This window comes from Streptomyces sp. NPDC052301 (assembly GCF_044593395.1).
GTDB lineage: Bacteria > Actinomycetota > Actinomycetes > Streptomycetales > Streptomycetaceae > Streptomyces.
Genome location: NZ_JBIUBE010000004.1, coordinates 541,578 through 598,822, shown reverse-complemented (window position 1 = coordinate 598,822; position 57,245 = coordinate 541,578). Strand labels below are relative to the sequence as shown.

Below are 57,245 nucleotides of genomic sequence, written 5' to 3'. Positions count from 1 at the left end.
AGCTCACGGGCAAGGAGTTGCGGTCGTGATTGCGGCTCACACAGAGATCGGCCGGGGGTCCGGGGGTTGCCCCCCGGAAGGACACAGCCTGGAGCTCACGGGCAAGGAGTTGCGGTCGTGACGGTCGGTACGTACACCCCGAAGCCGGGTGCGGCGCCGCTCCCTCGCATGATCGGGGCGCAGGCGGCCCTGGAGACGAAGATGCTGCTGCGCAACGGCGAGCAGCTGCTGCTGACGGTCGTCATCCCGACCCTGCTGCTGGTGCTCTTCAGCTCGGTGGACATCGTGGACACCGGCAAGGGCAAGGCCGTCGACTTCGTGGCGCCCGGCATCCTGGCCCTGGCCGTGATGTCGACCGCGTTCACCGGGCAGGCCATCGCGACCGGCTTCGAGCGCCGCTACGGCGTGCTCAAGCGGCTCGCCTCCTCACCTCTGCCCCGCTGGGGCCTGATGACCGCCAAGACGGCCTCCGTGCTGGTCACGGAGGTCCTCCAGGTGATCCTGCTGACGGTGATCGCCTTCGCGCTGGGCTGGTCCCCGCACGGCAACCCCGCCGCCGTGCTGCTCCTGCTGGTCCTCGGCACGGCAGCCTTCTCCGGGCTCGGCCTGCTGATGGCGGGCACCCTGAAGGCGGAGGCGACGCTGGCCGCCGCCAACCTGGTGTTCCTGCTGCTGCTCGTCGGCGGCGGGGTCATCGTGCCGCTGGACAGGTTCGGCTCGGCCGGACAGCACATCCTCGGCCTGTTGCCCGTCTCCGCCCTCTCGGACGGTCTGCGGGACGTGCTCCAGCACGGCTCCGGCACGCCGTGGGGCGACCTGGGGATCCTCGCCGTGTGGGCCGTGGCCGGCCTCGCCGCGGCCGGCAGGTTCTTCCGCTGGGAGTGACCCTCGTGAACGCGTGCACAAGCGGCGGCCTACCATGGTGGGCGTGTCCAAGCTGAACCCCGCCGACGCCGCCGCGGCGCTGCGCAACCCGCTCGCCTTCATCGCCGACCGCTGGACCCCGGACCCACGGACGGTCCGGCGGGCGGCCCTCGCCGCGCTCGTCATGTCGGTGGTCATCGTCGTCACCGGCGGCGCCGTCCGCCTGACCGCCTCGGGCCTCGGCTGCCCGACCTGGCCGGAGTGCACCGACGGCTCGCTGACCCCGACGAACGCGCTGAGCTATCACAGCGCGATCGAGTTCGGCAATCGCATGCTGACGTACGTGCTGTGCGCCGCGGTGGGCTGGGCGATCATCGCCGCCCGGTCCCAGAAGCCGTACCGGCGCAGTCTGACCCGGCTGGGCTGGGCGCAGTTCTGGCTGGTGATGGGCAACGCGGTCCTCGGCGGCATCGTGGTGCTCGTCGGGCTCAACCCGTACACGGTCGCGGCTCACTTCCTGCTGGCGTCGGCCCTCGTCGCGGTCGCCGTGGTCATGTGGCAGCGCACCCGTGAGGGTGACGGCACGCCCCGGCCGCTGGTCGGCAAGGCCGTGCAGCAGCTGGTGTGGTTCCTCGTCGTCGCCTCCGTCCTGCTGATCGCGGCCGGCACCGTCGTCACCGGTGCGGGCCCGCACGCGGGTGACTCCAGTGACGTCAAGCGCATCCCGATCGACTGGGAGACCGTCGCCAAGCTGCACGCGGTGCTCGCCTGGATCGTGGTGACCCTCACCTTCGCCCTGTGGTTCGTCCTCAAGGCGGTCGACGCCCCCAAGGGCCCCCTCGACCGGACCCGCGACCTCTTCGTCATCCTGCTCGCCCAGGGCGTCATCGGCTACGTCCAGTACTTCACGCACCTGCCCGAGCTCCTGGTCGGCCTGCACATGCTCGGCTCGTGCCTGGTGTGGATCGGCGCCCTGCGCGTCCTGCTGGCCCTGCGGGAACGCCCGGAGGCCGACCTGGATCTGCCCGGCCCCGCGGCCGAGGTGGCGGTGGGCACGCGCGCGTGAGACGTGCCGTCACCCGTACGTGGTGACCAGCGCGTCGATCGCCGGCCCCAGATAGCCGCGGGTCAGATCGGCACGGCGGGCGAGCCAGTGCCCGGTGGCGGGGGCGCGGCCGGAGTCGGAGTCGGTGTCGTAGCGTCGGCGGGTGACGTCCGCGAGGACCTCGGCGGGTGCGCCGAGGGACGACAGCTCGGCCAGTGCCTCCCGCTTCGAGACCAGCCGCCCGTCCCGCAGGGTCACGGTGGCGCGGGCGAAGGTCAGCAGCCCCAGGTCGACCCAGGCGTCCTGCCGCCACAGCCGGGCCTTGTCCACGGCCGGCCGCCAGAAGTCCCGCTGGTCGCGTACGACGAAGGCGTGGAGTCGGTCGTCGGACACCGGCGGGAGCAGGCCGCCCGGAGGCTCGCCGTGCAGCACCCGGCCGAAGTCGTGCAGCTCGCGCCGGGTGACGGGGGTGACCGGGCGGCGCATCACGCGCCCGTGAGCCCAGGTCAGGTGCGGGCGGTCCGGATCGGCCAGGACGGCCGGGGTGAGATAGCTGCAGTGCAGCTTGACGGCGAGCGGTTCGGCCCGCAGGCGCCGGTGCAGCCGCACCACCTGCCGCACGGTCCGCAGCCCCACCGGCTCCGGCAGTACGGCGATCAGGTCCAGATCGCTGCGGCCTTCCTGGTAGTCGCCGCCGGCCAGCGAGCCGTGCGCCCACAACGCGCGGGGCCGCAGCGGCGACAGGGCGTCCAGGAACCGGTCGAGCAGGGATGAGGTCGGCATCGGCTCAGTCTGGACAGTTCAACGGAGCCCGTAAACCCGGCGCGCATTGTCCGCCGCGATCAGCCGGGCCACCCGCTGGGCGTCCTCCAGGGACCATGCCCCCTCGGCCACCCAGGTGCCGAGGACCCGGCCCAGGGCCTCGCGGAAGAGGCGGGCGCCGACGACGTGCAGCTCGGGCAGGCCGTGCGCGCCGGTCGAGAAGAGGATCTTGCCGAAGGGCGCCAGCTCCAGGATCTCGGCGAGGACCGTTGCCGCCCGGGCGCCGGTGCGCACGAGCGCGGCGCCCGAATCCGCGTACACGTGCGGGAAGACGCCGGCCAGGTGGGCGGCGTGCCGGTGGTACGGGTAGCCGTGCAGCAGGACCAGGTCGGTGCCGAGACCGGCCGTGGCCCGCACGAAGTCGGTGAGCAGTACGGGGTCGGTACGGTCGATGCGGGCGCCGGGCTCACCGAGTCCCGCGTGCAGTTGCAGGGGCAGACCGGAGGCGACCGCGATCCACAGCAGGTGCCGGAGCAGCACCGGGTCGCTGAGCGCCCCGCCGACCCGCCGCCCGGCCAGCCAGCGGCCGGCCGCGCCCCGCACCTCCCCCGGCCCCGGCGGCTCCGGGGCGAGCGCCAGACCGTGCCTGAGGCCGGCGACGGAGGTGAAGGCGACCGCGTGCGCGGCGGCGCCGTGCACGGACTCGGCGAGGTTGGCGAGGAAGGACTCGACCGTGCCGGAGGTGTCGGCGACCTGCTCGGCGAGCAGCTCCAGCCGGACGATCTCGCGGGCGTCGGCGGATCCGTCGCAGGCCATGTCGGCGGGGCCGGTGAGGTCGCCGGGCAGGCCGGTGTCGACCAGGTAGGTGGTGATGCCGCTGCCGCGCAGGAGCCTGCGGCCCGCTTCCAGGACGCCCAGTTCCCGGCGCCGGGCCAGATAGCGGGCGGGCGGGCAGTGCGGTTCCAGGCCGAGCAGGGGCGGGCACCAGCGCCGTACGGCGAAGCCGGTCTGGGTGTCGAAGAGCGTGGTGCCGGGCGCGGGGGGTCCCTCGGTGCGGGCGAGCTGGGCCTCGAAGGTGCCGAGGCCCAGTTCCGTACGCAGTACGCCGTGGCAGTACTGGTCCACGAGGGACGGCGTTTCGATCATCCGGACTCCCCGTGAGACGTGTGCTGCCTTGCACGTCCTAACGGGTGAACGGGGTGTGAGGTCGCGGATGAGCCCGGGGCTGCGGGTTATTGGCGACTTCGGACCGTAGGTGGCTGGTCGCGCCCACGCGGCGACAGCGGCACGTCGATACGGCCCCGCGCTCCTCCGGGCGCGCTGTTCAGCCGCCCAGCTGAATGCCGGCCATCCGCTTCCACTCGTACGCCCCGGTCGTCACCTTCGCCGCGAACTCCCCGTCGAAGGACTCGTGGACCGTGATGCCCGCCTTCTCGACGGCCTTCTCGGCGATCTCGGTGCTGGGCGCCACCAGGTCGCCCCAGCCGCCGTCCTCACCGACGAGGACGATCCGGGCGCCGCGCTCGCCGATGTAGGCCACCTGGCCCTCGGCGCCGCCGTGTGCCCTGGAGAAGGCGCTGATCTCCCGGGCGAGCTTGGCCACCTTGCGCTCGGCCCTCGCGTCAACCTGCTGTGTGTCTGCCATGGCCAGGATGCTACCGACGGGTAGATCAAACGGCGACGGGAGGGGTGCGTGGCCTTGACCACGCACCCCTCCCGTCGGAGGACACAGGGGTCAGCGCAGGAACGGGTCCACCGCGACCGCGACGAACAGGATCGACACGTAGGTGATCGACCAGTGGAACAGCCGCATCTCCTTGAGCTTCGCGCCGGTCACCTCGGCCTTCGCCCGGTTCTGCAGCCCGTGCGCCTCCCACAGCCAGAAGCCGCCGGCCGCGAGGGCGACCACCGTGTAGAACCAGCCGGTGTAGCCGAGCGGGGTCAGAAGCAGGGAGACGAGGACCATCACCCAGCTGTAGATGACGATCTGCCGGGCGACGACCTTGTTGGAGGCGATGACCGGGAGCATCGGCACGCCCACGCGCGCGTAGTCCTCCTTGACCTTCATGGACAGCGGCCAGTAGTGCGGCGGCGTCCAGAAGAACATGACGAGGAAGAGGACGACCGGCGCCCAGGACATCGAGTTCGTGACCGACGACCAGCCGATCAGCACCGGGAGGCAGCCCGCGATGCCGCCCCACACGATGTTCTGCGACGTACGCCGCTTGAGGATCATCGTGTAGACGACGACGTAGAAGAGGAGCGCTCCGAGCGACAGCCAGGCGCTCAGCCAGTTGACGGTGAAGCCGAACAGCAGCGTCGAGACGACGGCGAGGGTGATGCCGAAGACCAGGCACTCGGGCGGGCTGACCATGCCGGTCACCAGCGGCCGCTGCGAGGTGCGGTCCATCAGGGCGTCGATGTCCCGGTCGATGTACATGTTCAGCGCGTTGGCACCGCCCGCGGAGAGGTAGCCGCCGACGCAGGTGAGCAGGACCAGCTTGAGGTCCGGCACGCCCTGTTGCGCGAGGAACATGACCGGAACGGTGGTGATGAGCAGCAGCTCGATGATCCGCGGCTTGGTCAGCGCCACGAACGCCTTGACTCGGGCCCCGAACGGCCGATGAACCGGGCCCGGGCTCGCACCACCGAGCACACCCGCTGGACGGGATTCGACGGCCGTCACGCACACCCCTGACAGAGACATCCCAGCAAGCCTCCCCGTGTGAGGTTCCGGTAAAGGCTCGCGCGTACCACGCCACTTTAGACGTTGCCCATACCCCGGCCTTCGCGGGGGTGGGGTCGTGTTGGCGGACGTCCCAGAAGAGGTGCCCCTCCCCTCGATTGAGCGCTCAGATGACCGCCTCCGTATTCATGTGCCAAACACGTCGTCGGCCAGTCGGGAGGCGGATCGCGTGGACTCCCGGCAGTCTGGAAACACTCGAAAAAACGCACGTCCTTACGAGGGTAGGCTCGACAGCGTCCGGCGGGCAGAAACCCCGCCGGCGGCCGGGTGGGCGCATGCCTCGAAGCATGCCCCGAAGACCGGCGACCGACATGTGGAGAGGAGCCCTGACCCAGGGTGAGCACCAAGCCGACCACCGCAGACCTTGAGTGGACCGAGCTGGACCAGCGGGCCGTGGACACCGCCCGCGTCCTGGCCGCCGACGCCGTACAGAAGGTCGGCAACGGCCATCCCGGTACGGCGATGAGCCTGGCCCCGGCCGCCTACACCCTCTTCCAGAAGGTGATGCGGCACGACCCGGCCGACCCGGAGTGGGTCGGGCGCGACCGCTTCGTGCTGTCCGCCGGCCACTCGTCCCTGACCCTCTACACGCAGCTCTACCTGGCCGGCTTCGGCCTGGAGCTCGAGGACCTGGAGTCCTTCCGCACCTGGGGTTCGAAGACCCCGGGCCACCCGGAGTACGGGCACACCAAGGGCGTCGAGACCACCACCGGTCCGCTCGGCCAGGGTGTCGCCAACGCGGTGGGCATGGCGATGGCCGCCCGCTACGAGCGCGGTCTGTTCGACCCGGAGGCCCCGCAGGGCGAGTCCCCCTTCGACCACTTCGTCTTCTGCATCGCCGGTGACGGCTGCCTGCAGGAGGGCATCTCCGCCGAGGCGTCCTCGCTGGCCGGTCACCAGAAGCTCGGCAACCTGATCCTGCTGTGGGACGACAACCACATCTCGATCGAGGGCGACACCGAGACGGCCGTCTCCGAGGACACGGTCAAGCGCTACGAGGCCTACGGCTGGCACGTGCAGCGCGTGGAGGCCCAGGACAACGGCGACCTGGACCCGCAGGCGATCTTCGCCGCGATCCAGGAGGCCAAGCAGGTCACCGACCGGCCGTCCTTCATCGCCATGCGCTCGATCATCGCCTGGCCGGCCCCGACCGCTCAGAACACCGAGGCCGCGCACGGCTCGGCCCTGGGCGAGGACGAGGTCGCGGCCACCAAGCGCGTCCTCGGCTTCGACCCGGAGCAGTACTTCGCCGTCGAGGACGAGGTGATCGCCCACACCCGCAAGGCCCTGGAGCGCGGTGCCCAGGCGAAGGCCGAGTGGGAGAAGTCCCTCCAGCTGTGGCGGGACGACAACCCGGAGCGTGCCGCCGAGTTCGACCGCATCAGCAAGGGCGAGCTGCCCACCGGCTGGGAGGAGAAGATCCCGGTCTTCGAGCCCGGCAAGGGTGTCGCCACGCGTGCCGCCTCCGGCAAGGTGCTGCAGGCGCTCGGCGCGGTCGTCCCCGAGCTGTGGGGCGGCTCCGCCGACCTCGCCGGGTCGAACAACACCACCATCGACAAGGACAGCTCGTTCCTGCCCGAGGGCAACCCGCTGCCCGAGGCCAACCCCTACGGCCGCACGATCCACTTCGGTATCCGCGAGCACTCCATGGGTGCGGAGCTGAACGGCATCACGCTGCACGGCAACACCCGCGTGTACGGCGGCACCTTCCTCGTCTTCTCCGACTACATGCGCAACGCGGTGCGCCTGTCGGCCCTGATGCACCTGCCGGTGACGTACGTGTGGACGCACGACTCCATCGGCCTGGGCGAGGACGGCCCCACCCACCAGCCGGTCGAGCACCTGGCCTCGCTGCGCGCGATTCCGGGCCTGAACGTCGTCCGCCCGGCCGACGCCAACGAGACCGCGATCGCCTGGCGCGAGATCCTCAAGCGCTACACGAAGGAGTTCGGCAAGGGCCAGCCGCACGGCCTGGCGCTGACCCGCCAGGGCGTGCCGACGTACGAGCCCAACGAGGACGCCGCCAAGGGCGGTTACGTCCTGTTCGAGGCCGACGGCGGCGAGCCGCAGGTCGTCCTGATCGCCACCGGTTCCGAGGTGCACGTGGCCGTCGAGGCGCGTGAGCAGCTGCAGGCCGACGGGATCCCCACGCGTGTGGTGTCCATGCCGTCCGTCGAGTGGTTCGAGCAGCAGGACCAGGGGTACCGGGACTCCGTGCTGCCGCCGTCCGTCAAGGCCCGCGTCGCCGTGGAGGCGGGCATCGGCCTGACCTGGCACAAGTACGTGGGGGACGCCGGCCGCATCGTTTCCCTGGAGCACTTCGGTGCGTCCGCCGACGGCAAGGTGCTCTTCCGCGAGTTCGGTTTCACTGCCGAGAACGTGGCCGCCAAGGCCCGGGAATCCATCGCCGCCGCACAGCGCTGACGCTCATATACGACACGTAGGAGATGTAATTCCATGACAGACGCACTCAAGCGCCTCTCCGAGGAAGGCGTCGCGATCTGGCTGGACGACCTGTCGCGCAAGCGGATCACGTCCGGCAACCTTGCCGAACTGATCGACCAGCAGCACGTCGTGGGCGTCACCACCAACCCGACGATCTTCCAGAAGGCGATCTCGCAGGGCGACGGCTACGACCAGCAGGTCTCGGACCTCGCCGCCCGCAAGGTCACCGTCGAAGAGGCCATCCGCATGATCACCACGGCGGACGTCCGCGACGCCGCCGACATCCTGCGCCCGGTGTTCGACGCCACGGACGGCCAGGACGGCCGGGTCTCCATCGAGGTCGACCCGCGCCTCGCGCACAACACCAAGGCGACCGTCGCCGAGGCCAAGCAGCTGGCCTGGCTGGTGGACCGCCCCAACACGCTCATCAAGATCCCGGCCACCAAGGCGGGTCTGCCGGCGATCACCGAGGTCATCGGCCTGGGCATCAGCGTCAACGTCACGCTGATCTTCTCCCTGGAGCGCTACCGCGCGGTCATGGACGCCTACCTCTCCGGCCTGGAGAAGGCGAAGGAGCGCGGCCTGGACCTCTCGCTGATCCGCTCCGTGGCGTCCTTCTTCGTGTCCCGTGTGGACACCGAGATCGACCGCCGGATCGACGAGCTGGGCACCGACGAGGCCAAGGCGTTGCGCGGCAAGGCGGGCGTGGCCAACGCGCGCCTCGCCTACCAGGCCTACGAGGAGGTCTTCTCCTCGGACCGCTGGAACGCCCTGGAGAAGGCGGGCGCCCGCAAGCAGCGTCCGCTGTGGGCCTCCACCGGTGTGAAGGACCCGGCGTACAAGGACACCATGTACGTCGAGGAGCTGGTGGCGCCGAACACGGTCAACACCATGCCGGAGGCCACGCTGGAGGCCGCCGACGACCACGGTGAGATCCGCGGCGACGCCGTCAGCGGCACCTATGAGCAGGCCCGGGCCGACCTGGACGCGCTGGAGAAGCTCGGCATCTCGTACGACGACGTCGTGCAGGTGCTGGAGGACGAGGGCGTCGACAAGTTCGAGGCGTCCTGGAACGACCTGCTGAAGTCCACCCAGGCGGAGCTCGAGCGCCTCGCCCCTTCGGAGGGCTGAGTTGTCACCCCTTTCCGGTTCCGGAGCGAACCCGCTTCGTGACCCGGCCGACCGACGGCTCCCGCGTATCGCGGGGCCGTCGGGCCTGGTCATCTTCGGCGTCACGGGCGACCTGTCGCGCAAGAAGCTGATGCCCGCGGTGTACGACCTCGCCAACCGGGGTCTGCTGCCGCCGGGCTTCTCCCTGGTGGGCTTCGCCCGCCGTGACTGGGAGCACGAGGACTTCGCCGAGGTCGTGCACGACGCGGTGAAGGAGCACTCGCGCACACCGTTCCGCGAGGAGGTCTGGCAGCAGCTCATCCAGGGGATGCGCTTCGTCCAGGGCACCTTCGACGACGACGACGCCTTCGAGCGGCTGCGCGCCACCATCGAGGAGCTGGACAAGGCACAGGGGACGGGCGGCAACTTCGCCTTCTACCTGTCGGTGCCGCCGCGCTCGTTCCCGGTGGTCATCCAGCAGCTGAAGAAGCACGGGCTGGCCGACCAGTCGGGCGGCTCCTGGCGGCGCGCGGTCATCGAGAAGCCGTTCGGTCACGACCTGAAGTCGGCCGAGGAGCTCAACAAGGTCGTGCACGAGGTGTTCTCCTCGGACCAGGTGTTCCGGATCGACCACTACCTCGGCAAGGAGACCGTCCAGAACATCCTGGCGCTGCGCTTCGCCAACACGATGTTCGAGCCGATCTGGAACCGGTCGTACGTCGACCACGTGCAGATCACCATGGCCGAGGACATCGGCATCGGCGGCCGCGCCGGCTACTACGACGGCATCGGCGCCGCCCGTGACGTCATCCAGAACCACCTGCTCCAGCTGCTCGCGCTGACCGCGATGGAGGAGCCCGCCTCCTTCGACGCGCAGGCGCTGGCCGCGGAGAAGGAGAAGGTGCTCGGCGCCGTACGGCTGCCGAAGGACCTCGGCCGCAACACCGTGCGCGGCCAGTACGCGGCGGGCTGGCAGGGCGGTCAGCAGGTCATCGGCTACCTCGAAGAGGACGGGATCGACGCGAAGTCGAAGACCGACACCTACGCGGCGGTCAAGCTGGAGATCGACAACCGCCGCTGGGCGGGCGTCCCCTTCTACCTGCGCACCGGCAAGCGCCTCGGCCGCCGGGTGACGGAGATCGCCGTCGTCTTCCAGCGGGCCCCGCACTCCCCCTTCGACACCACGGCGACGGAGGAGCTGGGCCAGAACGCGATCGTCATCCGCGTCCAGCCGGACGAGGGCGTGACCGTGCGCTTCGGCTCGAAGGTGCCGGGCACCTCGATGGAGATCCGGGACGTGTCCATGGACTTCGCCTACGGCGAGTCGTTCACGGAGTCGAGCCCGGAGGCGTACGAGCGGCTGATCCTGGACGTGCTGCTGGGCGACGCCAACCTCTTCCCGCGCACGGAGGAGGTCGAGCTGTCCTGGAAGATCCTCGACCCGGTCGAGGAGTACTGGGACAAGCACGGCAGGCCCGCGCAGTACAAGTCGGGCACCTGGGGTCCCGTGGAGGCGGACGAGATGCTCGCACGAGACGGACGGAGCTGGCGCCGGCCATGAAGATAGACCTGACCGACACCACCGCCGGCGACATCAACAAGGCGCTCGTGCGGGGCCGTCGAGCCATCGGCACCCCCGCCGTCGGCATGGTCCTGACCCTTGTCATCGTCACCGACGAGGAGAACGCCTACGACTCCCTGAAGGCCGCCAGCGACGCCTCGCGCGAGCACCCCTCGCGCACGCTGGTGGTCATCCGGCGGGTCTCGCGCACCCCGCGCGACCGCACCTCCTCGCGTCTCGACGCCGAGGTGCGGGTGGGTGCGGAGGCGGGCACCGGCGAGACGGTCGTGCTGCGCACCTACGGCGACGTGTCCGACCACGCCGACTCGGTGGTGCTGCCGCTGCTGCTGCCGGACGCCCCGGTGGTCGTGTGGTGGCCGGTGAACGCCCCGCTCGACCCGGCGAAGGACCCGCTGGGCGCGCTCGCCCAGCGCCGGGTCACCGACACCTACGCCGCCGAGCAGCCGGTGCGGGAGCTGTCCGCCCGTGCCGAGGCCTACACGCCCGGCGACACCGACCTGTCCTGGACCCGGATCACGCCGTGGCGCTCGATGCTGGCGGCGGCCCTGGACCAGGTCACCTGCGAGGTGCAGACCGTCGAGGTGGAGGGCGAGGAGTTCAACCCGAGCTGTGAGCTGCTGGCGATGTGGCTCGCGGACCGGCTGGACGTCCCGGTGAAGCGCTCGCTGTCCTCGGGTCCGGGTCTGACGGCCGTCCGTATGGAGACCAGCTGCGGCCCGATCGTCCTGGACCGCGCGGACGGCTCGCTGGCCACGCTGACCATCCAGGGCCAGCCGGCCCGCGCGGTGGCGCTGAAGCGGCGGGACACCGCCGAGCTGATCGCGGAGGAGCTGCGCCGGCTGGACCCGGACGACACCTACGCGTCGGCGTTGCGTTACGGCGTGGAACGGCTGAACACGGTTCCGGAGCAGGCGCCCGAGGAGCCCGCGCAGGAGTCCGCCGGGCCCGTCGCCGAGCCGGAGCCGGTCGAGGAGGCCGCGAAGGCTCCGGCGAAGAAGGCGGCGGCGAAGACCGCCAAGAAGGCACCGGCAAGGAAGGCGACGGCGAAGTGAGCACTCCGCAGCTGGTCGTCCACCGCGACAAGGAGCTGATGGCGCAGGCCGCCGCGGCCCGCCTGATCACGAAGATCGTGGACGCGCAGGCCTCCCGGGGCACCGCGTCCGTGGTCCTCACGGGCGGCCGCAACGGCAACGGCCTGCTGGCCGCGCTGGCGTCGGCACCGGCCCGGGACGCCATCGACTGGGGCCGGCTGGACCTGTGGTGGGGCGACGAGCGCTACCTCCCCGAGGGCGACCCCGAGCGCAATGTCACGCAGGCCCGCGAGGCCCTGCTGGACTCCGTGCCGCTGGACCCGGAGCGCGTGCACGCCATGCCCGCCTCCGACGGCCCGTACGGCACGGACGTGGAGGCGGCCGCGGAGGCGTACGCGGCGGAGCTGGCGAAGGCGGCCGGCCCGGAGAACCACGGCTCGGTGCCGACCTTCGACGTCCTGATGCTGGGCGTCGGCCCGGACACCCATGTGGCCTCGCTCTTCCCGGAGTTGCCGGCCGTACGGGAGACCGAGCGGACGGTGGTCGGCGTGCACGGCGCGCCCAAGCCGCCGCCGACCCGGATCAGCCTGACCCTGCCGGCGATCCGTTCGGCCCGTGAGGTGTGGCTGCTCGCGGCCGGTGAGGACAAGGCGGAGGCCGCGGCCATCGCCCTGTCCGGCGCCGGTGAGATCCAGGCTCCGGCGGCGGGGGCGCAGGGCCGTTCGCGCACGCTGTGGCTCCTGGACTCGGCCGCCGCTTCGCAGTTGCCGAGGTCGCTGTACCCGCCGGCTTCACCGTGAGCCGGTGAATCCAGGCGGTTGATCGCTGAACGAAGAGGGCGGCAGGGGACTCCCCTGCCGCCCTCTTCACATGCCCTGACGCCCACTCAAGCAGGACCTTCACGGTTTCCGCGCGAAACGTTCATACAACACTCAACTTTTGTGTAAGCTCCTGCCGCTGCATCCGCACCACTGAGGGGGGACCTCATGCGTATACGCTCCGCGCTGGCCGTCACCGCCACGGCCGGAACACTCGCCGTCGTCGTCCTGGCCGCCCCGGCCCAGGCCACCGAGTACTCCTCCGCCCTGAAGATCAAGGGTGTCCAGTACGACGCCCCGGGGCGGGACTCCAACAGCTGCAGTACGGGCAACACGGCGAGCGAGTACCTGACGGTCAAGAACTACTCGCACAGCACCGTCAACCTCAAGGGTTACGTCGTCAAGGACGCGGCCGGCAACCGGTTCACGTTCCCCGCGAACCACTACCTCGAGCCCGGCGACTACGTGAAGCTGCGTGGGGGCCACGGCACCGACTCGGACGCCAAGAACGTCGTCTACCGCCAGAACTGCAACTTCCTCTGGAACAACGACAAGGACACCATCTACCTGTACAAGTCGTCCGGCGCCCACGCGGACACCCACGCCTACACCAAGTCCCACGACGACCGGGACGGCAACGGCTACATCACCTTCCACGGCTGATGCCACGCCGGACCAGGAGGCTGCGCGCCTGGGCCGTCTGCGTCGCGCTGCTGGCCGCCGGGGCGGCCGGCTGCGGCCGGTCCACGCACGACGGCGCGGCCAAGGCGTCGAGCCCGGCGCCCCGGCCGACCGTGACCGTCACGGCGACCACCACCGTGACCGCCGCGCCGGAACCCGGACCGACGGTCACCAGGACGCGGACCGTCCGCACGCCCGGACCGACCGTCACCGTCACCAGGGCCGCCGCCGGCACCGTACGCGGTGACGCCACCGGTGGCGGGACGTGCTCCATCGTCTCCAACGCGGGCAACTGCTACCAGGCGGGCCAGTTCTGCCGCAGCGGTGACCACGGGGCGAGCACCACCACCGCCGGTGGTACGCCGATCACGTGCGCCTACAGCGGCAGCGCCTGGCGCTGGACGTACGCCTGACCGGGGCGGGCTCGGTCACTTGACCGAGCCCGCCATCACGCCCTGGACGAAGTGCCGCTGGAAGGCGAAGAAGACCACCACCGGGACGACGAGGGACAGGAACGCGCCCGGGGCCAGGACGTCGATGTTGCTGCCGAACTGCCGGATCTGGGACTGCAGTTCCACGGTGAGCGGCTGGGAGGAGCTGTCGGCGAAGAGCAGGGCGACCAGCATGTCGTTCCAGACCCACAGGAACTGGAAGATGGCGAGCGAGGCGATCGCCGGCCGGCCCACCGGCAGGACCAGACGCGTGAAGATGCGCCACTCGCTGCCGCCGTCCATCCGTGCCGCCTCCAGCATCTCCTTCGGCATCTCCGCGAAGTAGTTCCGCAACAGGAACACCGCGAAGGGCAGGCCGTAGGCCACGTGGAAGAGGACGACCCCGGGGATCGTGCCGAAAAGGCCCAGGGCGCCGAAGAGTTTGGCCACCGGCAGCAGACCGATCTGCACCGGCACCACCAACAGGGCCACCACCAGCAGGAACAGGGGCTCCCGCAGGGGGAAGTCCAGCCAGGCGAAGGCGTATCCGGCGAGGGCCGCGATCACCACGACGAGCGTCGTCGCCGGCACCGAGATCAGGACCGTGTTCCAGAAGGCCTGCGTCATGCCGGAGTTCTTCAGCAGCGCGGAGTAGTTGTCGAAGGACAGCTGGCCGGGACTGGCCAGGGCCGTCCACCAGCCGCCCTTCGCCGTGTCCTGCGCCGAGCGCAGGGACGACAGGAACAGACCCGCCAGCGGGGTCAGCCAGACCAGGCCGATCACCACCAGGAAGGCCTGCACCAGGCCGTTGCCCAGGCCTCGCCTGATCGCGTTCATCGCTGACTCCTCATCGTTGACTCTGCCGGAAGCGGCGGACGTTGAACACCATCGCGGGGATCACCAGGAGCAGCAGGAGCACGCCGAGAGCGCTGCCGAGACCCTGGTTGTTGCCGCCTCCGAAGGACACGAGCCACATCTGGGTCGCGAGGACGGTGGCGTCCTCCTGCACCGGCCCGGGCGCGATGATGTAGACGAGGTCGAAGACCTTCATCACGTTGATCACCAGGGTCACGAAGACCACGGTGAGCACGGGCGCGAGCAGCGGGACGGTGATCCTGCGGAAGATCTGCCACTCGTTCGCGCCGTCCATCCGGGCCGCCTCCAGCGCGTCCCGGGGGAGGGTGGACAGGCCCGCGCCGATCAGCACCATCGCGAAGCCGGTCCAGATCCACAGGTACGCGCCGATGATCGCCGGGGTGACGAGCGTCGGACCGAGCCAGGAGACGCCCTGGTAGGGCGCGGCGAAGTTCGACTCCGGCAGCTTCAGCGTGTACGAGCCCGGGTGCAGTCCGGCGAAGCGGAAGGAGCCGTCGGCCGCGGTGGTCGTGCTCGCGACCGTGCCGCCGTCGCGCACCGCCTCGACCCTCATGCCGGGCAGGCCGCTCTCCTTCGGGTCGACCTTGCCCTGCCGGCCTCCTCCGCCGGGGGTGAAGTCGAGGTAGACGACACCGCGCACCTCGCCGGCCGCGGCCGGCTGTGCCGCCCCTCGGGAGGCGGGTTCGGCGCCCCGGGGCAGGTCCTCGGGCAGCACACCGACCATGGGGAGGTTCACCGTCCGGCCCGGGGAGACCGCCGCGTGGCTCAGGTAGGAGCCGTCCCGGCCCTGGTCCAGCAGCCCCTCGCGGCCTCGTGCGGTCGGGTACGAGGAGGTGCCCTCGAAGGCGTCGTGGACGGAGACGACGGCCGCGTTCAGCACGCCCTTGTTCGGGTCCTCGTCGTACGCGAGCCGGAAGATGATGCCGGCGGCGAGGAAGGACACCGCCATCGGCATGAAGAGCAGCAGCTTGAAGGCCGTGGCCCAGCGGACCTTCTCCACCAGGACGGCCAGGATCAGTCCCAGCCCGGTCAGCAGGGCGGGGGCGACGACGACCCAGATGGTGGTGTTGCGGATGGCCTTCAGGGTGGCCGGGTCGCGGAACATCTCGGTGTAGTTGTCGCCGCCGACGAACCGGGTGCCGGACGCGTCGAAGAAGCTGCGGCCGACCGAGAACAGGACCGGGTAGACGACGAGCGCGCCGAGCAGGAGCAGCGCGGGGAAGACGAAGAGCAGGGCGATCAGCCGGGCGCGCCGCCGGCTGCGGCGCCCGCGCGCCACGCCGGCGGCGCCGCGCGGGGCCGCCTGCTGCTTCACGACAGTGGTGGCGGTCATGGTGCGGCCGCTCAGTCCTGGTAGGCCTTGGCCGCGGCGGACTCCAGCTTCTCGGCGGTGCCCTTCGGGTCCGACGGGTCGCGCAGGAAGTCCTGGAGCAGCTTCCACTCGCCGGTACCCTTGGTGCCGCCGAAGGCCGCGGGGGCCTGGTCGGACATGTCGAAGCGGACCGTGTCCCCGGCGCCGACGAGGGACTTGGCGGTGGCGCGGGTGACGTCATCGCCGTAGGAGGAGAGGTCGAGCTTCTTGTTCGGGGACAGGAAGCCGCCCGCCTTCGCCCACACGGCCGCGGCCTCGGGGGTGGCCAGGTACTCCAGGAGCTTCATGCCGGCTCCTGCGTTCTTGCCGTCCTTGAGGACGACCGCCGCGTCACCGCCGCTGACGACCGGTGCCGTGCCGCCGTCGACCGCGGGGAAGGGGAAGAAGTTCGCGTCCTTGCCGATGGTCCTGCCGAACTGGTCGTGGGCGACACCGGCGACGAAGTCGCCCTCGTAGACCATGCCGGCCTCGGGCTTGGGCCCGAACACCTTCTCCACCGAGCCGGGGAAGTCGGTGTTCAGTGCCTCCTTCTGGCCGCCGGCGATCAGCTGCTTGTCCTTGAACAGCTTGCCGAGGGTGGTGAGCGACTTCACGACCGACGGGTCGGTCCACTTCAGCTTGTGGGTGGCGAGGGCGTCGTACTTCTCGGGTCCGGCCTGCGAGAGGTAGACGTTCTCGAACCAGTCGGTGAGGGTCCAGCCGTCCTCACCGCCGACGGCGAAGGCGGCGAGCCCGGAGTCGGAGACGGTGTGCCCGGCCTTGAGCATCTCGTCGTACGTCTTCGGCGCCTTGACCCCGGCCTGGGAGAGCGCGTCGGGGCTGTACCAGACGGTCGACTTGTGGGCGGCCTTGAAGTAGAGGCCGTACAGGGTGCCGTCGACGCTGCCGTACTTCTTCCACACGGGCGCGTAGTCGGCGCTGATCGTCCCCTGCGCGGTCGAGGACAGCGGCTTCAGCCAGCCCTTCTTCGCGAACTGCTGGAGCACGCCGACCTGCGGGACCATCACGACGTCGGGGGCGTTGCCGCCCTCGATCTTGCTGCCGACGACGGTGGAGACGTTGTCGCCGGTGGAGACGAACTGGGTCTTCGCGCCGGTCTTCGCGGTGAACGCGTCCAGCACCTTCTGGAAGTTCTTCTGCTCGCTGCCGGACCAGACGCCGGCCACGGTGACCGTCTGGCCGCTGAGCGCCTTGTCGCCGCCGCCGGCCGAGACCGGTCCGCCGCCGCAGGCGGTGGCGCCGAGCGCGAGGGCGAGGGCGGTGCAGCTCGTGAGCAGGGTGGTACGTCGTCGCATCATCGTTGATGTCCCTTTCGAGGGTGGGGCGTTGACGGGGGCGGTCAGTGGTCGGTCAGCCACCAGGCGGCCGTGGCGCCGGGCAGGACGCCGGGCGGGCACGGGCCGCTGGAGAGCAGGGGGGTGCCGGAGGCCGGCGCGGGCGTGGGCGCGGTGCCGAAGTTGACGGCGCAGACCAGGCCGTCGCCGCGGGCGAAGGACAGGACGCCGGGCGGGCTGTCCAGCCAGGTCAGCGTGCCCTCGCCCAGCTGGGGCAGGGTGCGGCGCAGTTGGAGTCCGTCGCGGTACAGGTGCCAGAAGGAGCGGGTGTCGGCGAGGGCGCGGTCGGTGGCGTACTCGGCGAAGTACTCCGGCTGCGGCAGCCAGGGCTTGGCGCCCTCGGCACCGGAGGTGAAGCCGAACGGGGAGGCCTGCCCGGACCAGGGCAGCGGCACCCGGCAGCCGTCGCGGATGCGGGCGCGGCTGCCGGTGCGGCGGAATATCGGGTCGGTGAGGACGTCGTCGGGCAGGTCGACGACCTCGGGCAGGCCCAGTTCCTCGCCCTGGTAGATGTACGCGGCTCCGGGCAGCGCCAGCATCAGCAGCGCGGCGGCGCGGGCGCGGGCGGCGCCGAGGCCGCTGCCCTCGGTGGCGGGTTCGCCGTAGCGGGTGACGGTGCGGACCTGGTCGTGGTTGTTGAGGACCCAGGTGACGGTCGAGCCGGTGCCGGCGATGTCCTGCATGGCCTCGGAGATGACCTTGCGGAAGGAGTCCGCGTCCCAGGGGGCGCCGAGCAGGTCGAAGAAGAAGGCCTGGTGGAGTTCGTCGGGGCGGACGTAGAGGGCGTGTTCGCGGGCGGTGGGGACGGAGACCTCGCCGACGAGGAGGCGTTCCCGGCCGTCGCGGGCGGTGTACTCCTCGCACAGGGTGCGCCAGCGGCGCCACACCTCGTGCACCTCGGGCTGGTTCCAGGCGAGCGGGTTGACCGAGTCGCGGGTGCGGGCGTCGGCCTCCGGGTCGTCGGAGTCGGGCAGTTCGGGGTGCTTGTACAGCCCGGCCGCCACGTCGATGCGGAAGCCGTCGACGCCCCGGTCCAGCCAGAAGCGCAGCACGCGGTCGAACTCGGCGGGGACCTCGGGCTCGCGCCAGTTCCAGTCGGGCTGCTCGGGCGTGAACATGTGCAGGTACCACTGGCCGTCGCCGACCCTGCTCCAGGCCGGGCCGCCGAACATGGCGTGCCAGTTGTTGGGCGGCTCGCTGCCTTCGGGCCCGCGGCCGTCGGCGAAGTGGAAGCGGGCGCGGGCCGGGCTGCCGGGCTCGGCGGCGAGCGCCTCACGGAACCACGGGTGCTCGCTGGAGCAGTGGTTGGGGACGATGTCGAGGAGCACCTTGATGCCGAGCCGCCGGGCGGCCGTCACCAGCAGGTCGAACTCGGCGAGGTCACCGAAGAGCGGGTCGACCCCGCAGTAGTCGGCCACGTCGTAGCCGTGGTCGTGCTGCGGCGAGGGGTAGAACGGGCTCAGCCAGATCCCGTCGACGCCGAGCTTCTTCAGGTACGGCAGCCCCGCGCGGACGCCGGCCAGATCGCCGACGCCGTCGCCGGTGCTGTCCAGGAAGCTGCGGACGTAGACCTGGTAGATCACCGCGTCGCGCCACCAGTGGTACTTACTCAACATGCATGCATGTTAGGTAGGCGCTACATACGGGTGTCAATGAAATGAACGACGGTTACCGGGGAGTTGGGGGTACAAATAGGGACTGAAACGGGCATGTCGCAGCCGAATGAGATGTGGGCGTTACTTAACAGGTAACTATCGACGGGCGATGGCGTCGAGCTCGCGCGCGAGTCGGCGCACGGCCTGCCCGGGCGTCTCCCGCCCGCTGAGCGCATCCTGCACGACCGCCTGCACCGCCAGGCTGACCTGGTCGTAGTGCGGGCTCTTGGGGCGCGGCGCGGCCGTGCCCACGGCGGTGCGCAGGGTCGGCAGATACGGGAATCGCCGCACCAGGGCCGGATCCCGGTACAGGGCGGCGCGCACCGGTGGCAGCGCGCCCCGGGTGAGCACCTGGCGCTGGACGGGCGCGCTGGTGAGATAGGCGATCAGCCGCGCGGCCGAATCGGCGTGCCGGGTGTGGGAATTGACGGCCAGGTTGGAGCCGCCGAGCACGCTCGTGCCCGGTCCGTCGGGGCCGGGCAGCGGTACGGCGCCGATCTTTCCGGCGACTTCCGAGCCCTTGGCGGAGGCGACGGCGTAGGCATAGGGCCAGTTGCGCAGGAAGAGCAGCTTGCCGTTCTGGAAGGCCTGCTTGGACTCCTCCTCCTTGTACGTCAGCGCCGCCTTCGGTATCCAGCCCTCGCGGACGCCGCGGGCGAGGAAGCCGATGCCCTCGCGGGCGGCGGAGGAGTCGACGGTGACCCGGGTGCCCTCGTCACCGAGGATCGTGCCGCCCGCCGAGTAGACGGCCTCGGCCGCGTTCACGGTGAGCCCTTCGTAGGGCAGGAACTGGCCGGCGTAGCCGCCGAGTCCGTACTTCGGCGCGATGGTCTTCGCGTCGTGCTCCAGCTCGGCCCAGGTACGCGGCGGGGGCACGCCCTCCTTGGCGAGGATGTCCTTCCGGTACAGGAGGAGTCCGGCGTTCGTGACGTACGGGACGGCGTACAGCCGGCCGTCGTAGGTGGCCGTGCCGACGACCGGTGGCAGGAAGCTCTTCAGCGGGAACCGGTCGCGGGGCAGCGGGCGGATCCAGCCGGCCGCCGCGAACTCCGAGGTCCAGTTGACGTCGATGTTGAGGACGTCGAAGCGGCCCCGGTCACCGCCGCGCAGGTCGGTGGTCATCTGCGCGTGCGTCTCGTCGGCGGAGTCCGGCAGCTCGACGAGGGTGACCTTCTCCCCGGGGTGGGTGCGGTTCCAGCCCTGCAGCAGAGGGCCGAGGTAGCCGGTGAGATCGCCGGCCGTGGCCAGGGTGAGCGGGCCGCGGCCCTCGCCCGCACCCTCGTCGGCGTGCGCGCCGGAGGCGACGTACCCGGTCAGGATCACGGCGAGAACGAGGAGGCCCCTACCGGCGGCGTGGATCCACCGCATAGGTTCCTCCTTGAACACGTACACACGGCTCCGGCGTCCTCGCCGGGAGTCAGGGGCCATGTATACCCGTTAGGTATGGGCGATACTAGGGTCTGGAGCACATTGTGAGCAGACAGGAGGACAGCCCGAGTGCGCCTGCCCCTCCTGGCACTCCTCGCCCGCGGCCCCGCCCACGGCTACGAGCTGAAGCAGGACCTTGAGCAACTGCTGGGCTCCGCGTACCCTCAGCCGAACGTCGGCCAGATCTACGTCACCCTCGGCCGCCTCGAGAAGTCGGGACTGATCGAGGGCGAGGACGTCGAGCAGTCCAGCCGGCCCAACAAGAAGGTCTACCACCTCACCGACGCCGGGCGGGAAGCGCTGCACGCCTGGTTCGAGGAGACCGAGGACGAGCCGCGGGTGCGGGACGAGTTCTTCATGAAGCTCGCCCTCGCCCCGCAGACCGGTCTCGCCGACCAGATCGCCCTCATCAACCGGCAGCGGCGCCAGTACCTCACCACCATGCGCAACCTGTCGAAACTGACCGCGGCCGAGAACCGGGACAACCGAATCGCCCATCTGCTGATCGAGGGCGCGATGCTGCATCTGCAGGCCGACCTCGACTGGCTGGAGCGGTGCCAGGAGGAACTGGAGGAGCTGGAATGAGCGACGGCTCTGCCGCTCCCGTGCTGCGTGCCGAGGGCCTGGTGAAGACCCACCACGGCGAGGGCGCGCCCGCGCACGCCGTCCGCGGGGTCGACCTGAGCGTGGCCCGGGGCGAGTTCGTGGCGATCACCGGACCGTCCGGCGCGGGGAAGTCGACACTGCTGCACCTGCTCGGCGGGCTGCAGCGGCCCGACCGGGGCAGCATCTGGCTGGACGGCCGGTGCACGGACGCCTTCGGCGAGGCCCGCTGGGCGGTGGAGCGCAGGAAGGCCATCGGCATCGTCTTCCAGTTCTTCAACCTGGTGTCGAACCTGTCCGTCGCCGACAACGTCGAGCTGCCCGCGCTGCTGGCCGGCGTCCCGCCGAGGAAGGCCCGCGCCGAGCGCGAGGCGCTCCTCGCCGAGCTGGGTCTCGACGGCAAGGAGCGCAGCATGCCGGGCGAGCTGTCCGGCGGCGAGCAGCAGCGGGTCGCGCTCGCCCGGGCCCTGGTCAACCATCCTCCGCTGCTGCTGGCCGACGAGCCCGCCGGCAGCCTCGACAGCAAGGGCACCCGCGAGGTGATGCGGCTGCTGTCCCGCTTCCACGGGCGCGGCCAGACGATCGTGCTGGTCACCCATGACGCCCGGCTGGCCAGTGCCGCCGACCGCGTGATCAGCTTCTTCGACGGACGCATAGCCGACGACGCCGCCCTGGACGGCGCGCCGTCGCCCCGCCGCCCCGGCATCTCCGGGGTGCTGGAGCTGAGGGACTGATGATGCGCCGCGGGGCAGGCAGGAGCGCGACCACAGGGCCCGGGGGCTGAGGCACATGCGGGCAACCCTGCGCTGGGCGCACTCCGATCTGCGCACCCACCGGGGCGAGGCGCTGTTCCTGGTGCTCGCCACCGCCGGCATCGTCGCCTCGCTGCTGCTGGCCACCGCGCTGTTCGGCTACGCGACCAACCCCTGGCAGCGGGTCTTCACCCAGGCCCGCGGCGCGCACGTGTGGATCCACACCTCGCTGTCCGCCGACGCCCGGGGGCTGGCCCGGCTGGACGGTGTCGAGTCCGTCGCCGGCCCCTACCGCGCCGAGTCCGCCACCGTCGCCTCGCGCGGCACCCGCGCCTCCGTGGAGCTGCGCGGCACCCCGCACCTGCCCTCCGTCGGCCGGCCGCTGCTCACCGCCGGGCACTGGCTGGACCCGTCCCGGCCGGACGGGGTGGTACTGGAGAGCAGCCTGGCCCGGGCGCTGCTGGCCGAGCCCGGGGACACCCTCGTCCTGCCCGGCACGGCCCGCACGCTGACCGTCGAGGGCATCGCGGACAGCGCCGAACCGCACTACAGCCCGGGCGAGCAGCCGGGGCTGGTGTGGGCACTGCCGTCCGCCGTCCGCGCGCCGGGCTCCCAGGTGACCGGGCTGCGGCTCGGCGACGCCGACGACACCGACTACGCCGTGCAACGTGCCGTCACCGTGCTCGGCGCGGGCGCGGTCGGCGAGGTCTCCACCTGGCAGCAGGGCCGGTCCGCGGCCCAGGGCGACAACCGGCTGCTGGGTCAGGTGCTCGGCCTGTTCGGACTGGGCGCCCTGATCGCCGCCGGGTTCGCCGTGCACGGGGCGATCGCCACCCGGATCCGCGGGCATCTGCGGGACCTCTCGGTACTGAAGGCGATCGGCTTCACCCCCGGCCAGGTCGTCCGCGTCTTCCTGCTCCAGCACCTCGCCTACGCGCTGCTCGGTGCGGTGGCCGCGGCCGGGCTCACCGAGGCGCTGGGCAGCCGGATCCCCGGGCGGCTCGGCGACGCCGTGGGCGTGTGGCAGGGGCTGCCGGGGCACACCGTGGCGCTGTGCGTGGTGCCGGTGGGTGCGGTGCTGTTCATCGCTGTGACCACCGGACTCGCGGCCTGGCGGGCGGGGCGCGTGCCGCCGGTTCCGGTGCCGCGCCCGGCCGCGTCGGCGGGCGGCCGGCTGACCGGTCCGGCACGGCGGGCGCTCGGCCTGCGGCTGCCGGCCGCGCTGGTCCTCGGCTGCCACAAGGTGGTCGCCGGACGCGGCCGGTCGCTGGCCACCGTGGCCCGACTGACCCTGCCCCTGCTGCTGATCGTGGTGGCGCTCAGCGCGTGGACCACGATCGACCGCTTCCACAACAGCCCCGCCCGGGTGGGTGTGCCGACCGCGCTCACGGTCCGCTCCGACGGCGCGCTGGACGCCTCTCGTGTGCGGGCCCTGCTGACCGGCGACTCCCGGGTCACCGCCGCTTATCCGGGCGTGGAGGTGGCCGCTCTCGTGCCCGGGCAGACGGGGACCATCGCCCTGCGCGGCGTCGGCACCCGCGCCGAGCCCTACCCCTACGCGCTCGCCGACGGCCGGGCCGCACGCGGGCCCGACGAGGCGGTGGCCGGCCAGGGCCTGCTGGACCTGCTGCACGCGCGGGTCGGCGACTGGGTGCGGATGACGGTGGGCGAGCGGCCGCAGATCCTGCACATCGTGGGCCGCAGCATCGAACCGCAGAACGCCGGACGGGTCGTGACGACCTCCCTGGACACCCTCCGCGAGAACGATCCCGGGCTCTCCCCCGCCTTCTACGAGCTGCGGCTGCGCCCCGGCGCCGACCCGCACCGCGTGGCCACCGCACTCGGCGAGGCCGGCGCCGGCCATCTCGACGTGCACACCGTGACGAACCCGGCCGACGGGCTGTCCCCGCTGCGCGCGGTCGTCGCCGGACTGATCGCCGTGCTGGCCCTGATCGGGCTGGTCGAACTGCTCACCGCGATCGGCGGCAGCGTCCGCGAGGGCGAGCGGGACATGCTGGCGCTGCGGGCGATCGGCATGTCCCCACGCCAGATCACCGCGATCACCGTGACGGCGACGGGCTGTACGGCCCTGGTGGCGGCGGTCGCCGCCACGGCGCTGGGGCTGCCGCTGGGCCGCCGGCTGATCGACGCCCAGGGCAGCTCCAGCGGCATCGGCGCCGGGATCGCCCAGTCGCCCTCCCCGGCGCTACTGCTCGGACTGGGTTCGGCCGCCGTGCTGGGAGCGGCGGCGCTCGCCGCGCTGCCCGCGTCCCGCGCGGCCCGCAGACGCCTCGCGGACACCCTGAGCGCGGCGGCCTGAGCCGGCCCGGCCCCAGCAGGTCCGGGCCGCCAGTCGGCCCGGGTCGCCGGTGGGGCGGGATCAGCTCCGGCCGCGCAGCTCCCGGTACTTGGCGACCAGGGCCTGTGTGGAGGCGTCCAGACCGGGTACGTCGGCGCCCTCGGTGAGGGCGGGTTCGACGCGCTTGGCGAGGACCTTGCCGAGTTCGACGCCCCACTGGTCGAAGGAGTCGATGTTCCAGACCGCGCCCTGTACGAACACCTTGTGCTCGTAGAGGGCGATCAGCTGGCCGAGGACGCAGGGGGTGAGTTCCTCCGCCAGGACGGTCGTGGTCGGGCGGTTGCCGTGGAAGGTCTTGTGCGCGACCAGCTCCTCCGGCACGCCTTCCGCACGGACCTCCTCGGGTGTCTTGCCGAAGGCGAGGGCCTGGGTCTGGGCGAAGAAGTTGGCCATCAACAGGTCGTGCTGCGCCCGGAGTTCACCGCTCAGCTCGGCCACCGGCCGGGCGAAGCCGATGAAGTCCGCCGGGATCAGCTTGGTGCCCTGGTGGATCAGCTGGTAGTACGCGTGCTGCCCGTTGGTGCCCGGCGTGCCCCACACGACCGGCCCCGTCTGCCAGTCGACCTCCTTGCCGTCCCGCGCCACGTGCTTGCCGTTGGACTCCATGTCCAGCTGCTGCAGGTAGGCGGTGAACTTCGACAGGTAGTGGCTGTAGGGCAGGACGGCGTGCGACTGGGCGTCGTGGAAGTTGTCGTACCAGATGCCCAGCAGGCCCAGCAGCAGCGGCGCGTTGGCCTCGGCGGGCGCGGTGCGGAAGTGGTCGTCGACGATGCGGAAGCCGTCGAGCATCTCACGGAAGCGGTCCGGGCCGATCGCGATCATCAGGGACAGGCCGATCGCGGAGTCGTACGAGTACCGGCCGCCGACCCAGTCCCAGAACTCGAACATGTTGTCCGGGTCGATGCCGAACTCGGCGACCTTCCCGGCGTTCGTGGACAGGGCGACGAAATGCTTGGCCACCGCGGACCGGTCACCGAGGGCGTCCAGCAGCCACTGGCGCGCCGAGGTCGCGTTGGTGATGGTCTCGATCGTGGTGAAGGTCTTGGAGGCGATGATGAACAGCGTTTCGGCCGGGTCCAGGTCGCGGGTGGCCTCGTGCAGGTCGGCACCGTCCACGTTGGAGACGAAGCGGACCGTCAGATCGCGGTCGGTGAAGCTGCGCAGCGCCTCGTAGGCCATCGCGGGGCCGAGGTCGGAGCCTCCGATGCCGACGTTGATCACGTTCTTGATGCGCTTGCCGGTGTGGCCGGTCCACTCACCGGAGCGGACGCGGCCGGCGAAGTCCGCCATCTTGTCGAGCACCGCGTGCACGGCCGGGACCACGTTCTCGCCGTCGACCTCGACCACCGCGTCCCGCGGGGCGCGCAGCGCGGTGTGCAGCACGGCCCGCTGCTCGGTGACGTTGATCTTCTCACCGCGGAACATGGCGTCCCGCAGCCCGAACACGTCCGTCGCCGCCGCCAGCTCGCGCAGCAGCCGCAGCGTCTCCTCGGTGACCAGGTGCTTCGAGTAGTCGATGTGCAGGTCACCGACCTGGAGCGTGTACCCGGTGCCGCGCTCGGGGTCGGCGGCGAACAGCTCCCTGAGATGGGTGTCGGCCAGCTCCTCGCGGTGCTTGGCGAGAGCGGCCCACTCGGGCCTCTGGTTGAGCCTGGTACGGCCGTCTGCGTTCATTTCCGACTTCAGCCTTCTTTCGGTACCTGTCCCGCTGCCTGTCCCAACCTAATTGATCAGCGCACGGCACGAGCCGTCGTGACATCGTCATCCGGCGCAACAACAGGTACGTCCGGGTGGCGGAGCGGTATCAGCGCGGCGACCGACAGGACGAAGAAAGCGGCCGTGAGCAGGGGAGGGACGCCCGGGCCCCAGGCCGTGGCAACGGCGCCGCCGAGCAGGGCGCCGAGCGGGGCCCCCGCGACGGCCAGGGTGCGAAAGGCGGAGCCGACCCGGCCGAGCAGACCGTCGGGCGTGCGGTGCTGCATCAGTGTCGTCGTGTTCACGTTCCACAGCATGCCCATGGAGCCGAAGACGGCGAGGGCGGCCACCAGAGCGGTCAGGCTGAGCACGGTGCCCATGACGAGGAGCGCCCCGGTCTGCACGGTGCCGGCCAGCAGCACGGTCCGCAGCGGGCCGAGCCGCGCCGTGACCCGCCGGTTCAGCACTCCCCCGGCCAGGCCGCCGAGGGTGTACGCGGTGGTGGCCGCCGCGTATCCGGTGGTGCCCGCGTCCAGCCCGTCGGTCACCAGGACCACCAGGGTGGCGATCAGCGCTCCCATGCCGACGTTGCACAGCGCCGTGGCCGCGCACAGGCCGCGCAGGGCCCGGTCGCGCCCCAGGGCGCGCAGTCCGGCGGCGATCTCCCCGCGCAGGGTGCTGCCCGACGCTCTCGGCGGGCGCTCCGGCACGGCCGCCTTCAGGGAGGCGACGAGCGCCGCGGCCACGAGGAAGGTGACGGCGTCGGCCGCGAAGGGGACGGCCTCGCCGGCGGCGATCAGCACCGGGACGGCCGCCGCGCCCGGCAGACCGCCCGCGATCCTCTGCCCGGTCATCAGACGGGCGTTGGCGCTGCCGAGGGAGCCACGGTCCACGAGTGCCGGCAACAGGGCCGTGGCGGCGTTGTCGAACAGCGTCTGCAAGGTGGTCAGGGTGAAGGCCAGCACGATGAGCAGCGCGATCGAGGCGTGGCCCAGGCTGACGGCCACCGCGAAGGAGGCCACGAGCAGGCCGCGTACCGCGTCCACGGCCCACATCGCGCGCCGCTGGTCCACCCGGTCCGCGACCGCGCCGCCGAGCAGGCCGAAGACGATCCAGGGCAGATAGCCGCAGGCGGTGACCGCGGCGATGAGCAGCGGCCGGTCGGTCAGCGAGGCGGCCAGCAGCGGCAGCGCGGCCGTACGCAGCGCGTCACCGAAGCTGGACACCACGGCGGCGCCCCACAGCCTCCCGAAACCGCCGCGCCACACAGGCGCACACCCCGACCCCCTCTCGACCCCCGTCACAACTCCCCCTCCGTTTCGCGCCGTCACGGAGAACCGCGTCACGAAAAACCGTAGGGGGTGCCACTGACATCGGGCCGTCCGCGAGGGTGCCGAGACGGCTCCGGCCAGGCGCCCGCAGGCTCCCGGCCGGTCTCAACTCCTAGATTTCGCCCCGCAGTTTGGCGAGCGCCTCGGCGAGGATCGCCTCGCCGTCCGCGTCGCTGCGCCGCTCACGGACGTACGCGAGGTGCGTCTTGTAGGGCTCGGTGCGCGGCGGGTCCGGCGGGTTGTCCCGGTCCTGGCCGGCCGGGAAGCCGCAGCGCGGGCAGTCCCAGGTGTCGGGAACCTGTGCGTCGCTCGCGAAGCTCGGCTGCGTCTCGTGCCCGTTGGAGCACCAGAAGGAGATGCGCAGACGCGGCGCGGACTCGCCACGCTCGGCCTCGCCCATCGGCCCCGCCCCGACCCGGCTTCCCCGGATCGCGTTGCCACTTGCCACGGTCGTAACTCCCTGCGTAATGGTGCCGCGAAGCGAGTCGGCGTTTCGTTTCGCTGCGAGCGCCTCAGTCTACGTAAGGCCCAACGCGCGTCCAGTGAGAGGAGTTACAGACCCCACACGTAGACGCAAGCCCCATGATAGGCCGCGCTCAGGAGCGCGTACCGAACATGGGGCCTTACGTACCGAATATGCGTGATGTGTGCGCAGTGCACGGTGTCGGCCGACCGGCGTCAGCCGTTCGACTTCATCAGCATGCCGAGGACGATGATGCACGCGAACCACAGCACGCCGATCACGATGGTGATCCGGTCCAGGTTGCGCTCGGCGACCGAGGAGCCGCCGACGGAGGACTGCATGCCGCCACCGAACATGTCGGAGAGGCCGCCGCCCTTCCCCTTGTGCATCAGCACCAGCAGCATCAGCAGCAGGCTGAAGACGATCAGGGCGATCGAGAACCCCAAAACCACGGCTGGACCAACTTCCTCGGATTCGGATGGACGACGGGGGCACAGCATCTCGGCTGTGCCCCCGCAAGGGTACGACGTATCGCCGCTACCGCCTACTCACTGCTCGCGTCACTGATCGCGGAAGCGCACGATCTTGACGAATTCGTCGGCGTCCAGCGAGGCGCCGCCGACCAGGGCGCCGTCGATGTCGGCCTGCGCCATGATCTCGGCGACGTTGCCCGACTTCACGGAGCCGCCGTACTGGATGCGGACCTGGTCGGCCACGTCCTGCGAGTACAGCTCGGCGATCTTGGCGCGGATGGCCGCGCAGACCTCCTGGGCGTCCTCGGCGCCGCAGACCTTGCCGGTGCCGATGGCCCAGACGGGCTCGTAGGCGATCACGATCGTCTCGGCCTGCTCGGCCGGGAGGTCCTTCAGACCGCCCTCGACCTGGGCGAGGGTGTGGCTGACGTGGTTGCCCGCCTCGCGGACGTCCAGCTCCTCGCCGACGCACAGGATCGGGGTGAGGCCGTGCTTGTAGGCGGCCTTGACCTTGGCGTTGACGATCTCGTCGGTCTCGTCGTGGTACTGGCGGCGCTCGGAGTGGCCGATGACCACGTAGGTGCACTTCAGCTTGGCCAGCATCGAGCCGGAGATCTCGCCGGTGTAGGCACCGGAGTCGTGCTGCGAGACGTCCTGGGCGCCGTACTTGATCTTGAGCTTGTCGCCGTCGACCAGGGTCTGCACGGAGCGCAGGTCGGTGAAGGGCGGCAGGACGGCGACCTCGACGGCCTCGTAGTCCTTGTCGGCCAGGGCGAAGGCGAGCTTCTGGGTGTGGGCGATGGCCTCGAGGTGGTTGAGGTTCATCTTCCAGTTGCCCGCCATCAGCGGCGTGCGCGTGCTCATTGAGGTCAGTCCTCCAGTGCGGCGAGGCCGGGGAGCGTCTTGCCCTCGAGGTATTCGAGGGAGGCGCCGCCACCGGTCGAGATGTGGCCGAATGCGTTCTCGTCGAAGCCGAGCGTACGCACGGCCGCGGCGGAGTCACCGCCACCGACGACGGTGAAGCCGTTCGCGTCGACGAGTGCCTGGGCGACCGCCTTGGTGCCCTCGGCGTAGTCGGGGTGCTCGAAGACGCCCATGGGACCGTTCCAGAAGACGGTCGAGGCGTCGGCGAGCTTCGAGGCGTAGAGCTCTCGGGTCTTCGGGCCGATGTCCAGGCCCTCCTGGTCGGCGGGGATCTTGTCCGCGTCGACCACGGTGTTCTCGGTGGGCGCCTTGGCCTTCAGGTCCGGGAACTCCCGGGAGACCACGACGTCGACGGGGAGCAGCAGTTCCACGCCCTGCTTCTCGGCGCGCTCCATGTACTCCTTGACGGCCGGGACCTGGTCCGCCTGCAGGAGGGAGATGCCGACCTCGTAGCCCTTGGCCTTGAGGAAGGTGTAGGCCATGCCGCCGCCGATGAGCAGCCGGTCGGCCTTGCCGAGCAGCTGGTCGATGACGGCGAGCTTGTCGGAGACCTTGGCGCCGCCGAGCGCGACGACGTAGGGGCGCTTGACGTCTTCGGTGAGCTTCTTCAGGACGCCGACCTCGGTGGTGATGAGGTAGCCGGCGTAGTGCGGCAGCCGGGCCGGGAGGTCGTAGACCGAGGCGTGCTTGCGGTGCACGGCACCGAAGCCGTCGCCCACGTAGACGTCGGCGAGGGCGGCCAGCTGCTCGGCGAACGCGCCGCGCTCGGCGTCGTCCTTGGCGGTCTCGCCCGGGTTGAAGCGGAGGTTCTCCAGGACGGCGACGTGGCCGTCGGTGAGGCCCGCGACCGTGTCCGTGGCCGACCGGCCGACGGTGTCGGTCGCGAAGGCCACGGCGGAGCCGAGGAGTTCACCCAGGCGGGAGGCGGCCGGAGCCAGGGAGAAGGCGGGGTCCGGGGCGCCCTTGGGGCGGCCCAGGTGCGAGGCGACGACCACCTTGGCGCCCGCGTCGGTGAGGGCCTTGACGGTGGGCAGGACGGCGCGGATGCGGCCGTCGTCGGTGATGGTCCCGTCGGACAGCGGCACGTTGAGGTCGGCGCGGACGAAGACCCGCTTGCCGCGTACGCCGTCGGCGAGAAGTTCGTCGATCGTCTTCATTGAGTGGACTCCTACATGAGGGCTCATGGTGCACCTGATCGTAAAAGGACGTGGTCAGTACGTGGGACAGGGCCCGGACAGCGCGGCGGTGCGCTGCCCGAGCCCTGCTCTCACTTCGGGGTCCGCTCAGGTGTCAGAGCTGGTTGCCGACGAAGACCGTGAGGTCGACGAGGCGGTTGGAGTAGCCCCACTCGTTGTCGTACCAACCGATGACCTTCACGTTCTTGCCCTCCTGGACCATGGTCAGGGAGGAGTCGAACGTGCAGGACGCCGGGGAGTTGACGATGTCGGAGGAGACGATCGGGTCCTCGGTGTACTCGAGCAGACCCTTGAGCTCGCCCTCGGCGGCCTTCTGGAAGGCGGCGTTGATCTCCTCCTTGGTGACCTCGCGGGAGAGCTCGAGGACGAGGTCGGTGACCGAGCCGGTCGGGACCGGGACGCGCATGGCGATGCCGTCCAGCTTGCCCTTGAGCTGCGGCAGGACCAGCGCGGTGGCCTTGGCGGCACCCGTGGTGGTCGGGATGATGTTCTCGGCGGCGGCACGGGCGCGGCGCAGGTCCTTGTGCGGGAAGTCGAGGATGCGCTGGTCGTTCGTGTACGCGTGCACCGTGGTCATCAGACCCTTGACGATGCCGAAGTTCTCGTCGAGGACCTTGGCCATCGGCGCCACACAGTTGGTGGTGCAGGAGGCGTTGGAGATGACGTTGTGCTGCGCCGGGTCGTACTTGTCCTGGTTGACGCCCATGACGATCGTGATGTCCTCGTCCTTGGCCGGAGCCGAGATGAGGACCTTCTTGGCGCCACCGGCGAGGTGCTTGGCGGCGTCGTCGCGCTTGGTGAAGATGCCGGTCGACTCGATGACGATGTCGACGCCCAGCTCGCCCCAGGGGATGTCGGACGGGTTGCGCTCGGAGAGCACCTTGATGGTGTGGCCGTCGACGGTGATCGTGTCGGCCGTGTGGGAGACCTCCTGCTTGAGGCGGCCCAGGATCGTGTCGTACTTGAGCAGGTGAGCGGTGGTCGCGGTGTCACCCAGGTCGTTGACTGCCACGACCTCGATGTCCGCCCCCTGCTCCAGCAGCGCGCGGAAGTAGTTACGCCCGATGCGGCCGAAGCCGTTGATGCCTACGCGGATCGTCACGAACCGATCTCCTCGTTGGTACGCCGGCCATGCGGTGCCGGCGAGCTCTGTTTGGGATGTCCCCGACCACCACCGACCCTACCTCTCTGCGGGCCCCGAGGTGACATCGAGATGGCGCATACACGGGCAGGCGGTCCGTACCCGTCAGTAGGGTACGGACCATCCCGGATCGGCAGTGGATTCACCCTTATTTATTACGGAATGCGGGGCGCTCTTGACGCCGTTTTCACTCGTTCGTGAGCGGGTCGGCTCACTTGATGAGTACCCCGTTCGCGCACCGTTGAGAGGGGGTTGCGCTCACCTGTCGAGCGAGGCGAACGCCTTCCTCAGCAGAGCCGCCCGATCGGCCGCCGACGGCACCTGTTCCAGCCCGAATCCGAGCAGCACGGTGTCGTCCGTCGTGACGGCTCCGTAGGTCTGGAACAGAGTCCCGGTGCGCGTCCAGTCCTTGAGCACCGCAGGGCTGCCCTCCGGCGGTCCGGCCGCGCGCCAGGCGCCCAGCGACGACTCGAAGCCCTCGGTCTCCTTCGCCGTGCCGCCGACGACGAGCGAGGCGTCGTCGACGAGGACGCCGTGCCCGCCGGTGCCCGGATCGGTGACGTAGGCGAGGGAGATCTCGACGGACCTCCCGGCGTAGGCACTGAGGTCGAAGCCGACCTGGCGCCAGCCCTTGGAACTGCCGGTGAAGCTGTTCCAGGCACCGCTCGTGCCGGTCGGGGTGCAGACGCTGCCGGTGAGCGTCAGATAGTGCGTCAGCCAGGGGTGCTCACCGATCAGGAACCCGGCCCCGCACTCGGACGGCACGGTCTGCCCGGTGGCACCTCCGGTCTCCGGCAGGGTCGTCCAGTCGTCGGTGCCCACGAGGTGCGCCTCGACCACCGCGTGGTCGTAGCCCGGCTCGGTGTCCCACAACATGCGGGCGGTCAGGGTCGGCTGCTCGGCGGCGCTGACACCGGTGAGGTCGATGGTGCGGGTGAGACGCTTGTAGGCGTCGTCCGTGTGCACCGCCGCGGCCATGTACGAGCCGGAGTACGGGCCGTACGGGTCGACGGTCCCGCCGAATCGGCCCGCGCCCGCGCTGCTGAACTGCGGGTACGAGGCGGCCGGCAGCTCGTCGGAGGTGACGCCGTAGGTGCCGGCCCTGTCCAGCGGGTTGCCGGGCGCGTCGCCGAGGGCGCCGGCGACCCCGTCGAGGGCACCGGAGCCGGTGAAGGCGGTGGCGCCGGCGGTCGACGTACGGTTGTAGGCGCCCAGGTAGTACTGGCTGAAGTCGTCGGACGGGGTGCCGTCGCCGAGGTCGACGCTTCCGCCGGCCAGCTCGCCCGCCTCGATCAGCCTGCCGCCCTCGTTGAGATAGGCGCGCAGCTGGAGCTGAGTGGGATTGCCGGGGCCGTTCGTCCCCGAGTAGTGCACGACCGTGCGGAAGTGCCGCAGCACGCCCAGCGCGTCCGGGACGCCCCGGGTGGCCACGTCCCAGACGATCGCACGGTGCCCGGCCGCCCTGACCGCGTCCACGTACTTCTGCGCCTGCGTGGCCGAGGCGCCCTCCTCGGCCACCACGAGGGTGTCCGCCTTCGGCCGCTCGGCGACCGTGTAGGTGAAGTGCGAGCTGGAGACCTTCTTCCCGCTGCTCGTCTCGCCGGTGAACCACACCTCGACCTTGTCGCCCGGCACGCCGTCCTGCACCTCGGCCCGGTAGGAGTCGAAGTAGAGGTTGTCCTCACCGCCGTAGGTCGCACCGCCCTTCCAGGGCTTCAGCGCCTGGTCGAGCGTGCGGCCGCCGTTCACCCGGTACTTGAGCTCCTTGTCACGGATCGCCCTGCGGACGACGACCGAGACCTCCTGGTCCGCTCCGCGCGCGTACGACGTGGAGAACGCGGCCGGGGTGAAGTCGGCGGCGCTCAGGCCGACCGAGGAGACCGGCCGGTCGGGGTGGACGGCGGTCTCGGCGACGGAGAGCGCGAAGGGGACGTTCTTGACGAACTCCTGCTGGATCAGCTTCTCGTCGTCGGGGAAGTTGAAGACCGACCGGCAGTCCTCGGGCTTCCAGGCGTCGTTCGGATCGACGGCCGACGCGGTCTGGCAGGTCGACATCTCCGGGGTGAACATCGCCGTGCCGTTGACGTTCGACGCGTGGCCGTCCGCCTCGCCGTTGGTGGTGTACAGCTCCGAGGAGAGCTGCGAACGGTAGCCCGGGATCGCCGGGTCGTCCGGGGTTCCGGCGAGCGCCTTGTAGAGCACGTCGTCCGGGGTGGGGGTGGCCACCTGCCAGCCGACGCCGTAGAGGAGGAGTTCGGCGGCGGAGTGGTAGTTGACGGCGTACCTGAAACCGATGCGCTTCTCGAAGCCGTCGAGCGCCTTGGTCTCGGGCTCGGACTCGGGGCTCGCGCCGCGGTAGGTCTCGCTGGTGGGGTTGGGGGACGAACCCTCGTCGTCGTAGCCCCACTTGTAGGGGAAGTTGCGGTTGAGGTCGACACCGTCGCCGGTGCCGATGACGCCGTCGCCGTTGACGTCCCGCAGGTTCTTGCGCCACAGGCGGGTCGAGGAGTCCTTGAACGTGTAGTCGTAGCCGTCGGGGTTGGCGGAGAGGACGAACCACAGCTCGGTCGAGTCGACGATCTTCTTGATCCGCCGGTCGGTCCGGTAGTGGTCCAGGTAGTAGTGCATCAGGCGCCGGGTCATCTCCGGCGTGATCCACTCGCGCGCGTGCTGGTTGGACATGTACAGCACCGACGGCTTGGAGCCGTCCTGCGTCTTCTTCGCGTTCTTGGTCAGTCTGAGCGCGAGGATGTCCTGACCGTCCACGGTCTTGCCGATGGACTCGACCTTCGTCAGACCGGGATCGGCCTGGGCGGCCCGGAGGATCTCCTCCTTGAGCCCGCCGCTTCCGCCGTAGGGGCGGAACACCCCCTGGGAGGCCTTCTCGGCGCGTGCCTCCGCCTTGGCCGGGACGGTGTGCTCGGTGAGGTCGACGCCCTGCTTGCGGAGCTTCGCGGCCTGCCGGTCGGTGAGGTAGACCTCGACCTCGGCCTTGCCGCCGGCCGCGACCTGCTGGTCGAGTTCCTGGCCGTCCTGCCCGGCTTCGAGGAGCAGGGGTATCTGCTTCCGGGTGACGTCGGCACGGAAGACCTTGACCTCGTCCGGGTCGGACTTCACCGGGCTTCCGCTCTGCGCCTGGGCTATGGGTACGAGGCTCGCTCCGCCGATCAGGAGCGCGCCGACAGCGAGGATCGATCTCGCTCTGTGTCTCATGAACCCCCCTAGCGGTGGTCCGCCACAGCGGCGAACTGGTTGCCAGGCTCATGTCAGTCCATGATCGAGTCAAGAGCGCCTCATGGCCATGCAAACGAGGCTGCGGCGGATACGCGGACGCCGGTGCCGCGGCCCCAAGTGGGCCTCGACACCGGCGTGTTGACGTGGACTCAGCCGACCAGGTTGTCCGCCAGCTCCTCCGTCAGATTGGCCTCGGTGCCCGGGATGCCCAGGTCGGCGGCACGCTTGTCGGCCATGGCCAGCAGGCGGCGGATCCGGCCCGCGACCGCGTCCTTGGTCAGCGGCGGATCGGCGAGCGCGCCCAGCTCCTCCAGGGATGCCTGCTTGTGCTCCATGCGCAGGCGCCCTGCGGCGGCCAGGTGCTCCGGCACCTCGTCGGCGAGGATCTCCAGGGCCCGCTGCACCCGGGCACCCGCCGCCACCGCGGCACGGGCCGACCGGCGCAGGTTGGCGTCGTCGAAGTTGGCGAGCCGGTTGGCCGTGGCCCGCACCTCGCGGCGCATCCGGCGCTCCTCCCAGGCCAGCACCGACTCGTGCGCACCGAGCCGGGTCAGCAGCGCGCCGATCGCGTCACCGTCACGGACGACCACCCGGTCCACGCCGCGCACCTCGCGTGCCTTGGCGGCGATCGACAGCCGGCGTGCGGCACCGACCAGCGCGAGCGCGGCCTCCGGCCCCGGGCAGGTCACCTCCAGCGAGGAGGAACGGCCCGGCTCGGTCAGCGAGCCGTGCGCCAGGAAGGCTCCGCGCCAAGCCGCCTCCGCGTCGCAGGTGGCCCCCGAGACCACCTGCGGGGGCAGCCCGCGGATCGGCCGGCCCCGGCCGTCCACCAGGCCCGTCTGCCGGGCCAGCTGGTCACCGCCCGCGACGACCCGTACGACGTACCGCGAGCCGCGGCGCAGCCCGCCGGGCGCCATCACGATCAGCTCGGAACTGTGCCCGAAGATCTCCAGGATGTCCCGCTTGAGCCGGCGGGCCGCCATCGCGGTGTCCAGCTCCGCCTCGATCACGATGCGCCCGCTCACCAGGTGAAGGCCGCCGGCGAACCGCAGAATGGCGGAGACCTCCGCCTTCCTGCAGCAGGTCCGGGTGACGGGGAGCCGAGAGATCTCGTCCTTCACCGCTGCCGTCATCGCCATGGGCCGATCCTTCCATGCATCCGAAAAATACGGTCGTACGCGGCGGCCAACAGCTCCGGGTCGTGCCGGGGAGAACCGTCGGTCCGGGCCACCGGCGCCAGCTCGACCGCGGCTCCCAGCCGCTTGGCGGCCTCGGTGAGCGAGTCGCGGTCGGGCACGGCGGCCTCGTCGGCCAGCACCACGTCCAGGGCGAGTTTAGGGGCGTGTCGCCCCAAAACCTCCAAATGACGCTGCGGGGAGAAGCCCTCGGTTTCTCCGGGCTGCGGCGCGAGGTTCAGGGACAGCACCTTGCGCGCCTTGGTCTCGGTGAGCGCGTCCAGCAACTCGGGGACGAGCAGGTGCGGGATCACCGAGGAGAACCAGGAGCCGGGACCGAGCACCACCCAGTCCGCGTCCAGCACCGCCTCGACCGCCTGCGGGACGGCGGGCGGGTCGTGGGGCACGAGATGCACCGACTGCACCTCACCGGGCGTGAGCGCGACGGTCGCCTGCCCACGCACGGTGTCCACCTCCTCGGGGCGCTCCGGGTCGTGCCCCTTGACCAGTGCCTGCAGCTCCAGCGGCACGGCCGACATGGGCAGCACACGCCCGTGCGCGCCGAGCAGCTTGCCGACCAGGTCCAGGGCCTGCACATGGTCGCCGAGCTGCTCCCACAGGGCGACGATCAGCAGGTTGCCGACCGCGTGGTCGTGCAGGTCGCCCTTGGACTGGAAGCGGTGCTGGATGACCCGGGCCCAGGTCTGGCCCCAGTCGTCGTCGCCGCACAGCGCGGCCAGTGCCTTGCGCAGGTCACCGGGCGGCAGCACGCCCAGCTCGTCACGGAGCCGGCCGCTGGAGCCGCCGTCGTCGGCCACGGTGACGACGGCGGTGAGGTCGCCGGTGATCCGGCGCAGCGCGGCGAGCGAGGCGGACAGGCCCATGCCGCCGCCGAGCGCGACCACCTTGGGCTGCGCGCCACGCCGACGGGGCCTGGCCCCGCGGGCCTCGACCGGGCGGCCGGCGCGCGACTCGGGCACCATCCGGCGCAGCCTGCTCAGCCGCGGTGTACGTTGCGTCATTCCCGTCCCATGTCCCGGTGTACGACCACCGTCTCCACGCCCTCGGCCGCGAGGCGCGCGGCGAGCTTCTCCGACATCGCGACCGAGCGGTGCTTGCCGCCGGTACAGCCGATGGCGATGGTCACATACCGCTTGCCCTCGCGCCGGTAGCCGGCCGCGATGAGCCGGAGCAGTTCGGCGTACCGGTCGAGGAACTCCTTGGCGCCGGGCTGGTTGAAGACGTAGGCGGCGACCTCCTCGTTGAGCCCCGTGTACGGGCGCAGCTCCGGGACCCAGTGCGGGTTGGGCAGGAACCGCATGTCCGCGACCAGGTCCGCGTCGACCGGCAGGCCGTACTTGAAGCCGAAGGACATCACGGTGGCCCGCAGCTCGGGCTCCTCCTCTCCGGCGAACTGGGCGTCCATCTTGGCGCGCAGCTCGTGCACGTTGAGGCTGGAGGTGTCGATCACCAGGTCGGCGTCGCCGCGCAGCTCGCGCAGCAGCTCCCGCTCGGCGGCGATGCCGTCCACGATGCGGCCGTCGCCCTGGAGGGGGTGCGGGCGGCGCACCGACTCGAAACGGCGCACCAGCGCCTCGTCGGAGGACTCCAGGAAGACGATCCGCCGGGTGACGTTCTTCGCCTCCAGGTCCGCGAGGGACTCGCGCAGGTTGTCGAAGAAGCGCCGGCCGCGCACGTCCACGACGACCGCGATCCGCGCCACGTTGCCCTGCGAGCGGGCGCCCAGCTCCACCATGGTGGGGATGAGGGCGGGCGGGAGGTTGTCCACGACGAACCAGCCGAGGTCCTCCAGACACTTGGCCGCCGTCGACCGGCCTGCTCCGGACATACCGGAGATGATCACCAGCTCGGGGATGGCCGCTTCCGGGCCGCCGGCCGGTGTGACGTCCGTGCTCACCTGTTCTCCGTTTTCCTGGACCGCGTGCTGCGGCTCCGCCTCGGCCGCGGGCTGCCCCTCGGCCGGCCGGCGCGGCTGGTTCTCGCCCGTTTCCTTGTGCGCGCGATCTCGCTCCGCCGTGGGCTGTGCCTCGTGCTCCGTCATGTCTCCTGCCCCCGTCGTTCGTCCGGGAGGCCCGCGGTCACGGGCTCCCCCGAGGAACCCGCCGTCGTGTCGGGTTCCTCGTCATCAATGATCTCTCCGGTCGCCGTGTTCACGGCGGGTGCGGCCGGGGCCGACCGGGCGAGGGCCACGGCGATGGTCTCGGCCGTCTTGCGGCCTATCCCGGGCACCTCCTGGATCTGCTCGATTGTGGCGGACCGCAGCTTCTTCACCGAGCCGAAATGCTTGATGAGCGCCTGTTTGCGGGTCTCGCCGAGGCCTGGGACGTCGTCCAGGGGGCTGGAGCGGAAGCGCTTGGCACGCTTGGTGCGCTGATAGGTGATCGCGAAGCGGTGGGCCTCGTCACGGACGCGCTGGAGCAGATAGAGGCCCTCGCTGGTGCGGGGCAGGACCACCGGGTCGTCCTCGCCGGGCACCCAGACCTCCTCCAGGCGCTTGGCGAGACCGCACACGGCGATGTCGTCGATGCCCAGCTCGTCCAGGGCCCGCCGGGCCGCCGCGACCTGCGGCTGACCGCCGTCGACCACGACGAGCTGCGGCGGATAGGCGAACTTCTTGGGACGGCCCTCGTCGTCCTTGAGGGAGTTCGTGATCTCCTCGGTGCCGGTGAGGGTGCTGTCGCCGTCGCCGTCGGTGAGGGTCAGGGTGCCTTCGCCGTCGGTGGGCGCCTCCTCCGCGCCGGCGCCGTCGGTCCACTCGCCCGTCTTCTCCTTCTCGGCGAGGTACCGCTTGAAGCGGCGGGTGATCACCTCGTGCATGGAGCGGACGTCGTCCTGGCCGGCGAAGCCCTTGATCTGGAAGCGGCGGTACTCGCTCTTGCGCTGCAGGCCGTCCTCGAAGACCACCATGGAGGCGACCACGTCGTCCCCCTGGAGGTGCGAGATGTCGTAGCACTCGATCCGCAGCGGGGCGCTGTCCAGGTCGAGGGCATCGGCGATCTCCTCCAGCGCACGCGAGCGCGTGGTCAGGTCGGAGGCGCGCTTGGTCTTGTGCAGCGCGAGGGCCTGCTGCGCGTTGCGCTGCACGGTCTCCATCAGCGCCTTCTTGTCGCCGCGCTGCGGGATGCGCAGCGACACGTTCGACCCGCGGCGGCCGGTCAGCCAGTCCTGCACCGGCTCGACCGGCTCGGGCAGGGCCGGGACCAGGACCTCCTTGGGGACCGCGTCCCCGGACTCCTCCCCGTACAGCTGCTGCAGGGCGTGCTCCACCAGGGCGCCGGTGGTGACCTCCTCGACCTTGTCGGTCACCCAGCCGCGCTGGCCGCGCACCCGGCCGCCGCGCACGTGGAAGATCTGCACAGCCGCCTCCAGCTCGTCCTCGGCGACGGCGATCAGGTCGGCGTCGGTCGCGTCGGCGAGCACGACCGCGTTCTTCTCCATGGCCTTCTTCAGGGCCCCGATGTCGTCGCGCAGCCGGGCGGCCCGCTCGTACTCCATCTCCTCCGCCGCCTCCATCATCTGCTTCTCCAGACGGCGGAGGTAGGTGCCGGTGCGGCCGGCCATGAAGTCGCAGAACTCGTCCGCCAGCTCCCCGTGCTCGTCGGGGGTGATCCGGCCGACGCAGGGGGCGGCGCACTTGCCGATGTAGCCGAGCAGGCAGGGGCGGCCGGTGCGGGAGGCGTTCTTGAACACGCCGGCCGAGCAGGTGCGCACCGGGAAGACTCGCAGCAGCAGGTCGACGGTGTCGCGGATGGCCCACGCATGCGCGTACGGACCGAAGTACCGGACGCCCTTCTTCTTGTGACCGCGCATCACCTGTACGCGCGGGAACTCCTCGTTCATCGTCACCGCGAGATACGGGTAGCTCTTGTCGTCGCGGTACTTGACGTTGAACCGGGGGTCGTACTCCTTGATCCAGGAGTACTCCAGCTGCAGCGCCTCGACCTCCGTGGACACCACGGTCCACTCCACGGACGCGGCGGTGGTGACCATCGTCCGGGTGCGCGGGTGCAGGTTCGCCAGGTCCTGGAAGTAGTTCGCCAGGCGCTGACGCAGGCTTTTCGCCTTTCCGACGTAGATCACCCGGCGGTGCTCGTCACGGAACCTGTACACCCCCGGAGAGTCCGGGATCTCACCCGGCCTGGGGCGGTAGCTGGAGGGGTCGGCCATGTCTCACACCCTACTGGCGACCACCGACACCGCGTCGGGCCCGTGGCGCTGTCCCAGCCGTGCCGCTCGTGCCCGCACCCGTGCCGCTCGGCGCCCGCCGGGGCGTGCGGCTCAGCCCCCGCCGAGCCGCGCGACGTCGGCCGACGGGGTCCCCGTGAGGGGTCGGCGGCCCCGGCGGAGCGGTCGCGGCGCGGCCAGGTACGGCAGAAGGCCGGTCGATGGTGTTGTCGGTGTCTGGTCAACACGCTTCAATGCGGGGGAACTCGGGGCCGTGCACCCGCACGGCCAGGCGTACCGTGCGCAGCCACGGGCGTCCACGGCGCCCACAGGGGCCCCGCACCCCCGCACAGCGGTCTGACCAGCCGTAGCGACACTTCACAGAGAGGCCCCTCGGCATGCTCCATGCCACAGAGCACGCGGACGTCCCCAGCGCGGAACTGGACACGATCCTGCGGGGCGGCCCCTTCCACGTGGCGCTGCGCGCCGCGATCGCCGCACGCGGACTGCCGCTCCAGCGCGTCCAGCACCATCTGTCCCGCCGCGGGGTCAAGGTCGGCGTGACCAGCCTCAGTTACTGGCAGCAGGGCGCCCGCCGCCCGCAGCGCCCGGAGTCGCTGCGGGCCGTCCGGGCCCTGGAGGAGATCCTCCAGCTCCCGGACGAGTCGCTGATCCGCCTGCTCGCCGAGTCCGACGCACGGGCGCGGGCCGGCCGCCCGGCGGGCCGCTCCTACCGCTCCCTGATCGAGGCCTCGGACGTCCTGGAGCGGCTCCGGTCCGAGCTGGACCGGCCTCTCGACGGCGGGCTGCACACCCTGGGCCACCACGAATGCGTCCGGATCGGTGCCCGGCGTGAGCTGGCGGGCCGCGAGTCCCACCACATCGTGCGGGCCCACCACGACGGCGTCGACCGCTTCCTCGCCGTGCACCACGGCGACCCCGGCTGCAGCCCCCGCGACATGCGGGTGCGGGCCCTGGAGAACTGCCGCACGGGACGTGTCCGCTGGGACCAGGACACCGGTGTGCTGGTGGCGGAGCTGCTCTTCGGCACCCGGCTGCGCTCCGGCGACACCTTCCTCTTCCGGTACGGCGTCGAGGACGGCACGGCCGGACCCTGCGGCGAGTACCTGCGCCCCTTCGACTCCCCCGGCGGCCAGTACGCCCTCCAGGTGCGATTCGACGCGACCGCACTGCCGGTGCGCTGCCACCGCTTCACCCAGCACTCGGCGGCGGCCCCGCGCAGTGGACGGCAGGACCTGCCCGTCACCGGCCCGCACCACTGCGTCCATGTGGTCGAGCCCCGGATCCGACCCGGCATCGTCGGCATCGCCTGGGACTGGGAGTGAGCCGGTACCGGATCTGGGAGTGAGGGGCGCGCGGGCTGGAGACGCGGGGCCCCACGGTGCCCGGCGGCCCCGCGGTCAGGCTCCCGGGCCCGCGACGATCCTGCCGGCCGCGGCCTTCACCGGCAGCTCCGCCAACGGCTCGGTGGCCGGCGCCTGGACCACCTTGCCCGTCACGGCGTCGAACTGACTGCCGTGGCAGGGGCAGATCAGCGTCGTGCCCTGCAGCTTGTTGATGGGGCACCCCGCGTGCGTGCAGAGCGTGCTGTACGCCTTCAGCGTGCCGCTCCCGTCGCGGCTGACCACCACGTTGTGATCCCGGTACAGCTTGGCGCCGCCCTTCGCGATCTCGCTCTCGGCACCGAGGTCGACCGGCGTGGTCGGGACGGCCGCCGAACCGCTCCCGTCCGGAGCCGCGCACGCCGCCAGGCCGAGCCCGGCGACCGGGGCCACGGCAGCCCCTCGAAGGACGGTACGGCGGCTTGCGGACGGTCGGGCGGGCATCTGGAACTCCACGGGTCAAGGGACGTGCAGGGCGACGATACCCGGGCAGAGGGGGCGGGCCCGGGGCGGGGGCGGACGCGGGTCGGGCGGGGAGGGACGCAGCCGGCGGACGCTCGCGTAAACGATTGCGCAAGCGTTTACGTCTGTTGGTCGGATGGGGTACCTTCCGGCCGGAAGACTTGCCCAGGAAGGGAGGCCCGATGCCCACCATGGCGGACGTGGCCCGCAGCGCCGGAGTCTCCGTGGCGACCGTCTCCCACGTCCTCAACGGCACGCGCCCGGTGTCGCCCCACACCCGGCAGGCCGTGCGGGACGCCATCGACGCTCTCGGGTACACGCCGAACACCCTGGCCCGCTCCCTGGTGACCTCCCGCACCCGCTCCATCGGGCTAGCGGTCTCGGCGATCAGCAACCCGTACTTCACGGAGATCCTCCAGGGCGTCGAGGCCGCCGCCCTGGAAGCGGGCTACAGCCTGCTCATCGCCGACCCGCACGACGACCCGGGGCATGAACGCAAGGTCGTACAGCTCCTGCACGAGCGCCGGGTGGACGGCATGGTCGTCACTCCCTCCGCCACCCCGCGGGAGCTGATCGGCTATCTCCGCCGGCATGCCGTGCCGACGGTGTTCCTGGACCGCCTCATAGACACGGGCACATGGGACGGGAACGCGCCGGACGACGCCGCCCGGGCCGGCGGTGCAGCGGGCGCCGGCCCTGCCACGGGCGTGCCGTGCTTCGACCAGGTCTGTGCCGAGAGCGCCGAGCCGACCGCCCGGCTCGTCACTCATCTCGCCGGACTGGGACACCGCCGGATCGGTCTGGTCGCGGGGCTGCCCGGGCTCAGCACCACCACCGAGCGCATCTCCGGGTACCGGGACGGCCTCGCCGCCGCCGGGCTGACGCACGACGAGCGTCTCCTCGTGTCGGGCAATTCCGAGTCCGCCGGTGCCGAGCAGGCCACGGCCGCACTGCTCGACCTGCCCGATCCGCCGACGGCCCTCGTCACCGCCAACAACGCGATGACCATCGGTGCCCTGCGCGCCCTGCGCCGCCGTGGCCTCGCCGTGCCGGACGACATCGCCCTGTGCTGCTTCGACGACTTCGCCTGGGCCGACCTGTTCTCGCCCCGGCTCACCGCCGTCGCCCAGCCCAGCCGGGAGCTGGGCGCCCAGGCCGTCCGGATCCTGCTGGAGCGCCTGGCCGAGCCCGACCGGCCGGCCCGTACGGTGCGGCTGCCGTGCACGTTCGTCCACCGCTCGTCCTGCGGGTGCCCGGAGGAGCCGACCACGGCCGAAGCGGCCGGGCGAACCGACCCATCCACGCTGTCCGAGAAGGGAACCGCCTCGTGATCGTCGTCGCCGGTGAGGCACTGATCGACCTGGTACCGCAGGGCCCCGGTGCGCTTGCGGACCTGAAGCCGGCGCTCGGCGGCGGCCCGTACAACACCGCCGTGGCCCTCGGCCGGCTCGGCTCCCGCACCGCCTTCTGCTCCCGGGCCTCGTACGACGCCTTCGGCGAGGCCCTGCTCGACGGGCTGCGGCGAGCCGGTGTCGACGTATCGGGCGTACAGCGCGGGCCGGAGCCGACGACCCTCGCGGTGGCCACGATCGACGCCGCCGGCTCGGCCGCCTACTCCTTCTACGTCGACGGCACGGCCGACCGTCTTTTCACCGCCCCGGCGGCGCTCCCCTCCGGCACGCGCGCGGTGTCCTTCGGGACCTGCTCGCTCGTCCTGGAACCGGGGGCGGGCGCGTACGAGGACCTGATGCGGAGGGCCGCCGGTCAGGGGCTGTTCACCACGCTCGACCCCAATGTCCGGGCGGGACTGATTCCGGACGCGGACGCCTACCGGGCGCGTTTCAAGAGCTGGCTGCCCTCGGTGACGCTGCTGAAGCTCTCCGCGGAGGACGCGGCGTGGCTGGGCGGCACCCCGCGGGAGTGGCTGGCCGCGGGGCCGGCGGCCGTCGTGGTCACGCGAGGTGGCGACGGTCTGACCGTGTTCACCCGGGACGGCGCGGAGTACTCGGTGCCGGGTGAGAAGGTCGACGTCGTGGACACCATCGGGGCCGGTGACACGGTGAACGCCGCCCTGCTGCACGGGCTGGCCGTCCGGGACGCGCTGTCTCGGGAAGCGCTCTCCGCCCTGGGGACGCAGGGCTGGACACGGCTGCTGCGCTTCGCGGCCCGGGCGGCGGCGATCACCTGCTCGCGGGCGGGGGCCGAGCCGCCGTACGCGACCGAGCTGGGTGAACTGTGAGCGGCCCGTTTCCCCTGTGGTCTTGTCAAGGTGCGGCCGGGCCTGCGGTGCGGGAGCCGGTCGAACCGCAGAGCCGGGGTGGCTGCTGGTGGAACGAGCGGCGCCCCGCGGGGAGTTCCCGCGGGGCGCCGCTTTTTTGATGATGTGTCACGTGGTGCGTCACTCGATGCGTCGCGTGGTGTGCCACGCGACGCATCACCGGGTGTCACGCCTTGCGGGCCCGCGTCGTCTTCTTCGCGGGCGTCGCCTTCTTCGTGGCCGCGGCGGCCTTCTTGGTCGCCGTGTTGTTGGCCTTGACCGTCACCGTCTTCTTCGCGACCGACTTGGCGGCGGCCGTCTTCCTGGCCGTCGTGCTCCGCGGCGCCTTCACCGGTTCCGCGTCGCTGATCCGGTCGGCGCCGAGGATCTCGCGCAGGAACTTGCCGGTGTGGCTGGCCGGTACCCCGGCCACCTCCTCGGGCGTGCCCTCGGCGACCACGAGGCCACCCCCGGCGCCGCCCTCCGGGCCCATGTCCACGATCCAGTCGGCGGTCTTGATCACGTCGAGGTTGTGCTCGATGACGATGACCGAGTTGCCCTTGTCGACCAGGCCGCCCAGGACCTTCAGCAGCTTGCTGATGTCCTCGAAGTGGAGACCGGTGGTCGGCTCGTCCAGGACGTAGACCGTGCGTCCGGTGGACCGCTTCTGCAGTTCGCTGGCCAGCTTGACGCGCTGGGCCTCACCGCCGGAGAGGGTGGTGGCGGACTGGCCGAGGCGGACGTATCCGAGGCCGACGTCGTGCAGCGTCTTCAGGTGGCGGGAGATCGCCGGGACCGCCTCGAAGAAGTGCATGGCCTCCTCGATCGGCATGTTCAGCACCTCGGCGATGGACTTGCCCTTGTAGTGGACCTCCAGGGTCTCCCGGTTGTACCGGGCACCGTGACAGACCTCGCACGGAACGTAGACGTCCGGGAGGAAGTTCATCTCGATCTTGATCGTGCCGTCGCCCGCGCAGTTCTCGCAGCGGCCGCCCTTGACGTTGAAGGAGAAGCGGCCGGGCAGGTAGCCGCGGACCTTCGCCTCGGTGGTCTCGGCGAACAGCTTGCGGATGTGGTCGAAGACACCGGTGTAGGTCGCCGGGTTGGACCGCGGTGTGCGGCCGATCGGGGACTGGTCGACGTGGACGACCTTGTCGACGAGGTCGTCGCCCTCCACGCGCGTGTGCCGTCCGGGGACGGTCCGGGCGCCGTTCAGCTCGCGGGCCAGGTGCGTGTAGAGGATGTCGTTGACCAGCGTCGACTTTCCGGAGCCGGAGACGCCCGTGACGGCCGTGAACACGCCCAACGGGAAGGACACGTCGATGTCCTGCAGGTTGTTCTCGCGGGCGCCGTGCACGGTGAGCTGCCGGGACGGGTCGCGGGGACGGCGTACGTCCGGCAGGGGGATCGCCTTGCGGCCCGCGAGGTACGCGCCGGTCTGCGACTCGGTGTTGGCGAGCAGTTCCTTCAGGGAGCCGCTGTGCACGACCTTTCCGCCGTGCTCACCGGCGCCGGGGCCGATGTCCACGACCCAGTCGGCGACCTTGATGGTGTCCTCGTCGTGCTCCACGACGATGAGCGTGTTGCCCATGTCGCGCAGCCGGACCAGGGTCTCGATCAGCCGGTGGTTGTCCCGCTGGTGCAGGCCGATGGAGGGCTCGTCCAGCACGTACAGCACGCCGACCAGGCCGGAGCCGATCTGGGTGGCGAGGCGGATGCGCTGGGCCTCGCCGCCGGAGAGGGTGCCTGCCGCGCGGTTCAGCGAGAGGTAGTCCAGGCCGACGTCGACCAGGAAGCGCAGCCGCTCGTTGACCTCCTTCAGGACGCGCTCGGCGATCTTCTTGTCGCGGGCGCTCAGCTTCAGCTCGCCCAGGAAGTCCGCGCAGTCGCTGATCGACATCGAGGAGACCTCGGCGATCGACCTGTCCATGATCGTGACGGCGAGGACGATCGGCTTCAGGCGCGTGCCCTCACAGCCCGGGCAGGGCACCTCGCGCATGTAGCCCTCGAAGCGCTCACGACTGGCGTCGCTCTCGGCCTCGCTGTGCCGGCGCTTGACGAAGGGCACCGCGCCCTCGAAGGGCGTGGTGTACACACGCTCGCGGCCGTACCGGTTGCGGTAGCGCACCTCGATCTGGGTCTTGTGGCCGTGCAGCAGCGCCTTCTTCGCACGCTGGGGCAGGCCCGCGAAGGGGATGTCCGTGCGGAAGCCCAGCGCGTCGGCGAGGGCACCGATCAGGCGACCGAAGTAGTCCTTGGTGTGCCCGTGCGACCAGGGGTGGATGGCGCCCTCGTCCAGGGACTTGTCCTCGTCCGGGACGATCAGCTCCGGGTCGACCTCCATGCGGGTGCCGATGCCGGTGCACTCGGGGCAGGCGCCGAAGGGCGAGTTGAAGGAGAAGGAGCGCGGCTCCAGCTCCTCGAAGGACAGGTCGTCGTACGGGCAGTACAGGTGCTCCGAGTACATGCGCTCGCGCTCGGGGTCGTCCTCGGGGAGGTCGACGAAGTCGAGCACGACCATGCCGCCGGAGAGGCCGAGGGCGGTCTCCACGGAGTCGGTGAGGCGGCGCTTGGCGGAGTCCTTGACCGTGAGGCGGTCGATGACCACCTCGATGGTGTGCTTCTCCTGCTTCTTCAGCGTCGGCGGGTCCGACAGCTGGACGGTCTGGCCGTCCACGCGGGCGCGGGAGTAACCCTTGGTCTGCAGGTCGGCGAAGAGGTCGACGAACTCGCCCTTGCGCTCGCGGACCAGCGGCGACAGCACCTGGAAGCGGCTCCCCTCCGGCAGCTCCAGGACCTTGTCCACGATGGCCTGCGGCGACTGGCGCGAGATCGGGCGGCCGCACTCGGGGCAGTGCGGCTTGCCGATCCGCGCGAAGAGCAGACGCAGGTAGTCGTAGACCTCGGTGATGGTGCCGACCGTCGAGCGCGGGTTGCGCGAGGTCGATTTCTGGTCGATGGAGACCGCCGGGGACAGACCCTCGATGAAGTCGACGTCCGGCTTGTCCATCTGGCCGAGGAACTGCCGGGCGTACGAGGAGAGCGACTCCACGTAGCGCCGCTGGCCCTCCGCGAAGATCGTGTCGAAGGCCAGGGAGGACTTGCCCGACCCCGACAGGCCCGTGAAGACGATGAGCGAGTCACGAGGCAGGTCGAGCGAGACATTCTTCAGGTTGTGCTCGCGCGCGCCACGGACGATGAGACGGTCGGCCACGCCGGTCCGCACCTTTCTTGAGAGAAGTGACAGGGGCGGGGCCCCCGTGCTTCTTCAGACTAGGGGGAGCCACTGACAACGCCGGTCGGATTGCCCGGTTGCATAACAACCCCCGACCATCCAGCATGCCCGACGCCGCCTTCGACGATATAGCACGTGCTTTCGATTTGCGGACGATGCTCACCACCTTCACCTGAAGGTGTGGCAGGACTAATGTCAGGGCCATGATTGATCACGCTCATGACCTGGCATGTGTACGTGACGCGACCGAACGACTCCTCCATGCGGTCGCCGGACTGGACAACGCCTCGCTCCCCGAGCCGTCGCGGCTTCCCGGCTGGACCCGCGGGCACGTCCTCGCCCACCTCGCCCGCAACGCGGACGCGCTGAGGAACGTCCTCGAAGGCCGCCCCATGTACGCGAGCGCCGAGGCGCGCGACGCCGACATCGAGAGCGGTGCCCCGCGCGCCCTCGACGCGCAGCTCGCCGACCTGCGCGAGAGCGCGGCCCGCTTCCGGGCGGCGGGCGAGGCACCGGCGGACTGGAGCCGCACGGTGGAGCTGCGCAACGGTGTCACCGACTCCGCGTCCCGGGTGCCGTTCCGGCGCTGGATCGAGGTGGAGCTGCACCACGTGGACCTCGGCATCGGCTACGAGCTGGAAGATCTCCCGGAGGAGTTCCTCGAGCGGGAGACCGACTTCCTCACGGCACGGTTCCGCGGGCACCCCGGCGTCCCGGCGACCCGCGTGACGGACGGCACGCGCGCGTGGAACACAGGAGACGTGGCCGACGACCCCGAGGTCACGGTCACCGGCACGCCGGCGGAGCTGGTGGGCTGGCTCGCCGGGCGCCGCGACGGGACGGCGCTGAAGGTGGCGGGCGGGGCACTGCCGAAGCTGCCCCCGCTGTAGCACGACGGCCGCCCGTCCGAGGCCCTCGCGCTATAGGCTGATCACCATGACGTACACCGGAGAGGTCAAGGTCGGCGGACCGGCGGACGTGCACGAGCTGAAAGACCTGATGATCACCAAGATCGCGGTCGGCCCGATGGACAACAACGCCTATCTGCTGCGCTGCCGGGCCACCGACGAGCAGCTCCTGATCGACGCCGCCAACGAGGCGGGGACGCTCCTCGGCATGATCGGTGACGACGGCATCGCGTCCGTCGTCACCACGCACCGGCACGGTGACCACTGGCAGGCGCTCGCCGAGGTCGTGGCCGCCACGGGCGCGCGTACCCACGCCGGCCGTGACGACGCGCCCGGCATCCCGGTGCCCACGGACGTCCTCGTCGACGACGGCGACGTCATCCGGGTGGGGCGCGTGGAACTCACCGCACGCCACCTCGTCGGGCACACCCCGGGTTCCATCGCGCTGGTCTACGACGACCCGCACGGCCATCCGCACGTCTTCACCGGCGACTGCCTCTTCCCCGGCGGCGTCGGCAACACGCACAAGGACCCGAAGGCGTTCGCCAGCCTGATCCACGACGTGGAGACGAAGATCTTCGGTGCGCTGCCGGACGAGACCTGGGTGTATCCCGGGCACGGCAACGACACGACGCTGGGTGCGGAACGGCCGCATCTGCCGGAGTGGCACGCGCGCGGGTGGTGAGCGCCGGGCGCATTCTCCAACGCGCGCGCCCCGTGTGAACGTTTCGCGCATGCTCAGGGGGTGCGCACGCTCCCGACGCGTCACCGCACGCGGTGAACTGGGAAGCAACCCCGCGGAGGCTGACGGCTCCTCGGCGGTAGGGCCGCCGGCCTCCTACCCCGCCCTCGGCCGGCGGCCCAGGCCCGGCCCAGGCCGAACTCCCGCACCGGGGAGCCACGTTCACACGACTGCAACACCCGCTCCCACTATGCGGACAGTTACGGGCATGACCTGGACAAACGTGGGGTTCGCTGCCAATCTCCGGCCATGCACCTCGCCTCTCGCGCCCTGCGCCGAGCGCTCGCCGCCGCCACCGTAGCCCTGCTCGCCACCGCTGTCGGCTGCGCTCCGCAGCCCGACGAGAAAGCGTCGGCCACCCCGTCCGGCTCCGCGAAGAGCTGCGCCACGGGCAAGCCCGCCACCAAGACGTCGGGCAAACTGACGATCGCGACGGACGAGCCGGCGTACGAGCCCTGGTTCAAGGACGACAAACCCGCCGACGGCAAGGGTTTCGAGTCGGCGGTCGCCTACGCCGTCGCGCGGCAACTGGGGTACGACAAGAGCGCGGTCGTGTGGCAGAGCGTGCCGTTCAACAAGGCGTTCGCGCCCGGCGTGAAGACGTTCGACTTCGACATCAACCAGGTGTCGATCAGCGCCGAGCGCAAGAAGGCCGTCGACTTCTCCTCCGGCTACTACGACGTGCGCCAGGCCGTCATCGCTCTGAAGGGCACCAAGGCCGCCCGGGCGACGAGCATCGCGGACCTGAAGGGCCTCAAGCTGGGCGCCCAGGTGGGCACCACGAGCCTCGACTACATCACCGACGTGGTGAAACCGAAGCAGGAGGCCGCCGCGTTCTCGAAGAACGACCAGGCCAAATCGGCTCTGAAGAACGGCCAGGTGGACGCCGTCGTCGTCGACCTGCCGACCGCCTTCTACATCACCGCGGCCGAGGTGACGGACGCGAGGATCGTCGGTCAGTTCGAGAACCGGGGCGGCACGCCCGAGCAGTTCGGGCTGGTGCTGGACAAGGGCAGCGCACTGACCCCGTGCGTGAGCGGCGCCGTCGACGCCCTGCGCAGGGACGGCACGCTGGCGAAGCTGGAGAAGCAGTGGCTCTCGGACGCCGTCGACGCCCCGGTGCTCAAGTGACCGTCACCAAGGGCGAGTCCGCGCGGGAGGGGGCGGACGACACGGGTGACACGACCGGTGGCGCCGGTGACGGCGCCCCGGACGACGGCTACGTGCCGTCCGCGCGACGCCTGGAGCGCGAGCGCCACAAGCGGGCGCGCGCCCGCAGGGCCACGGCCGTCGCGGCGCTGTCGACCCTCGTCACGGCCGCCGTGCTCTACCTGGTCGTCGTCGACGCGCCGGGCTGGCCCCGTACCAAGGAGACGTTCTTCAGTGCGCGGTACGCGCGCGAGGCGCTGCCGAAGGTCCTCGAGGGGTTGTGGCTGAACGTCCGTCTGCTGCTGGTCTGCGGGGTCGCGGTGCTGGTCCTCGGCATGCTGATCGCGGTCGCCCGTACCCTGCGCGGCCCGGTGTTCTTCCCGCTGCGGGTGCTGGCGGCGGCGTACACCGACTTCTTCCGCGGCCTTCCGCTCATCATCAACCTGATGATCGTGGTCCTGGGCGTGCCGGCGCTGCGGCTGCAGGGCGTGACGGTCGATCCGGTGCTGCTGGGCGGTACGGCGCTGACACTGACGTACGCGGCGTACGTGGCCGAGGTGTTCCGGGCCGGCATCGAGTCCGTCCACCCCTCACAGCGCGCGGCGGCACGCTCACTGGGGCTCACCAACCGGCAGGCGCTGCGCCACGTCGTACTGCCGCAGGCCGTGCGCCGGCAGGTGCCGCCGCTGCTCAACGACCTGGTGTCGCTGCAGAAGGACACCGGCCTGGTGTCGATCGGCGGCGCGGTGGACGCCGTACGGGCGGCCGACATCATCGTGGGCCGCAGTCTCAACTACACGCCGTACATCGTCGCGGGGCTGGTGTTCGTGGCGCTGACCATCCCGATGACCCGTCTCACGGACTGGGTGACGGCCCGGATGGACCGGCAGCGGGACCAGGGAGGTTCGCTGTGAGCGACATGAGCGCCATGGGCGGCGCGGACGGACCCGTTCTGCGCATGGAGTCCGTCCGCAAGACCTTCGGCGGGTCCGTCGTGCTGCGGGACGTCGATCTGGAGGTCGCCCCGCACACCGTGACCGCGCTGATCGGTGCCTCCGGCTCGGGCAAGTCCACGCTGCTGCGCTGCGCCAACCTTCTGGAGGAGATCGACGACGGCGCGATCTGGCTGGACGGCGAGGAGATCACCGGTCCGCGGGTCGACGAGGACGCGGTACGGCGCCGGATCGGCGTGGTCTTCCAGGCGTACAACCTCTTCCCGCACATGACCGTGCTGGAGAACATCACTCTCGCCCCGCGCCGCGTGCACGGCGTCTCCCGTGCCGAGGCCGAGGAACGGGCCAGGGGGCTGCTGGAGCGCCTCGGCCTCGCCGGCAAGGCGGATGCCTACCCTGACCGGCTCAGCGGCGGTCAGCAGCAGCGTGTGGCGATCGTGCGGGCGCTCGCCGTGCGGCCCAGGCTGTTGCTGCTGGACGAGATCACGGCCGCGCTCGACCCCGAACTCGTGGGTGAGGTGCTGGAGGTGGTCCGTGGTCTGAAGGACGAGGGCATGACCATGGTGCTGGCGACCCACGAGATGGGTTTCGCCCGGGACGTCGCCGACCAGGTTTGCTTTCTGGACGACGGGGTCGTGCTGGAGCGCGGCAGCGCCGAACAGGTTTTCGGTGACCCGCAGCAGGAGCGCACGCGGCGCTTCCTGCGGCGGATCGTGGAAGCCGGCCGCCTCTAGGACCGCGGGGTCACGCCTCGGTGCGGGCCGCTCCCAGCAGGGCCGCGACCCGCTCCACGCCGAACGCGTAGCCCTGCACTCCGCAGCCCGCGATCACGCCGTCGGCGCGCTGTGAGACGTAGGAGTGGTGCCGGAACGACTCCCGTTGGTGGATGTTGGAGATGTGCACCTCCAGCACGGGCATGCCGTCGCAGGTGTTGAGCGCGTCCAGGATCGCGACCGACGTGTGGGAGTAGGCGGCGGGGTTGATGACGATCCCGCAGTGGCTCAGCCGTGCCTCGTGGATCCAGTCGACCAACTCACCCTCGTGGTTGGACTGACGGAAGTCGACCGTGCCGCCGTGGGCCGCCGCCGCCTTGGCGCACAGCGCCTCCACGTCGGCCAGCGTGTCCTTGCCGTAGATCTCGGGCTGGCGCTGGCCGAGCAGGTTCAGGTTGGGCCCGTTGAGGATCATGATCGGGGCGTTGGCCAGGGTGCGGGGCACGGTTCCTCCGGTCCGTTCGGGGCGGTGCGTCGACGACCGCTCTCGGCACCCGGTCTATCACGGTGGCCCGGGCGGGTGGCGGGCCGTGCGCGCCGGTCGCCTCGGCGTGCACCCCGACCCCGCGATCACCTCCACGCGCCCCCGTAACCCCTGGTCACTGTGGGTGGTTGACGCAGCATGCACGATGTACGCGCCGTCAGCACACCGTCCATGCCACGGCTCGCCGTCGCCTCCCTCGCGGGGACCGCGATCGAGTTCTACGACTTCTTCGTCTACGGGACCGCGGCGGCCCTGGTCCTCGGGCCACTGTTCTTTCCGACGTTCTCGCCGGTCGTGGGCGTTCTGGCGGCCTTCGGCACGTTCGGAGTGGGGTTCGTGGCCCGGCCGTTGGGGTCGGTGCTGTTCGGGCATCTCGGGGACCGGCGCGGGCGCCGGCCGGTGCTCGTCATGTCGCTGCTGCTCACCGGCGCCTCGACGGTCGCGGTCGGCTGTCTGCCGTCGTACGGCACGATCGGCGTCGCCGCTCCCGTGCTGCTGCTCGTGCTGCGCTTCGTGCAGGGGCTGGGGCTCGGTGGGGAGTGGGGCGGGGCGGTCCTGCTGACCGCGGAGCACGCTCCGGCCGGAAGGCGCGCCCTGTGGTCGAGCTTCCCGCAGGTGGGGCCCGCGGTCGGCTTCGTGCTGGCCAACGGCGTGATGCTCGCACTGTCGGCGGCGCTGTCCGACTCGGAGTTCGCGCGGTGGGGGTGGCGGGTGCCGTTCTGGGCGGCCGGAGCGCCGGCAGTGGCCGGGCTGTGGCTGCGCTCGTCGCTCGTCGAGAGCCCGAGCTTCCTGGAGATCGACGACCACGCGCGCGTACCGCTCGTCGAGGTCGTACGGCGGCACGGGCGGCTGGTGCTGCTCACGGCGGGGGCGCTGGCCGTCGGCTACGCGGTGTTCTACGCGGTGACGACCTGGTCGCTGGCGTACGCGACGGAACGGCTCGGGGTGAGCCGCACGATCATGCTCACCTGCGTCATGGCCGCGGTGATCGTGAAGGGGGCGCTCACACCGCTCATGGCGCTGCTCGGCGATCGGTACGGGCGTCGGACGATGTGTCTGGCGGGGTGCTCGGCCTGTGTCCTGTGGATGCTCCCGCTGGTGGCGTTGCTGGCGACCGGTGAGCCGCTGCTGATGTTCCTCGGCATCCTGGGCGCGCTGATCGCCTTCGTCACGATGTTCGCGGTGGTCGCGGCGTATCTTCCGGAGCTGTACGAGGCACGCGTGCGCTGCACGGGGGCCGCCGTCGGCTACAACCTCGGCGGGGTCCTCGGCGGCGCGCTGACCCCGGTCGTGGCCACGGCGCTCGCGGAGCATGGCGGGCGGGTCCCCTGGGGCGTGGGCATCTATCTGACCTGTATCGCCCTGCTGAGCCTCGGGTGCTTCGCGCTGCTGCCGGAGACGCGCCCGGTGCCCGCGCCGGCGGCGGAACCGGCCACGGGCTGACCGGATCGGGGGAGGACCGCGGTACGGGTCACGGGTTGATGGCCAGTTCCAGGTAGGCCGCGAAGATCACCAGGTGGACACCGCCCTGCAGGGGTGTTGCCCGTCCCGGCACCACGGTCAGGGAACTGACCACGACGGTCAGTGCGAGCAGCAGCATGTGCGTCGCGCCGAGACCGAGGACGAGCGGCCCGGACAGCCAGACGGTGGCCAGCGCCACGGCCGGGATGGTGAGGCCGATGCTGGCAATGGCCGAACCGAGGGCGAGGTTGAGGCTGGTCTGCACCCGGTCCCGGCGGGCGGAGCGCAGCGCGGCGATCGTCTCCGGGAGCAGGACGAGCAGGGCGATGATCACACCGACGACGGCCTGGTTCAGGCCGACCGCCTTCACGCCCGATTCGATGGTGGGCGACACGCCCTTGGCGAGGCCCACCACGCCGATCAGGGCCAGGCCGAGAAGGCCGAGGCTGATCCAGGCGGTGCGCGCGGACGGGGGCCGGGCGTGGTCGTCGGCGGTGATCACCTCGCCCTGCCGGGTGATCGGCAGGAAGTAGTCGCGGTGGCGCACCGTCTGGGTGGCCACGAACAGGCCGTACAGAATCAGTGAGGACAGCGCGGCGAACGTCAGTTGGACGGTGGAGAACTGGGCCCCGGGCTTGCTGGTGGTGAAGGTCGGAAGCACCAGGCTGAGCGTGGCGAGCGTCGCCACGGTCGCCAGGGCGGCGCCGGTGCCCTCGGGGTTGAAGACCGCGGTGCCGTGCCGCAGGGAGGCGACGAGCAGACAGAGCCCGACGACGCCGTTGCAGGTGATCATCACGGCGGCGAAGACGGTGTCCCTGGCCAGGGTGGAACTCTTGTCGCCGCCGTCCGCCATGAGGGTGACGATCAGGGCCACCTCGATGACCGTGACGGCGAGGGCGAGCACCAGGGAGCCGAAGGGCTCTCCGACCCGGTGGGCGACGACCTCGGCGTGGTGCACCGCCGCCAGGACGGAACCGGCGAGGACGACCGTCACCAGGGCGACGACCGCCCCAGGGAGTGCTCGGCCCCAGGTGAAAACCAACAGGACGACGGCGAGCGCCGGGACGAGGACGGTCCACAGCCGGGTGAGCGACCGGAGCCGAGTGATCATGCGGCGATCGTCGCAGAGACGTACAGGGTTCGCATTCCGTTCTTCCTGGATGCTTCGTCCTTTCCGACCCGGGGGCCCGGCGCCGGCAGGCCGGGCCCCTCGTGTCCCTGAGAAGGGTTCCCGCGCGCTTCCGACCTCGGCGCGGTCAGGCGTCGACGCTGTCCTTCGGAGCACTGCCGCCGCTGCGCGCCGCCGCCTCGACGGCCGCCTGCTTCCTGGAGGCCGCCAGGCTGGTGATCGTGGTGACGGCGAGGACGGCGCAGATCACGCCGAGCGAGACCGGGATGCTGATCTCGGGCACATGGACACCGGCCTCGTGCAGCGCGTGCAGCACCAGCTTGACGCCGATGAAACCGAGGATGATCGACAGGCCGTACGACAGGTGGACCAGCTTCTTCAGCAGGCCGCCGATGAGGAAGTACAGCTGGCGCAGGCCCATCAGGGCAAAGGCGTTGGCGGTGAAGACGATGTACGGATCCTGGGTGAGGCCGAAGATCGCCGGGATGGAGTCGAGGGCGAACAGGACGTCCGTGGTGCCGATGGCGAGCATCACGACCAGCATCGGCGTCATGACCCGCTTGCCGTTCTGCCGTATCCACAGCTTGGTGTCGTGGTACCGGTCGGCCACACCGAACCTGCGCTCCGCGGCCTTCAGGAGCTTGTTCTCCTCGTACTCCTCGTCCCCCTGGTCCGCGCGGGCCTCCTGGACGAGCTTCCAGGCGGTCCAGATCAGGAAGGCACCGAAGAGGAAGAACACCCAGGAGAAGCTGGCGATGATCGCGGCTCCCGCGGCGATGAAGACGGCCCGCAGGACCAGGGCTATGAGGACGCCGACGAGCAGCACGCGCTGCTGGTACCGGGCGGGCACCGCGAACTTCGCCATGATCAGGACGAAGACGAAGAGGTTGTCGACGCTCAGCGACTTCTCGGTGATGAAGCCCGCGAAGAACTCGCCGGCCGGCTTTCCGCCGCCGAAGACGAGAAGACCGAGGCCGAAGAGCCCGGCCAGGGTGATCCAGACGACGGTCCAGATCCCGGCTTCCCTGATCGACACTTCATGCGGCTTGCGGCCGATGAAGAAGTCGACGGCGATCAGGGCGGCGAGGCCCACGATGGTCAGGGCCCACAGGCCCATGGAGACGTCCATTGTTCCTCCGGCATTCGTCACGGCAAACACATCAGCGTCGTCGCTGCCGGAGGTCTCTTCCACCCGTGACGGGCCGGCGTCCCGGGACCGGTCCGGTCCGTACTGACGGGTGCGCCGCAGTCAGGGAGTACTCCCCTCCGTACGAAAAACAGTACCGCAATCACCAAGGGAAGGTAAAGAGCCAGGCAAAGAAAATACCAAGTTACCTGCTCAGGGCCGCTTTACCAGTTCTTGGACCGCGCCCTGGCCAGCTCGTCGAGCACCTGCTCCACGATGCGGCTGCCGTGCGGCACGACCGGGGGCTCGTAGGTCCAGGCGTGACCGACCCAGGGGTCGGCGATGTAGTCGTCGGGCACGGGGGTGAGTCGCATCAGTGAACGCCACAGCGGGTCGAGGAGCGGGCCGTACGCGGCGGCGTCCTCGCGATCCGCCACCATCAGCAGATGCACGCCGACGGCCGGGCCCTCGTCGGCGAGGTAGCGCAGCCGGGTCACCGCCCGGTCGTCGAAGCCGTGCGGGAAGTCGTTGACGATCAGCAACTGCTGCGCGGGGTCGACATCGGCCGGCAGCGACTCGGCCGCGCCGCCCCGCACCGCCATCTGCACCAGGTCGACCCGGCGGGTGAGGCGCTCCAGCACCGCCGTCACCCCGGCCGCTCCTGCCGCGGGCGGTGCCGCAAGCACTCCGGCCCCGGTCAGCGGCACCAGCGCCTGGGCACCGGCCCCGGCCGGGTCGATGACCTGCACGGAGAACTCCCCCACCGGATGCACGGCGAGCAGCCGGGCAGCGAGCGCGACCGCCGCCGTCATGGCCAGCTGCCGCAGCTCGGTGGAATCCGTGAAGGAACCGTCGAGCCCGGCGGTCGGACCGCTGTCGAGCCACAGGCCCCGCTCCAGCGGCAGTCTGACCAGCATCGGGATGCGCAGCGGCTCGCTTTCGGGAAGGCGGAGATCGCCGAGGCGCAGGGCCAGGGGCGGCTCCGTGGGCACGCGGTACCCGTGCCAGACGGGGCTGTCCCAGCGGGCGTACGCGGGCGGCAGCGCGGGCTCGACCACCTCGGACTCGGCGTTGAGCTGGGCCAGGTCGCGGTCGAGGTTGGCGCGCGCCTGGTCGATCAGCTGGGTCCGGCGGGCGTGGGCCGTCTCGCGCGCGGAGTCCCCGGCCGTGCCGAGCCGCGCACGGGGGTCGGCGAGGGCCTGGTCGAGTTCCTTCTCCAGACGGGTGTCGGCGAAGTCGACGGCGCTGCGGTACGCGGCCGTGGTGCGGGCCAGGTCCTCGAACATGCCCGAGACCTGGTTGTACAGCCGCTCCTCCATCGACCAGCCCACCGCGTCGCCGGCGACCGGCTGGGCCTGCTGTTCGTCGGTGGTCGGGTGCGGGGGCGACGGTGGCGGGGCGGTGTGCGGGCGGCGGCGGGGATGCGTGTAGTCGATCGGGCCGCCGGTCCCC

The 57,245-nt window shown here is 71.0% G+C and carries 48 protein-coding genes (1 of these 48 only partly in view); 21 read left to right on the top strand and 27 right to left on the bottom strand.

Going from position 1 to position 57,245, the window contains the following annotated elements:
- Positions 1–168: 168 nt before the first annotated feature.
- Entirely contained in the window at positions 169–885 is a 717-nt protein-coding gene (locus ACIHEJ_RS13690) for an ABC transporter permease (protein WP_400135148.1), read from the top strand.
- Positions 886–919: 34 nt separating this feature from the next.
- Positions 920–1,930, top strand: a complete 1,011-nt coding sequence (locus ACIHEJ_RS13685; RefSeq protein ID WP_400134980.1) for a heme A synthase — start codon at positions 920–922, stop codon at positions 1,928–1,930.
- A 9-nt stretch (positions 1,931–1,939) separates the two neighbouring features.
- Here the strand turns inward: ACIHEJ_RS13685 and ACIHEJ_RS13680 are convergent, their stop codons facing one another.
- The 4 genes from ACIHEJ_RS13680 to ACIHEJ_RS13665 all read right to left on the bottom strand — a co-directional run bounded on the left by ACIHEJ_RS13680 (position 1,940) and on the right by ACIHEJ_RS13665 (position 5,363).
- Positions 1,940–2,692, bottom strand: coding sequence for a nucleotidyltransferase domain-containing protein (locus tag ACIHEJ_RS13680; protein WP_400134979.1), 753 nt, complete (start codon positions 2,690–2,692; stop codon positions 1,940–1,942).
- 18 nt (positions 2,693–2,710) lie between these two features.
- On the bottom strand, positions 2,711–3,817 hold the full coding sequence (locus tag ACIHEJ_RS13675) for an amidohydrolase family protein (protein ID WP_400134978.1): 1,107 nt from the start codon (positions 3,815–3,817) through the stop codon (positions 2,711–2,713).
- A gap of 178 nt (positions 3,818–3,995) precedes the next feature.
- Entirely contained in the window at positions 3,996–4,316 is a 321-nt protein-coding gene (locus ACIHEJ_RS13670; protein WP_400134977.1) for a hypothetical protein, read from the bottom strand.
- Between the two features lie 90 nt (positions 4,317–4,406).
- A complete protein-coding gene (locus ACIHEJ_RS13665; protein WP_400135147.1) occupies positions 4,407–5,363 on the bottom strand; it encodes a heme o synthase in 957 nt (318 codons plus the stop codon).
- A 390-nt stretch (positions 5,364–5,753) separates the two neighbouring features.
- On the opposite strand from ACIHEJ_RS13665, the gene tkt reads away from it, so the two are divergent.
- The 7 genes from tkt (at position 5,754) to ACIHEJ_RS13630 (ending at position 13,497) form a co-directional block, all read left to right on the top strand.
- Positions 5,754–7,841: a transketolase gene (tkt, locus tag ACIHEJ_RS13660; protein ID WP_400134976.1), complete on the top strand. Its 2,088-nt coding sequence runs from the start codon at positions 5,754–5,756 to the stop codon at positions 7,839–7,841.
- Between the two features lie 33 nt (positions 7,842–7,874).
- Positions 7,875–8,993 carry a transaldolase gene (gene tal, locus ACIHEJ_RS13655; RefSeq protein WP_400134975.1) on the top strand — a complete coding sequence of 373 codons (1,119 nt, stop codon included), beginning with the start codon at positions 7,875–7,877 and terminating at the stop codon, positions 8,991–8,993.
- Between the two features lies 1 nt (position 8,994).
- Positions 8,995–10,533 (top strand): glucose-6-phosphate dehydrogenase, encoded by a 1,539-nt coding sequence (gene zwf, locus ACIHEJ_RS13650; RefSeq protein ID WP_400134974.1) that lies wholly within the window; start codon positions 8,995–8,997, stop codon positions 10,531–10,533.
- Positions 10,530–11,606 carry a glucose-6-phosphate dehydrogenase assembly protein OpcA gene (opcA, locus tag ACIHEJ_RS13645; protein WP_400134973.1) on the top strand — a complete coding sequence of 359 codons (1,077 nt, stop codon included), beginning with the start codon at positions 10,530–10,532 and terminating at the stop codon, positions 11,604–11,606. The genes zwf and opcA overlap by 4 nt, the downstream gene beginning before the upstream one ends.
- Positions 11,603–12,385, top strand: coding sequence for a 6-phosphogluconolactonase (gene pgl / locus ACIHEJ_RS13640; protein ID WP_400134972.1), 783 nt, complete (start codon positions 11,603–11,605; stop codon positions 12,383–12,385). The genes opcA and pgl overlap by 4 nt, the downstream gene beginning before the upstream one ends.
- Positions 12,386–12,571: 186 nt before the next feature.
- On the top strand, positions 12,572–13,066 hold the full coding sequence (locus ACIHEJ_RS13635) for a lamin tail domain-containing protein (protein WP_400134971.1): 495 nt from the start codon (positions 12,572–12,574) through the stop codon (positions 13,064–13,066).
- On the top strand, positions 13,066–13,497 hold the full coding sequence (locus tag ACIHEJ_RS13630; RefSeq protein WP_400134970.1) for a hypothetical protein: 432 nt from the start codon (positions 13,066–13,068) through the stop codon (positions 13,495–13,497). Before ACIHEJ_RS13635 ends, ACIHEJ_RS13630 begins: the two co-directional genes overlap by 1 nt.
- A 15-nt stretch (positions 13,498–13,512) precedes the next feature.
- Here ACIHEJ_RS13630 and ACIHEJ_RS13625 read toward each other — a convergent pair whose 3' ends face one another.
- The 5 genes from ACIHEJ_RS13625 to ACIHEJ_RS13605 form a co-directional block, all read right to left on the bottom strand.
- Complete coding sequence (locus ACIHEJ_RS13625; protein WP_400134969.1) at positions 13,513–14,352, bottom strand: carbohydrate ABC transporter permease; 840 nt, start codon at positions 14,350–14,352, stop codon at positions 13,513–13,515.
- Between the two features lie 10 nt (positions 14,353–14,362).
- On the bottom strand, positions 14,363–15,724 hold the full coding sequence (locus ACIHEJ_RS13620; protein WP_400134968.1) for an ABC transporter permease subunit: 1,362 nt from the start codon (positions 15,722–15,724) through the stop codon (positions 14,363–14,365).
- A gap of 11 nt (positions 15,725–15,735) precedes the next feature.
- The gene (locus ACIHEJ_RS13615) at positions 15,736–17,061 is read right to left on the bottom strand and encodes an ABC transporter substrate-binding protein (protein WP_400134967.1); all 1,326 of its coding nucleotides are present in this window, start codon (positions 17,059–17,061) and stop codon (positions 15,736–15,738) included.
- A gap of 41 nt (positions 17,062–17,102) precedes the next feature.
- Entirely contained in the window at positions 17,103–18,713 is a 1,611-nt protein-coding gene (locus ACIHEJ_RS13610; protein WP_400134966.1) for a glycoside hydrolase family 13 protein, read from the bottom strand.
- A 135-nt stretch (positions 18,714–18,848) separates the two neighbouring features.
- On the bottom strand, positions 18,849–20,120 hold the full coding sequence (locus ACIHEJ_RS13605; RefSeq protein ID WP_400134965.1) for an ABC transporter substrate-binding protein: 1,272 nt from the start codon (positions 20,118–20,120) through the stop codon (positions 18,849–18,851).
- A gap of 129 nt (positions 20,121–20,249) precedes the next feature.
- Between ACIHEJ_RS13605 and ACIHEJ_RS13600 the strand changes: the two genes are divergently transcribed.
- From ACIHEJ_RS13600 to ACIHEJ_RS13590, 3 genes are read left to right on the top strand one after another with little or no spacing between them, the layout of a single operon-like run.
- A complete protein-coding gene (locus ACIHEJ_RS13600) occupies positions 20,250–20,765 on the top strand; it encodes a PadR family transcriptional regulator (protein ID WP_400134964.1) in 516 nt (171 codons plus the stop codon).
- On the top strand, positions 20,762–21,517 hold the full coding sequence (locus ACIHEJ_RS13595) for an ABC transporter ATP-binding protein (RefSeq protein ID WP_400134963.1): 756 nt from the start codon (positions 20,762–20,764) through the stop codon (positions 21,515–21,517). The genes ACIHEJ_RS13600 and ACIHEJ_RS13595 overlap by 4 nt, the downstream gene beginning before the upstream one ends.
- 55 nt (positions 21,518–21,572) lie before the next feature.
- Positions 21,573–23,855: an FtsX-like permease family protein gene (locus ACIHEJ_RS13590; RefSeq protein ID WP_400134962.1), complete on the top strand. Its 2,283-nt coding sequence runs from the start codon at positions 21,573–21,575 to the stop codon at positions 23,853–23,855.
- A gap of 60 nt (positions 23,856–23,915) precedes the next feature.
- On the opposite strand, the gene pgi is transcribed toward ACIHEJ_RS13590, so the two are convergent.
- The 12 genes from pgi to uvrC form a co-directional block, all read right to left on the bottom strand.
- Positions 23,916–25,568, bottom strand: a complete 1,653-nt coding sequence (pgi, locus tag ACIHEJ_RS13585) for a glucose-6-phosphate isomerase (protein ID WP_400134961.1) — start codon at positions 25,566–25,568, stop codon at positions 23,916–23,918.
- A gap of 56 nt (positions 25,569–25,624) precedes the next feature.
- Complete coding sequence (locus ACIHEJ_RS13580; protein ID WP_400134960.1) at positions 25,625–26,893, bottom strand: MFS transporter; 1,269 nt, start codon at positions 26,891–26,893, stop codon at positions 25,625–25,627.
- A 139-nt stretch (positions 26,894–27,032) separates the two neighbouring features.
- Positions 27,033–27,368 (bottom strand): RNA polymerase-binding protein RbpA, encoded by a 336-nt coding sequence (locus ACIHEJ_RS13575; protein WP_003957010.1) that lies wholly within the window; start codon positions 27,366–27,368, stop codon positions 27,033–27,035.
- 230 nt (positions 27,369–27,598) lie between these two features.
- A complete protein-coding gene (secG, locus tag ACIHEJ_RS13570) occupies positions 27,599–27,835 on the bottom strand; it encodes a preprotein translocase subunit SecG (RefSeq protein ID WP_078992486.1) in 237 nt (78 codons plus the stop codon).
- 108 nt (positions 27,836–27,943) lie between these two features.
- The gene (gene tpiA / locus ACIHEJ_RS13565; RefSeq protein WP_400134959.1) at positions 27,944–28,720 is read right to left on the bottom strand and encodes a triose-phosphate isomerase; all 777 of its coding nucleotides are present in this window, start codon (positions 28,718–28,720) and stop codon (positions 27,944–27,946) included.
- 5 nt (positions 28,721–28,725) lie between these two features.
- Positions 28,726–29,937, bottom strand: a complete 1,212-nt coding sequence (locus ACIHEJ_RS13560; protein ID WP_400134958.1) for a phosphoglycerate kinase — start codon at positions 29,935–29,937, stop codon at positions 28,726–28,728.
- 133 nt (positions 29,938–30,070) lie between these two features.
- Positions 30,071–31,078: a type I glyceraldehyde-3-phosphate dehydrogenase gene (gene gap, locus ACIHEJ_RS13555; protein ID WP_366016899.1), complete on the bottom strand. Its 1,008-nt coding sequence runs from the start codon at positions 31,076–31,078 to the stop codon at positions 30,071–30,073.
- Between the two features lie 297 nt (positions 31,079–31,375).
- Positions 31,376–34,330, bottom strand: a complete 2,955-nt coding sequence (locus ACIHEJ_RS13550; RefSeq protein ID WP_400134957.1) for a M14 family zinc carboxypeptidase — start codon at positions 34,328–34,330, stop codon at positions 31,376–31,378.
- A 170-nt stretch (positions 34,331–34,500) separates the two neighbouring features.
- Positions 34,501–35,490, bottom strand: coding sequence for a DNA-binding protein WhiA (whiA, locus tag ACIHEJ_RS13545; RefSeq protein ID WP_400134956.1), 990 nt, complete (start codon positions 35,488–35,490; stop codon positions 34,501–34,503).
- Complete coding sequence (gene yvcK, locus ACIHEJ_RS13540; RefSeq protein WP_400134955.1) at positions 35,481–36,548, bottom strand: uridine diphosphate-N-acetylglucosamine-binding protein YvcK; 1,068 nt, start codon at positions 36,546–36,548, stop codon at positions 35,481–35,483. Before yvcK ends, whiA begins: the two co-directional genes overlap by 10 nt.
- A complete protein-coding gene (gene rapZ / locus ACIHEJ_RS13535; protein ID WP_400134954.1) occupies positions 36,545–37,588 on the bottom strand; it encodes an RNase adapter RapZ in 1,044 nt (347 codons plus the stop codon). Before rapZ ends, yvcK begins: the two co-directional genes overlap by 4 nt.
- Positions 37,585–39,714: an excinuclease ABC subunit UvrC gene (gene uvrC / locus ACIHEJ_RS13530; RefSeq protein WP_400134953.1), complete on the bottom strand. Its 2,130-nt coding sequence runs from the start codon at positions 39,712–39,714 to the stop codon at positions 37,585–37,587. The genes rapZ and uvrC overlap by 4 nt, the downstream gene beginning before the upstream one ends.
- A gap of 395 nt (positions 39,715–40,109) precedes the next feature.
- Between uvrC and ACIHEJ_RS13525 the strand changes: the two genes are divergently transcribed.
- Entirely contained in the window at positions 40,110–41,057 is a 948-nt protein-coding gene (locus tag ACIHEJ_RS13525; protein ID WP_400134952.1) for a hypothetical protein, read from the top strand.
- Positions 41,058–41,132: 75 nt separating this feature from the next.
- Here ACIHEJ_RS13525 and ACIHEJ_RS13520 read toward each other — a convergent pair whose 3' ends face one another.
- Positions 41,133–41,558 carry a Rieske (2Fe-2S) protein gene (locus ACIHEJ_RS13520; protein ID WP_400134951.1) on the bottom strand — a complete coding sequence of 142 codons (426 nt, stop codon included), beginning with the start codon at positions 41,556–41,558 and terminating at the stop codon, positions 41,133–41,135.
- Positions 41,559–41,758: 200 nt separating this feature from the next.
- Between ACIHEJ_RS13520 and ACIHEJ_RS13515 the strand changes: the two genes are divergently transcribed.
- A complete protein-coding gene (locus tag ACIHEJ_RS13515) occupies positions 41,759–42,907 on the top strand; it encodes a LacI family DNA-binding transcriptional regulator (protein ID WP_400134950.1) in 1,149 nt (382 codons plus the stop codon).
- Positions 42,904–43,815: a carbohydrate kinase gene (locus ACIHEJ_RS13510; protein ID WP_400134949.1), complete on the top strand. Its 912-nt coding sequence runs from the start codon at positions 42,904–42,906 to the stop codon at positions 43,813–43,815. Before ACIHEJ_RS13515 ends, ACIHEJ_RS13510 begins: the two co-directional genes overlap by 4 nt.
- Positions 43,816–44,020: 205 nt before the next feature.
- Here ACIHEJ_RS13510 and uvrA read toward each other — a convergent pair whose 3' ends face one another.
- Complete coding sequence (gene uvrA, locus ACIHEJ_RS13505) at positions 44,021–47,047, bottom strand: excinuclease ABC subunit UvrA (protein ID WP_400134948.1); 3,027 nt, start codon at positions 47,045–47,047, stop codon at positions 44,021–44,023.
- Positions 47,048–47,271: 224 nt separating this feature from the next.
- Here uvrA and ACIHEJ_RS13500 point away from each other — a divergent pair, with 224 nt between their 5' ends.
- From ACIHEJ_RS13500 to ACIHEJ_RS13480, 5 genes are all read left to right on the top strand, one after another.
- A complete protein-coding gene (locus tag ACIHEJ_RS13500) occupies positions 47,272–47,958 on the top strand; it encodes a maleylpyruvate isomerase family mycothiol-dependent enzyme (RefSeq protein WP_400134947.1) in 687 nt (228 codons plus the stop codon).
- 46 nt (positions 47,959–48,004) lie between these two features.
- Positions 48,005–48,661, top strand: a complete 657-nt coding sequence (locus tag ACIHEJ_RS13495; RefSeq protein ID WP_400134946.1) for an MBL fold metallo-hydrolase — start codon at positions 48,005–48,007, stop codon at positions 48,659–48,661.
- Positions 48,662–48,967: 306 nt separating this feature from the next.
- Positions 48,968–49,849: an ABC transporter substrate-binding protein gene (locus ACIHEJ_RS13490; RefSeq protein WP_400134945.1), complete on the top strand. Its 882-nt coding sequence runs from the start codon at positions 48,968–48,970 to the stop codon at positions 49,847–49,849.
- Positions 49,846–50,781, top strand: coding sequence for an amino acid ABC transporter permease (locus ACIHEJ_RS13485; protein WP_400134944.1), 936 nt, complete (start codon positions 49,846–49,848; stop codon positions 50,779–50,781). Before ACIHEJ_RS13490 ends, ACIHEJ_RS13485 begins: the two co-directional genes overlap by 4 nt.
- A 14-nt stretch (positions 50,782–50,795) precedes the next feature.
- Positions 50,796–51,554 (top strand): amino acid ABC transporter ATP-binding protein, encoded by a 759-nt coding sequence (locus ACIHEJ_RS13480; RefSeq protein WP_400135146.1) that lies wholly within the window; start codon positions 50,796–50,798, stop codon positions 51,552–51,554.
- 10 nt (positions 51,555–51,564) lie between these two features.
- Here ACIHEJ_RS13480 and aroQ read toward each other — a convergent pair whose 3' ends face one another.
- Complete coding sequence (gene aroQ / locus ACIHEJ_RS13475) at positions 51,565–52,038, bottom strand: type II 3-dehydroquinate dehydratase (protein ID WP_400134943.1); 474 nt, start codon at positions 52,036–52,038, stop codon at positions 51,565–51,567.
- A 177-nt stretch (positions 52,039–52,215) separates the two neighbouring features.
- Between aroQ and ACIHEJ_RS13470 the strand changes: the two genes are divergently transcribed.
- Entirely contained in the window at positions 52,216–53,520 is a 1,305-nt protein-coding gene (locus ACIHEJ_RS13470) for an MFS transporter (protein ID WP_400134942.1), read from the top strand.
- Between the two features lie 28 nt (positions 53,521–53,548).
- Here the strand turns inward: ACIHEJ_RS13470 and ACIHEJ_RS13465 are convergent, their stop codons facing one another.
- From ACIHEJ_RS13465 to ACIHEJ_RS13455, 3 genes are all read right to left on the bottom strand, one after another.
- The gene (locus ACIHEJ_RS13465; protein WP_400134941.1) at positions 53,549–54,649 is read right to left on the bottom strand and encodes a calcium:proton antiporter; all 1,101 of its coding nucleotides are present in this window, start codon (positions 54,647–54,649) and stop codon (positions 53,549–53,551) included.
- 145 nt (positions 54,650–54,794) lie between these two features.
- Entirely contained in the window at positions 54,795–55,796 is a 1,002-nt protein-coding gene (locus ACIHEJ_RS13460; protein WP_400135145.1) for a TerC family protein, read from the bottom strand.
- 221 nt (positions 55,797–56,017) lie between these two features.
- Positions 56,018–57,245: the 3' portion of a TerD family protein gene (locus tag ACIHEJ_RS13455; RefSeq protein WP_400134940.1), read on the bottom strand. It continues 764 nt past the right edge of the window; the window shows 1,228 of its 1,992 coding nt (coding positions 765–1,992); its start codon lies beyond the right edge, outside the window; it ends in the stop codon at positions 56,018–56,020.

Coding starts and splice junctions, on each gene's coding strand:
- ACIHEJ_RS13525 (WP_400134952.1), top strand. CDS start 40,110: ATGCTCCATGCCACAGAGCACGCGGACGTCCCCAGCGCGGAACTGGAC.
- ACIHEJ_RS13630 (WP_400134970.1), top strand. CDS start 13,066: ATGCCACGCCGGACCAGGAGGCTGCGCGCCTGGGCCGTCTGCGTCGCG.
- ACIHEJ_RS13670 (WP_400134977.1), bottom strand. CDS start 4,316: ATGGCAGACACACAGCAGGTTGACGCGAGGGCCGAGCGCAAGGTGGCC.
- ACIHEJ_RS13685 (WP_400134980.1), top strand. CDS start 920: ATGGTGGGCGTGTCCAAGCTGAACCCCGCCGACGCCGCCGCGGCGCTG.
- opcA (WP_400134973.1), top strand. CDS start 10,530: ATGAAGATAGACCTGACCGACACCACCGCCGGCGACATCAACAAGGCG.
- yvcK (WP_400134955.1), bottom strand. CDS start 36,548: ATGACGCAACGTACACCGCGGCTGAGCAGGCTGCGCCGGATGGTGCCC.
- uvrC (WP_400134953.1), bottom strand. CDS start 39,714: ATGGCCGACCCCTCCAGCTACCGCCCCAGGCCGGGTGAGATCCCGGAC.
- whiA (WP_400134956.1), bottom strand. CDS start 35,490: ATGGCGATGACGGCAGCGGTGAAGGACGAGATCTCTCGGCTCCCCGTC.
- ACIHEJ_RS13500 (WP_400134947.1), top strand. CDS start 47,272: ATGATTGATCACGCTCATGACCTGGCATGTGTACGTGACGCGACCGAA.
- ACIHEJ_RS13590 (WP_400134962.1), top strand. CDS start 21,573: ATGCGGGCAACCCTGCGCTGGGCGCACTCCGATCTGCGCACCCACCGG.
- pgi (WP_400134961.1), bottom strand. CDS start 25,568: ATGAACGCAGACGGCCGTACCAGGCTCAACCAGAGGCCCGAGTGGGCC.
- ACIHEJ_RS13550 (WP_400134957.1), bottom strand. CDS start 34,330: ATGAGACACAGAGCGAGATCGATCCTCGCTGTCGGCGCGCTCCTGATC.
- ACIHEJ_RS13595 (WP_400134963.1), top strand. CDS start 20,762: ATGAGCGACGGCTCTGCCGCTCCCGTGCTGCGTGCCGAGGGCCTGGTG.
- ACIHEJ_RS13625 (WP_400134969.1), bottom strand. CDS start 14,352: ATGAACGCGATCAGGCGAGGCCTGGGCAACGGCCTGGTGCAGGCCTTC.
- ACIHEJ_RS13620 (WP_400134968.1), bottom strand. CDS start 15,724: ATGACCGCCACCACTGTCGTGAAGCAGCAGGCGGCCCCGCGCGGCGCC.
- ACIHEJ_RS13490 (WP_400134945.1), top strand. CDS start 48,968: ATGCACCTCGCCTCTCGCGCCCTGCGCCGAGCGCTCGCCGCCGCCACC.
- ACIHEJ_RS13470 (WP_400134942.1), top strand. CDS start 52,216: ATGCACGATGTACGCGCCGTCAGCACACCGTCCATGCCACGGCTCGCC.
- ACIHEJ_RS13495 (WP_400134946.1), top strand. CDS start 48,005: ATGACGTACACCGGAGAGGTCAAGGTCGGCGGACCGGCGGACGTGCAC.
- ACIHEJ_RS13675 (WP_400134978.1), bottom strand. CDS start 3,817: ATGATCGAAACGCCGTCCCTCGTGGACCAGTACTGCCACGGCGTACTG.
- ACIHEJ_RS13560 (WP_400134958.1), bottom strand. CDS start 29,937: ATGAAGACGATCGACGAACTTCTCGCCGACGGCGTACGCGGCAAGCGG.
- rapZ (WP_400134954.1), bottom strand. CDS start 37,588: ATGACGGAGCACGAGGCACAGCCCACGGCGGAGCGAGATCGCGCGCAC.
- ACIHEJ_RS13480 (WP_400135146.1), top strand. CDS start 50,796: ATGGGCGGCGCGGACGGACCCGTTCTGCGCATGGAGTCCGTCCGCAAG.
- ACIHEJ_RS13605 (WP_400134965.1), bottom strand. CDS start 20,120: ATGCGGTGGATCCACGCCGCCGGTAGGGGCCTCCTCGTTCTCGCCGTG.
- ACIHEJ_RS13460 (WP_400135145.1), bottom strand. CDS start 55,796: ATGGACGTCTCCATGGGCCTGTGGGCCCTGACCATCGTGGGCCTCGCC.
- ACIHEJ_RS13610 (WP_400134966.1), bottom strand. CDS start 18,713: ATGTTGAGTAAGTACCACTGGTGGCGCGACGCGGTGATCTACCAGGTC.
- ACIHEJ_RS13615 (WP_400134967.1), bottom strand. CDS start 17,061: ATGATGCGACGACGTACCACCCTGCTCACGAGCTGCACCGCCCTCGCC.
- tal (WP_400134975.1), top strand. CDS start 7,875: ATGACAGACGCACTCAAGCGCCTCTCCGAGGAAGGCGTCGCGATCTGG.
- ACIHEJ_RS13520 (WP_400134951.1), bottom strand. CDS start 41,558: ATGCCCGCCCGACCGTCCGCAAGCCGCCGTACCGTCCTTCGAGGGGCT.
- ACIHEJ_RS13515 (WP_400134950.1), top strand. CDS start 41,759: ATGCCCACCATGGCGGACGTGGCCCGCAGCGCCGGAGTCTCCGTGGCG.
- ACIHEJ_RS13690 (WP_400135148.1), top strand. CDS start 169: ATGATCGGGGCGCAGGCGGCCCTGGAGACGAAGATGCTGCTGCGCAAC.
- tpiA (WP_400134959.1), bottom strand. CDS start 28,720: ATGAGCACGCGCACGCCGCTGATGGCGGGCAACTGGAAGATGAACCTC.
- ACIHEJ_RS13635 (WP_400134971.1), top strand. CDS start 12,572: ATGCGTATACGCTCCGCGCTGGCCGTCACCGCCACGGCCGGAACACTC.
- ACIHEJ_RS13465 (WP_400134941.1), bottom strand. CDS start 54,649: ATGATCACTCGGCTCCGGTCGCTCACCCGGCTGTGGACCGTCCTCGTC.
- ACIHEJ_RS13680 (WP_400134979.1), bottom strand. CDS start 2,692: ATGCCGACCTCATCCCTGCTCGACCGGTTCCTGGACGCCCTGTCGCCG.